The sequence below is a fragment of the Paracoccus sp. FO-3 genome, from assembly GCF_006386455.1.
Taxonomy (GTDB): Bacteria; Pseudomonadota; Alphaproteobacteria; order Rhodobacterales; family Rhodobacteraceae; genus Paracoccus; species Paracoccus versutus.
On record NZ_VCBQ01000030.1, the window covers coordinates 1 to 51379 of the forward strand.

General features: G+C 68.3%; 52 protein-coding genes, 5 tRNA genes, 1 pseudogene and 1 riboswitch. Of the genes and pseudogenes, 39 read left to right on the forward strand and 19 right to left on the reverse strand.

Annotation, left to right across the window (positions count from 1 at the left end):
- The 10 genes from FE811_RS10390 to FE811_RS10435 all read left to right on the forward strand — a co-directional run.
- On the forward strand, window positions 1-502 hold a 502-nt coding region (locus FE811_RS10390), incomplete at its 5' end, for a PRC-barrel domain-containing protein (RefSeq protein WP_181180852.1).
- Window positions 503-644: 142 nt separating this feature from the next.
- Window positions 645-721 (forward strand) — tRNA-Asp (locus FE811_RS10395).
- Window positions 722-749: 28 nt separating this feature from the next.
- Window positions 750-826: transfer RNA gene (locus tag FE811_RS10400), tRNA-Asp, on the forward strand.
- 28 nt (window positions 827-854) lie between these two features.
- Window positions 855-931, forward strand: a tRNA-Asp gene (locus FE811_RS10405).
- Between the two features lie 28 nt (window positions 932-959).
- Window positions 960-1036, forward strand: a tRNA-Asp gene (locus FE811_RS10410).
- 167 nt (window positions 1037-1203) lie between these two features.
- Window positions 1204-1668: an SspB family protein gene (locus FE811_RS10415; RefSeq protein ID WP_084196773.1), complete on the forward strand. Its 465-nt coding sequence runs from the start codon at window positions 1204-1206 to the stop codon at window positions 1666-1668.
- Window positions 1669-1760: 92 nt separating this feature from the next.
- Entirely contained in the window at window positions 1761-3158 is a 1398-nt protein-coding gene (gene fumC, locus FE811_RS10420) for a class II fumarate hydratase (protein ID WP_116221099.1), read from the forward strand.
- Between the two features lie 2 nt (window positions 3159-3160).
- Window positions 3161-3367 (forward strand): DUF4169 family protein, encoded by a 207-nt coding sequence (locus FE811_RS10425; RefSeq protein WP_072460783.1) that lies wholly within the window; start codon window positions 3161-3163, stop codon window positions 3365-3367.
- Window positions 3360-3608 (forward strand): ribbon-helix-helix domain-containing protein, encoded by a 249-nt coding sequence (locus FE811_RS10430; protein ID WP_116221098.1) that lies wholly within the window; start codon window positions 3360-3362, stop codon window positions 3606-3608. Before FE811_RS10425 ends, FE811_RS10430 begins: the two co-directional genes overlap by 8 nt.
- Window positions 3609-3673: 65 nt before the next feature.
- Complete coding sequence (locus tag FE811_RS10435; RefSeq protein WP_036749451.1) at window positions 3674-4414, forward strand: YebC/PmpR family DNA-binding transcriptional regulator; 741 nt, start codon at window positions 3674-3676, stop codon at window positions 4412-4414.
- Window positions 4415-4453: 39 nt separating this feature from the next.
- Here FE811_RS10435 and FE811_RS10440 read toward each other — a convergent pair whose 3' ends face one another.
- The gene (locus FE811_RS10440) at window positions 4454-5320 is read right to left on the reverse strand and encodes a LysR family transcriptional regulator ArgP (protein WP_072460782.1); all 867 of its coding nucleotides are present in this window, start codon (window positions 5318-5320) and stop codon (window positions 4454-4456) included.
- 83 nt (window positions 5321-5403) lie between these two features.
- Between FE811_RS10440 and FE811_RS10445 the strand changes: the two genes are divergently transcribed.
- On the forward strand, window positions 5404-6003 hold the full coding sequence (locus FE811_RS10445) for a LysE/ArgO family amino acid transporter (RefSeq protein WP_114536122.1): 600 nt from the start codon (window positions 5404-5406) through the stop codon (window positions 6001-6003).
- Between the two features lie 39 nt (window positions 6004-6042).
- Entirely contained in the window at window positions 6043-6960 is a 918-nt protein-coding gene (locus FE811_RS10450) for a DMT family transporter (protein WP_244294958.1), read from the forward strand.
- Here the strand turns inward: FE811_RS10450 and choV are convergent.
- From choV to choX, 3 genes are all read right to left on the reverse strand, one after another.
- On the reverse strand, window positions 6957-8021 hold the full coding sequence (gene choV, locus FE811_RS10455) for a choline ABC transporter ATP-binding protein (protein WP_036749460.1): 1065 nt from the start codon (window positions 8019-8021) through the stop codon (window positions 6957-6959). The two genes, FE811_RS10450 and choV, sit on opposite strands and share 4 nt — an antisense overlap.
- Window positions 8014-8865, reverse strand: coding sequence for a choline ABC transporter permease subunit (gene choW / locus FE811_RS10460; RefSeq protein WP_116221096.1), 852 nt, complete (start codon window positions 8863-8865; stop codon window positions 8014-8016). The genes choV and choW overlap by 8 nt, the downstream gene beginning before the upstream one ends.
- A 159-nt stretch (window positions 8866-9024) precedes the next feature.
- Entirely contained in the window at window positions 9025-9978 is a 954-nt protein-coding gene (gene choX / locus FE811_RS10465; protein ID WP_116221095.1) for a choline ABC transporter substrate-binding protein, read from the reverse strand.
- A gap of 130 nt (window positions 9979-10108) precedes the next feature.
- Here choX and betI point away from each other — a divergent pair, with 130 nt between their 5' ends.
- From betI to betA, 3 genes are all read left to right on the forward strand, one after another.
- Window positions 10109-10678, forward strand: coding sequence for a transcriptional regulator BetI (gene betI, locus FE811_RS10470; protein WP_116221094.1), 570 nt, complete (start codon window positions 10109-10111; stop codon window positions 10676-10678).
- Window positions 10675-12120, forward strand: coding sequence for a betaine-aldehyde dehydrogenase (betB, locus tag FE811_RS10475; RefSeq protein ID WP_116221093.1), 1446 nt, complete (start codon window positions 10675-10677; stop codon window positions 12118-12120). The genes betI and betB overlap by 4 nt, the downstream gene beginning before the upstream one ends.
- A gap of 84 nt (window positions 12121-12204) precedes the next feature.
- Window positions 12205-13854: a choline dehydrogenase gene (betA, locus tag FE811_RS10480; protein ID WP_370362673.1), complete on the forward strand. Its 1650-nt coding sequence runs from the start codon at window positions 12205-12207 to the stop codon at window positions 13852-13854.
- 1 nt (window position 13855) lies between these two features.
- Here the strand turns inward: betA and FE811_RS10485 are convergent, their stop codons facing one another.
- Window positions 13856-14380: a DUF177 domain-containing protein gene (locus FE811_RS10485; protein ID WP_116221092.1), complete on the reverse strand. Its 525-nt coding sequence runs from the start codon at window positions 14378-14380 to the stop codon at window positions 13856-13858.
- 138 nt (window positions 14381-14518) lie between these two features.
- On the opposite strand from FE811_RS10485, the gene FE811_RS10490 reads away from it, so the two are divergent.
- Entirely contained in the window at window positions 14519-14950 is a 432-nt protein-coding gene (locus tag FE811_RS10490) for an outer membrane protein assembly factor BamE (protein ID WP_240540457.1), read from the forward strand.
- A gap of 56 nt (window positions 14951-15006) precedes the next feature.
- On the opposite strand, the gene msrB is transcribed toward FE811_RS10490, so the two are convergent.
- Window positions 15007-15405, reverse strand: coding sequence for a peptide-methionine (R)-S-oxide reductase MsrB (gene msrB / locus FE811_RS10495; protein WP_036749485.1), 399 nt, complete (start codon window positions 15403-15405; stop codon window positions 15007-15009).
- Between the two features lie 99 nt (window positions 15406-15504).
- On the opposite strand from msrB, the gene FE811_RS10500 reads away from it, so the two are divergent.
- The 3 genes from FE811_RS10500 to rnd all read left to right on the forward strand — a co-directional run bounded on the left by FE811_RS10500 (window position 15505) and on the right by rnd (window position 18738).
- Window positions 15505-16266, forward strand: coding sequence for a GNAT family N-acetyltransferase (locus FE811_RS10500; protein ID WP_116221091.1), 762 nt, complete (start codon window positions 15505-15507; stop codon window positions 16264-16266).
- Between the two features lie 44 nt (window positions 16267-16310).
- Window positions 16311-17441 (forward strand): tRNA guanosine(34) transglycosylase Tgt, encoded by a 1131-nt coding sequence (tgt, locus tag FE811_RS10505; RefSeq protein ID WP_072460774.1) that lies wholly within the window; start codon window positions 16311-16313, stop codon window positions 17439-17441.
- A 124-nt stretch (window positions 17442-17565) separates the two neighbouring features.
- Complete coding sequence (gene rnd, locus FE811_RS10510; protein ID WP_036749739.1) at window positions 17566-18738, forward strand: ribonuclease D; 1173 nt, start codon at window positions 17566-17568, stop codon at window positions 18736-18738.
- Here rnd and FE811_RS10515 read toward each other — a convergent pair.
- From FE811_RS10515 to hisA, 4 genes are read right to left on the reverse strand one after another with little or no spacing between them, the layout of a single operon-like run.
- Entirely contained in the window at window positions 18735-19235 is a 501-nt protein-coding gene (locus FE811_RS10515) for an MgtC/SapB family protein (protein WP_036749493.1), read from the reverse strand. The two genes, rnd and FE811_RS10515, sit on opposite strands and share 4 nt — an antisense overlap.
- A 4-nt stretch (window positions 19236-19239) precedes the next feature.
- Window positions 19240-19566 (reverse strand): phosphoribosyl-ATP diphosphatase, encoded by a 327-nt coding sequence (locus FE811_RS10520; RefSeq protein ID WP_036749496.1) that lies wholly within the window; start codon window positions 19564-19566, stop codon window positions 19240-19242.
- Window positions 19563-20324, reverse strand: coding sequence for an imidazole glycerol phosphate synthase subunit HisF (gene hisF, locus FE811_RS10525; protein ID WP_116221089.1), 762 nt, complete (start codon window positions 20322-20324; stop codon window positions 19563-19565). The genes FE811_RS10520 and hisF overlap by 4 nt, the downstream gene beginning before the upstream one ends.
- A 27-nt stretch (window positions 20325-20351) precedes the next feature.
- A complete protein-coding gene (hisA, locus tag FE811_RS10530; protein ID WP_072460773.1) occupies window positions 20352-21068 on the reverse strand; it encodes a 1-(5-phosphoribosyl)-5-[(5-phosphoribosylamino)methylideneamino]imidazole-4-carboxamide isomerase in 717 nt (238 codons plus the stop codon).
- Window positions 21069-21227: 159 nt separating this feature from the next.
- Here hisA and FE811_RS10535 point away from each other — a divergent pair, with 159 nt between their 5' ends.
- Entirely contained in the window at window positions 21228-21614 is a 387-nt protein-coding gene (locus FE811_RS10535; protein ID WP_116221088.1) for a DUF2147 domain-containing protein, read from the forward strand.
- 111 nt (window positions 21615-21725) lie between these two features.
- Here FE811_RS10535 and hisH read toward each other — a convergent pair whose 3' ends face one another.
- Together hisH and hisB are read right to left on the reverse strand one after the other, a co-directional pair.
- Window positions 21726-22355 carry an imidazole glycerol phosphate synthase subunit HisH gene (gene hisH / locus FE811_RS10540; protein WP_036749507.1) on the reverse strand — a complete coding sequence of 210 codons (630 nt, stop codon included), beginning with the start codon at window positions 22353-22355 and terminating at the stop codon, window positions 21726-21728.
- Entirely contained in the window at window positions 22355-22942 is a 588-nt protein-coding gene (gene hisB, locus FE811_RS10545) for an imidazoleglycerol-phosphate dehydratase HisB (protein WP_116221087.1), read from the reverse strand. Before hisB ends, hisH begins: the two co-directional genes overlap by 1 nt.
- A 190-nt stretch (window positions 22943-23132) precedes the next feature.
- Here hisB and FE811_RS10550 point away from each other — a divergent pair, with 190 nt between their 5' ends.
- The 16 genes from FE811_RS10550 to FE811_RS10625 all read left to right on the forward strand — a co-directional run bounded on the left by FE811_RS10550 (window position 23133) and on the right by FE811_RS10625 (window position 39343).
- A complete protein-coding gene (locus FE811_RS10550) occupies window positions 23133-23693 on the forward strand; it encodes a hypothetical protein (protein WP_244294957.1) in 561 nt (186 codons plus the stop codon).
- A gap of 3 nt (window positions 23694-23696) precedes the next feature.
- Entirely contained in the window at window positions 23697-24059 is a 363-nt protein-coding gene (locus tag FE811_RS10555) for a cell division protein ZapA (RefSeq protein ID WP_024843277.1), read from the forward strand.
- Between the two features lie 134 nt (window positions 24060-24193).
- Window positions 24194-24718 carry a TIGR00645 family protein gene (locus FE811_RS10560; RefSeq protein ID WP_116221086.1) on the forward strand — a complete coding sequence of 175 codons (525 nt, stop codon included), beginning with the start codon at window positions 24194-24196 and terminating at the stop codon, window positions 24716-24718.
- Between the two features lie 186 nt (window positions 24719-24904).
- The gene (gene carB / locus FE811_RS10565) at window positions 24905-28237 is read left to right on the forward strand and encodes a carbamoyl-phosphate synthase large subunit (protein WP_116221085.1); all 3333 of its coding nucleotides are present in this window, start codon (window positions 24905-24907) and stop codon (window positions 28235-28237) included.
- 640 nt (window positions 28238-28877) lie between these two features.
- Complete coding sequence (locus FE811_RS10570) at window positions 28878-29876, forward strand: helix-turn-helix domain-containing protein (RefSeq protein WP_140847527.1); 999 nt, start codon at window positions 28878-28880, stop codon at window positions 29874-29876.
- Window positions 29866-30561, forward strand: coding sequence for a hypothetical protein (locus FE811_RS10575; protein ID WP_116221083.1), 696 nt, complete (start codon window positions 29866-29868; stop codon window positions 30559-30561). Before FE811_RS10570 ends, FE811_RS10575 begins: the two co-directional genes overlap by 11 nt.
- A gap of 87 nt (window positions 30562-30648) precedes the next feature.
- Window positions 30649-31161 carry a DNA packaging protein gene (locus FE811_RS10580; RefSeq protein ID WP_116221082.1) on the forward strand — a complete coding sequence of 171 codons (513 nt, stop codon included), beginning with the start codon at window positions 30649-30651 and terminating at the stop codon, window positions 31159-31161.
- Window positions 31151-32941: a phage terminase large subunit family protein gene (locus FE811_RS10585; RefSeq protein ID WP_116221701.1), complete on the forward strand. Its 1791-nt coding sequence runs from the start codon at window positions 31151-31153 to the stop codon at window positions 32939-32941. Before FE811_RS10580 ends, FE811_RS10585 begins: the two co-directional genes overlap by 11 nt.
- 157 nt (window positions 32942-33098) lie before the next feature.
- Window positions 33099-33698, forward strand: coding sequence for a hypothetical protein (locus tag FE811_RS10590; RefSeq protein WP_140847531.1), 600 nt, complete (start codon window positions 33099-33101; stop codon window positions 33696-33698).
- Between the two features lie 232 nt (window positions 33699-33930).
- A complete protein-coding gene (locus tag FE811_RS10595) occupies window positions 33931-34392 on the forward strand; it encodes a hypothetical protein (RefSeq protein ID WP_140847534.1) in 462 nt (153 codons plus the stop codon).
- 2 nt (window positions 34393-34394) lie between these two features.
- Window positions 34395-35735 carry a phage portal protein gene (locus FE811_RS10600; protein ID WP_116221079.1) on the forward strand — a complete coding sequence of 447 codons (1341 nt, stop codon included), beginning with the start codon at window positions 34395-34397 and terminating at the stop codon, window positions 35733-35735.
- Window positions 35732-37501, forward strand: a complete 1770-nt coding sequence (locus FE811_RS10605) for a prohead protease/major capsid protein fusion protein (RefSeq protein WP_116221078.1) — start codon at window positions 35732-35734, stop codon at window positions 37499-37501. Before FE811_RS10600 ends, FE811_RS10605 begins: the two co-directional genes overlap by 4 nt.
- On the forward strand, window positions 37501-37719 hold the full coding sequence (locus FE811_RS10610; RefSeq protein WP_116221077.1) for a phage head-tail joining protein: 219 nt from the start codon (window positions 37501-37503) through the stop codon (window positions 37717-37719). The genes FE811_RS10605 and FE811_RS10610 overlap by 1 nt, the downstream gene beginning before the upstream one ends.
- 3 nt (window positions 37720-37722) lie before the next feature.
- Entirely contained in the window at window positions 37723-38043 is a 321-nt protein-coding gene (locus tag FE811_RS10615; protein ID WP_116221076.1) for a DUF2190 family protein, read from the forward strand.
- A 5-nt stretch (window positions 38044-38048) separates the two neighbouring features.
- Complete coding sequence (locus FE811_RS10620; RefSeq protein WP_116221075.1) at window positions 38049-38240, forward strand: hypothetical protein; 192 nt, start codon at window positions 38049-38051, stop codon at window positions 38238-38240.
- Window positions 38237-39343, forward strand: a complete 1107-nt coding sequence (locus tag FE811_RS10625; protein WP_116221074.1) for a tyrosine-type recombinase/integrase — start codon at window positions 38237-38239, stop codon at window positions 39341-39343. Before FE811_RS10620 ends, FE811_RS10625 begins: the two co-directional genes overlap by 4 nt.
- A 5-nt stretch (window positions 39344-39348) precedes the next feature.
- Here FE811_RS10625 and FE811_RS10630 read toward each other — a convergent pair.
- The 4 genes from FE811_RS10630 to FE811_RS10645 all read right to left on the reverse strand — a co-directional run bounded on the left by FE811_RS10630 (window position 39349) and on the right by FE811_RS10645 (window position 42644).
- Window positions 39349-39423: transfer RNA gene (locus tag FE811_RS10630), tRNA-Glu, on the reverse strand.
- A gap of 122 nt (window positions 39424-39545) precedes the next feature.
- The gene (gene recJ / locus FE811_RS10635) at window positions 39546-41294 is read right to left on the reverse strand and encodes a single-stranded-DNA-specific exonuclease RecJ (protein WP_116221700.1); all 1749 of its coding nucleotides are present in this window, start codon (window positions 41292-41294) and stop codon (window positions 39546-39548) included.
- A 51-nt stretch (window positions 41295-41345) separates the two neighbouring features.
- Window positions 41346-42311 carry a class II fructose-bisphosphatase gene (gene glpX / locus FE811_RS10640; RefSeq protein WP_036749520.1) on the reverse strand — a complete coding sequence of 322 codons (966 nt, stop codon included), beginning with the start codon at window positions 42309-42311 and terminating at the stop codon, window positions 41346-41348.
- Between the two features lie 81 nt (window positions 42312-42392).
- Window positions 42393-42644 (reverse strand): BolA family transcriptional regulator, encoded by a 252-nt coding sequence (locus tag FE811_RS10645; protein ID WP_036749743.1) that lies wholly within the window; start codon window positions 42642-42644, stop codon window positions 42393-42395.
- A gap of 69 nt (window positions 42645-42713) precedes the next feature.
- On the opposite strand from FE811_RS10645, the gene FE811_RS10650 reads away from it, so the two are divergent.
- Window positions 42714-43340, forward strand: coding sequence for a J domain-containing protein (locus tag FE811_RS10650; protein ID WP_036749523.1), 627 nt, complete (start codon window positions 42714-42716; stop codon window positions 43338-43340).
- Between the two features lie 162 nt (window positions 43341-43502).
- Here the strand turns inward: FE811_RS10650 and metK are convergent, their stop codons facing one another.
- From metK to FE811_RS10665, 3 genes and pseudogenes are all read right to left on the reverse strand, one after another.
- Window positions 43503-44669, reverse strand: a complete 1167-nt coding sequence (gene metK, locus FE811_RS10655; RefSeq protein WP_036749526.1) for a methionine adenosyltransferase — start codon at window positions 44667-44669, stop codon at window positions 43503-43505.
- A 5-nt stretch (window positions 44670-44674) separates the two neighbouring features.
- Window positions 44675-44723, reverse strand: a riboswitch (SAM-SAH riboswitch).
- Between the two features lie 31 nt (window positions 44724-44754).
- Window positions 44755-46296, reverse strand: a complete 1542-nt coding sequence (gene lnt, locus FE811_RS10660) for an apolipoprotein N-acyltransferase (RefSeq protein ID WP_244294956.1) — start codon at window positions 46294-46296, stop codon at window positions 44755-44757.
- A 654-nt stretch (window positions 46297-46950) separates the two neighbouring features.
- Window positions 46951-48504, reverse strand: a pseudogene (locus tag FE811_RS10665) (DEAD/DEAH box helicase); the annotation flags it as partial.
- Window positions 48505-48761: 257 nt separating this feature from the next.
- Here FE811_RS10665 and argS point away from each other — a divergent pair.
- Window positions 48762-50507, forward strand: a complete 1746-nt coding sequence (argS, locus tag FE811_RS10670) for an arginine--tRNA ligase (RefSeq protein ID WP_116221699.1) — start codon at window positions 48762-48764, stop codon at window positions 50505-50507.
- A gap of 68 nt (window positions 50508-50575) precedes the next feature.
- A partial coding sequence (locus tag FE811_RS10675) for an SPOR domain-containing protein (protein ID WP_140847540.1) occupies window positions 50576-51379 on the forward strand: 804 nt, incomplete at its 3' end.

A 51379-nucleotide genomic window follows, 5' to 3' on the forward strand; every position in this document is an offset into this window, starting at 1 on the left:
CGACGCCGTGCCCGAAGCGGCCGAGGATGCCGCGACCGATGCCGCCGGCGCCGCCGAGGAAGCCGCCGATGCCGCGGGCGACGCGGCCGATGCCGCCGCGGATGCCTCGGCCGAGGCGCCGGTGACGCCGCCCGACGTCAACCCGCCGGCGATCTCGGAGGCCGAGCCGGGCGTGCTGTCGAGCTGGCTGACCAGCCGCCGCATCTGGACCACCAACCAGCCCTCGACCACCGAATGGACCGAGCCCGCGCTCGAGGAGCGACCGGCCGAATGGCAGGACATCGCCAAGGTGAACGACATCGTGCTGGATGATTCGGCCCAGGTCGTCGGCTATGTCGCCGATATCGGCGGCTTCCTGGGCATCGGCGCCAAGAAGGTGCTGCTGGGCGTGGATGCGATCCACCTGGTGACCATCGGCAACGACACCTTCTTCGCCACCAACTACACCAAGGCCGAACTGGAGGCCCTGCCGGATTTCGACGAGAAGACCGTGCGGAAATAAGGCTTGCGGCCGTTTTCGGACCAAAGCGGGGCGCCTTTCGGGGCGCCCTTGCATTTTTTGCACAAGATCGGCCTTGACGGCATCCGCCGCCATGCGTAAACCCCCTCGCACCCCGGACGGCGATCCGGGGGAAGTGGTCTGCGCGGTTGTAGCTCAGTTGGTTAGAGTACCGGCCTGTCACGCCGGGGGTCGCGGGTTCGAGCCCCGTCAACCGCGCCACCACCACCATATATCGCCGAAAAGATGCGCGGTTGTAGCTCAGTTGGTTAGAGTACCGGCCTGTCACGCCGGGGGTCGCGGGTTCGAGCCCCGTCAACCGCGCCACCACCACCATATATCGCCGAAAAGATGCGCGGTTGTAGCTCAGTTGGTTAGAGTACCGGCCTGTCACGCCGGGGGTCGCGGGTTCGAGCCCCGTCAACCGCGCCACCACCACCATATATCGCCGAAAAGATGCGCGGTTGTAGCTCAGTTGGTTAGAGTACCGGCCTGTCACGCCGGGGGTCGCGGGTTCGAGCCCCGTCAACCGCGCCATCTTTCCCCTTCATCCTCCATGGCTTTGCGGCCGCGCTTCCGGCGCGGTTTTTCGGGTATTTGGGGAACGAAGAAGCCGGCCGGCGGTCGCGCCCGGCAGCGGCGCAAGGGGCTTTTCAAGCCGCCTCAATTCCCTATGCTGGCCCCCAATCACGACGGAGGACGCCATGGCACGCGGAATAGATTACGGCGGAATGATGCACCGGGCCATGCAGCGGCTGATCGCGGATGTGCTGCAAACGGTGGCCACCGAGGGGCTGCCGGGCGAGCATCATTTCTTCATCACCTTCGACACCCGCGATTCGCAGGTGCAGATGGCCGACTGGCTGCGCGAGCGCTATCCCGACGAGATGACCATCGTCATCCAGCATTGGTTCGAGGATCTCTCGGTCACGCCCGAGGGCTTTCACATCACGCTGAATTTCGGCAATTCGCCCGAGCCGCTCTATATCCCCTTCGACGCGCTGCGCACCTTCGTGGACCCTTCGGTCGAGTTCGGCCTGCGTTTCGAGAACCACGAAGAGGAAGAGGACGAGCCCGAAGAGGAAGAACCGCCCGTGGCCGAGGCGCCGGGCGAGGAGGGCGCGAAGGGCGGCGCCGAGGTGGTCAGCCTGGACAAATGGCGCAAGTGAGGCGCTGTTAGCGCATGGCATACCACGGCATGCCGATTGCCAATCCGCGCCATCGGGCCTAGAACCCCCGCAACACCGTGAGGGAGCATGCCATGACCAAGACCACCCGCACCGAGACCGACAGCTTCGGCCCGCTGGAGGTGCCCGCCGACAAGTATTGGGGCGCCCAGACCCAGCGCTCGATCCAGAACTTCCCGATCGGCTGGGAACGCCAGCCGGTGCCGATCATCCGCGCGCTGGGTGCGATCAAGCAGGCCGCGGCCGAGGTGAACATGGCCAGCGGCAAGCTGGACCCGGCCATCGGCAAGGCCATGGTGCAGGCGGCCGCGGAAGTGGTGGCGGGCAAGTTCGACGACAACTTCCCGCTGGTGGTCTGGCAGACCGGCTCGGGCACGCAGTCGAACATGAACGCCAACGAGGTGATCTCGAACCGCGCCATCGAGATCCTGGGCGGCGAGATGGGCTCGAAGAAGCCGGTCCATCCGAACGACCACGTGAACATGGGCCAGTCGTCGAACGACACCTTCCCGACCGCCATGCATGTCGCCATCGCCATGCAGGCGCGCGACGTGCTGCTGCCGGGGCTGGAAAAGCTGCACAAGGCGCTGGTCGCGAAGTCCGAGGAATTCAAGGACATCATCAAGATCGGCCGCACCCATACCCAGGATGCGACGCCCCTGACCCTGGGCCAGGAATTCGGCGGCTATGCGCATCAGGTCCAGAAGGGCATCGAGCGGGTGAAGCTGGCCCTGGGCGACATCTACGAGCTGGCGCAGGGCGGCACCGCCGTCGGCACCGGGCTGAACACGAAAAAGGGCTGGGACACGGCCATCGCCGCCAAGATCGCCGAGATCACCGGCCTGCCCTTTGTCACCGCGCCGAACAAGTTCGAGGCGCTGGCCGCGCATGACGCGATGGTGTTCTTCTCGGGCGCGCTGAAGACCGTGGCCGCCTCTCTGTTCAAGATCGCCAACGACATGCGGCTGCTGGGCTCGGGCCCGCGCTCGGGCCTGGGCGAGCTGATCCTGCCCGAGAACGAGCCGGGCTCGTCGATCATGCCCGGCAAGGTCAACCCGACCCAGGCCGAGGCGCTGACCATGGTCTGCGCCCATGTCATGGGCAATGACGCCGCCATCGGCTTCGCCGGCTCGCAGGGCCATTTCGAGCTGAACGTCTACAACCCGATGATGAGCTACAACGTGCTGCAATCCATGCAGCTTCTGGGCGATGCGGCGGGTTCGTTCACCGACAACATGGTCGTGGGCACCGAGGCGAACATCCCCCGCATCGAGAAGCTGATGAAGGAATCGCTGATGCTGGTGACGGCCCTGGCGCCGACCATCGGCTATGACAATGCGACCAAGGTGGCCAAGACCGCGCACAAGAACGGCACCACGCTGCGCGAGGAGGCCATCGCGCTCGGCTTCGTCGACGGCGAGACCTTCGACCGCATCGTGCGGCCCGAGCAGATGATCGGCCCGGAAGACTGATCTTGGCCGGGTCCGGTTCAGGCAAGGTCGTGAACCTGCGGGCGGCGCGCAAATCCGCCGCCCGCGATTCCGCCCGCAGGCAGGGCGACGAGAATGCGGCGAAATTCGGCCGCAGCAAGGTCCAGAAGCTGGCCGAGCAGGACGCCGCCGCGCGCGCCGCCCGGCACCTGGACCAGCATCGCAAGGGGCCGGAGCAAGGCGATGAGTGACCTGCCGCCGCTGCCGCCGATGTCCGCGCCGGTGAAGCGCTCGATCACCATCGGCGGGCATCGCACCTCGGTCAGCCTGGAGGATGCCTTCTGGCGCGAGCTGCGCGGCATGGCCCGCGTCGGCGGCCGCACCACCGCAGCGCTGATCGCCCAGATCGACGCCGCCCGCCCGCCCGAGGTGGGGCTGGCCACCGCCCTGCGGCTTTACGTGCTGGCCGAGATCGTCAAGAATCGGGCGTAATGCTTGCGGCCTGCGCCCTGGCTGACTAAAAGCCGCAGCACATATCCAAATTTCCGGGAAATACCATGGCAGGCCATTCCAAATGGGCCAATATCCAGCATCGCAAGGGCAAGCAGGACAAGCTGCGCTCGAAGCTGTTTTCGAAACTGGCCAAAGAAATCACCGTCGCCGCCAAGATGGGCGACCCTGACCCCGACAAGAACCCGCGGCTGCGCCTTGCGGTGAAGGAAGCCAAGTCGAACTCGATGCCGAAGGACGTGATCGACCGCGCCATCAAGAAGTCGCAGGGCGGCGATGCCGAGAGCTATGACGAGATCCGCTACGAGGGCTATGGCCCCAACGGCATCGCCATCATCGTCGAGGCGATGACCGACAACCGCAACCGCACCGCGTCGAACGTGCGCAGCTATTTCACCAAATATGGCGGCGACCTGGGCCAGACCGGCTCGGTCAGCTTCATGTTCGACCGCAAGGGCGAGATCCTGTATCCGGCCGGCGCGGGCGATGCCGACACGGTGATGCTGGCCGCGATCGAGGCCGGGGCCGAGGATGTCGAAAGCGACGAGGACGGGCACTGGATCTATACCTCGGACACCGACCTGGCCGAGGTCTCGAATGCGCTGGAGGCTTCCCTGGGCGAATCCGAGCATGCCAAGCTGATCTGGAAGCCGCAGGCGCCGACCGAGATCGACCTGGAGACGGCGCAGAAGCTGATGAAGCTGATCGACGCGCTGGAAGAGGACGACGACGTGCAGAACGTCACCGGGAATTTCGACATTCCCGAGGATGTGGCGGCGCAGCTTTGAATTTCCGCCTCCGGCGGGGGTATTGGGGGAACAGAGAAATCAGGGTCGCAGTTCTGCTGCGGCCCTTTTCCTTATGGCGGCGGTCAGCGGGGCGAGGGCGGGCGCCATGGCGCGCTGCACATGCCAGTAGAGCGCCACGTCCAGGGCCAGGTCGGGGAGCAGCGGTTGCAGCCGGCCGTCGCGCAGCGCCGGGGCGGCCATGGCTTCGGGGACCATGCCCCAGCCGAGACCGAGTTCGATGGCGCGGGCAAAGGGTTCCGAGGCCGGGATCAGGTGGCCCGCCAGGTGCAGCGGCCGGCCTATGGCCCTGTGCGCCCAGCGCGATTGCAGCGCGTCCTTGGCGTTGAAGATGACGGCGGGGGCGGCGCGCAGCGCGGCCTCGGTCACGCCGTCGGGGAAGTGCCGGGCGCGGAAATCGGGGGTGGCCAGCGCCAGGTAGCGCATGGCGCCCAAGGGCAGCGCGTCGCAGCCCGGCACCGGGTCGGGGTCGGAGCTGATCGCCGCCGAGACCTGGCCCTGGCGCAGCCAGTCGCCGGCATGGTCCTGGTCGTCCAGCACCAGGTCGTAGAGCGCCGGCAGCGCCGCCATCACCGGCAGGAACCAGGTCGCCAGGCTGTCGGCATTGACCGCGAGCCGCAGCACCGCCGGTCCGGGCGGGCGCAGGCTGGCGGCGAGCGTGGTTTCCAGCAGCCGCACCTGGTCGAGATGCTGCATCAGCCGCAGTCCGGTTTCGGTGCCGCGGGCCGGCGGGCCGCGATGGACCAGCACCTGGCCCAGCCGCTCTTCCAGCCCCTTGATGCGCTGCGACACTGCCGAGGGGGTGACGCCGAGCGCTGCCGCCGCCGCCTCGAAGCTGCCGCGGCGGATGATCTCGGCCAGCACGGCCAGGGCGGCATAGTCGAGCATTAAGGCAACCTTAACCAGCGTAACGATTTTGAATTTGCCTGAAGTGACGGGCCAGGGCAAGACGGCGGGCGAAGGAGAGCCGCATGCATGCCTATTTCGCCGGTCTTGGCACCGCCCTGTCGCTGATCGTCGCCATCGGGGCGCAGAATGCCTTCGTGCTGAAGCAGGGGCTGATGCGCCGGCACGTGCTGGCCACCTGCGCCTTTTGCGCGGTCTCGGATGCGGTGCTGATCACCGCCGGGGTGCTGGGCGCGGGCGCCATCGCCGCGCAGGCGCCCTGGTTCCTGGCGGCGATGCGCTGGGGCGGGGCGGCCTTCCTGCTGGCCTATGGCGCGCGCGCCTTTCGCGCCGCCTGGCGCGGCGGCGAGGCGCTGCGGGCCGGGCAGGGCCCTGCCGCGGGGCTGGGCGCCACGCTTCTGGTGCTGGCGGGGCTGACCTGGCTCAACCCGCATGTCTGGCTGGATACGGTGGTGCTGATCGGCTCGGTCTCGGCGGGGTGGGAGAACAAGCCGGGCTTCGTCGCCGGCGCGGTCTCGGGCTCGGTGCTGTTCTTCTTTGCGCTGGGTTACGGCGCGCGCTGGCTGTCGCCGCTGTTCGCGCGGCCGGCGGCCTGGCGGGTGCTGGACGGGCTGGTCGGGCTGGTGATGTGGTCGATCGCCCTGGGCCTGCTGCTGGGCGGCTGAGCCTTGCGCCGGCCGTGCCGGCAGGGCATGGCTGTGGGGATGAGCAGGACAACCCATTCCCTTGCGCGCAACGACCTGCCGGGCATCCTGTGGATGCTGGTGGCGGGTCTGTGCTTCGTCGCGGTCAACGGCACGGTGCGCTGGCTGGGGCAGGCGCTGCCCGCGGCCGAGGGCGCCTTCATCCGCTTCGCCTTCGGGCTGCTGTTCCTGGTCCCGGCGCTGGCGCCGGCGCTGCGGCAGGGCTTCGCCCCGCGCATCTGGGCGCTTTTCGCGCTGCGCGGCGGGCTGCATGTGCTGGCGGTGATCCTGTGGTTCTATGCCATGGCCCGCATCACCGTGGCCGAGGTCACCGCCATCGGCTTTCTCAACCCGGTCGTGGTCACGCTGGGCGCGGCGCTGCTGATGGGCGAGCGGATCTCGTGGCGGCGCGGGCTGGCCATCGCCGTGGCGCTGGCGGGGGCGATGATCGTGCTGCGGCCCGGCATCCGCGCGCTGGAGCCCGGCCACCTGGCGCAGCTGGGCGCCGCGGTGATCTTTGGCGGCTCCTACCTGGTGGCGAAGCGGCTGTCGGAACTGGTGCCGGCCTCGGTCGTGGTGGCGATGATGTCGCTGACGGTCTGCATCGGCCTGGCGCCGGTTGCGGCGCTGGTCTGGGTGCCGCCGACGCTGGTGCAATGCGCGGTGCTGGCCTGCACCGCCTTTTTCGCCACCGCCGGGCATTACGCGATGACGCGGGCCTTTGCCGCCGCGCCCCTGACGGTGACGCAGCCCGTCACCCTGCTGCAGCTGATCTGGGCCAGCCTTCTGGGCGCGCTGGCCTTTGCCGAGCCGGTCGACCTGTGGGTGCTGGTCGGCGGCGCGATCATGATCGGCGCCATCAGCTATATCACCTGGCGCGAGGCGCGGCTGCGGCGCCCCACGATCACCCCGCCGGCCGAGGCGACGCGGGAAAGCTAGGCCGGGTGTTCCAGCGCGCCGCCGGCCTGGCCGCGCTGCACCACCAGGCGCGACATGATACCCTGCCGCGTCACCCGGCCGCCGCCCTGCAAGGGCAGCATCTCGGCGCCGGTCTCGGTCATGGCCTGGATGACCTGGCGCACCGGGGTCTGGCGGTCGATGGGGGTGCCGGTGGCCTCGCCCGGCTCGGCCATGTCCTCGGCCCTCAGCACCGCCAAGGGGTTCATGTGGGCGACGAAATCCTCGACATAGGCGTTCGCCGGATGGGCGATGATCTCGCGCGCGGTGCCGACCTGGACGATGCGGCCGCCCTCCATCAGCGCGATGCGGTTGCCGATGCGGAACGCCTCGTCGAGGTCGTGGCTGACGAAGACGATGGTGCGGCGGAACCGCTTCTGCAATTCCAGCAATTCGTCCTGCAGCCGGTTGCGGATCAGCGGGTCCAGCGCCGAGAAGGGCTCGTCCATCAACAGGATCGGCGCCTCGGTGGCGAAGGCGCGCGCCAGGCCCACGCGCTGCTGCATGCCGCCCGACAGGTCGCCCACCTTGCGCTCGGCCCAGTCGGCCAGGCCGACGGTGGCCAGCTGCGCATCGACGCGGCGGCGGCGTTCGGCGGCGGGGATGCCGGCCAGCTCCAGCCCCAGCCCGACGTTCTCGCGCACCGAGCGCCAGGGCAGCAGGCCGAATTGCTGGAAGACCATGGCGATGCATTCGCGGCGCAGCCGGCGCAGCTCGGCGCCCGAGGCCTTGGTCACCGAGGCCATGCGGTCGCCGTCCCAGACCCGCACCTCGCCGCGGCAGACCGGGTTGAGCCCGTTCACCGCCCGCAAGAGCGTGGACTTGCCCGAGCCGGAAAGGCCCATCAGCACCAGGATCTCGCCCTCGCGCACGGTCAGCGAGCAGTTGTGGACGCCCAGCACCTGCCCGGTCTCGGCCTTGATCGGGCCGCGGTCCAGGCCCTGGTCCATCAGCGGCAGCGCGGCCTGGGGCGCGTCGCCGAAGACGATGTTCACATTGTCGAACTCGACCGCGTTATGCGCGGCTTGCCTGGCCTCAGTCATGGCGCCCCCTTACCCGCAGCATCCGGTCCAGCATGATCGCGACCACCACGATGATGAAGCCGCTTTCGAAACCCAGCGCCGTGTTCACGCTGTTCAGCGCCCGGACCACCGGCACGCCCAGCCCCGAGGCGCCGACCAGCGCTGCGATGACGACCATGGACAGCGACAGCATGATGGTCTGGTTCAGCCCGGCCATGATTTGCGGCGTGGCGCTTGGCAGCTCGACCTTCCATAGCAGCTGGCGCGGGGTGGCGCCGAAGGCGGTGGCGGCCTCGACCAGCGCCCTGGGCGTCGAGGAGATGCCCAGATGCGTCAGCCGGATCGGCGCCGGCAGCACGAAGATCACCGTGGCGATCAGGCCGGGCACCATGCCGATGCCGAAGAAGACGATGGCCGGGATCAGGTAGACGAAGGTCGGCAGCGTCTGCATCAGGTCCAGCACCGGCCGCATCCAGGCGTAAAGCCGCGGCCGGTGCGCGGCGGCGATGCCCATGGGCACGCCGATCGCCATGCAGACGACGCAGGCGGCAAGCACCAGGGTCAGCGACTGCATCGTCTCTTTCCAATAGCCCTGGTTGAGGATGAACAGGAAGCCCAGGGCGACCAGCAGGCAGGTCTTCCAGCTGCGCTGCAAGGCCCAGGTCAGGGCCACGGCCAGCAGGGTGAAGACCAGCGGATGCGGGAATTCCAGCATCCTCAGGATGCCGCCGATCAGCCCCTCCATCAGCCGCGAGACGGCATTGAAGACCACGGCGGCATGGGCGTTGAGCCAGTCGAAGATCGCCTTGGCGGTCCGGCCCACCGGGATCTTGGTCTCGGTCAGGAATGCGGTCAGTTGGTCCATGCGTCCCTTTCTTTCTGCCGTGCGGGATCGTCGGGGCTCCAGGGGGTTGCGCCGCAGGGTCGCGGCGGCACGGCCCGGACGCGCCATCCCGGCCAGGGTAGAGAAAACCGTCCCATGAGCAAGGCGGAGCAGGCGGCGGCGCCCCCGCCTGCCCGGCCCTTATTCGGAAAGCACCTTGTCCAGCGCCGCCTGCGCATCGCCGCCGTCGGCGGCGGTGACGCCCGCGATCCAGGGCTGCGCCGCTTCCGGGTTGGCGCGGAGCCATTTCAGCGCCGCCTCGGCCGGCTGCATGCCGTCGTTCAGGATCAGGCCCATGACCTCGTTCTCCATGGGCAGGGTGAATTCCAGGTTCTGCAGGAACTTGCCGACGTTCGGGCAGGTCTCGGCATAGCCGGCGCGGGTATTGGTATCGACGCGCGCGCCGCCGAAATCGGGGCCGAAGACCTCGTCCCCGCCGGCCAGGTAGGTCATCTGGAACTGGCTGTTCATCGGATGCGGCTCCCAGCCCAGGAAGACGACCGGCTTGCCGGCGGCCTCGGCGCGCGCGACCTGCGCCAGCATCCCCTGTTCGCTGCTTTCGACGACCTCGAAGGTGCCCAGGTCGAACTTGTTCCCGGCCACCATCTCCAGCAGCAGGCGGTTGCCGTCGTTGCCCGGCTCGATGCCGTAGATCTTGCCCTCCAGCGCGTCCTTGTGCGCGGCGATCCCGGCGAAATCGGCGATGCCCAGCTCGGCCCCGGCCTTGTTCGTCGCCAGCGTGTATTTCGCCCCGGTCAGGTTGGTGCGCAGGATGTCCACGGTGCCCGCCTCGCGATAGGGGGCGATGTCGGCCTCCATCGTCGGCATCCAGTTGCCCAGGAACACGTCCACGTCGTCGGTGGACAGCGCCGTATAGGTCACGGGCACCGACAGGATCTTGGTTTCGGTCTGATACCCCAGCGCCCCCAGCACGGTCGAGGCCAGCGCGGTGGTGGCGCTGATGTCGGACCAGCCCACGTCCGAGAAGACGACCTTGCGGCACTCCATCGGCTCTTGCGCCGCAGCGATGCCGGCCGTGGCGAGCGAGGCGACCAGCCCGGCGGCAAGAGCTGCGGAAGTGCGGCGAAATGTCATCTTTATCTCCTAGGTTCGTTGACGGGTGATGTGATTAAGGCTTTCATTGATTGACGAGTCAATCAATGATCTGCCAGATACGGGTCTCTTGCACGAATTTTCCAACGGAATTGCACCATGGTGTCCTGTCATGCCCAAGCTTGGCGCTGAACCTATCCGAAAAGCGGCGCTGATCAACGCCGCGATTGCCACGGTGGGCCGGGCGGGCTCGCTGGACGTCACCGTGGCGCAGATCGCGCGCGCGGCGGGCATGTCCTCGGCGCTTGCGCATCACTATTTCGGCTCGAAGGAGCGGATCTTCCTGGCGGCGATGCGGCATATCCTGGCGCAATACGGCGACTCGACCCGCGCTGCGCTGCGCGGCGCCGAAACGCCGCAGGAGCGGCTGCGCGCCATCATCGCCGCCAGTTTCGACGGCGCCAATTTCGAACACGATACTATCGCCGCCTGGCTGAACTTCTATGCGCTGGCGCTGGTCGAGCCCGAGGCGGCGCGGCTGTTGCGGGTCTATCACCGCCGGCTCGCCTCGAATCTGCTGACGGCCTTGCGCCCGTTGGCCGGGGCGGGGGCCGAGCCCATCGCCCGCACGCTGGGGGCGCTGATCGACGGGCTTTACCTGCGCGCGGCGCTGTCCAACGAGGCCGATGCCGCCGCTGCCGAACGAACCACGCTGGACTATCTGGAAAAGGTGCTGCCATGAGCCATGACGCGCAACCGCCGGCAAGCCTTTACATCGACGGCGCCCATGTCGAGGGCGAGGGCGCGGCGCTGCCGGTGCATTACCCCTATGACGGCGCGGTGATCGCGCGGCTGCGCGAGGCGTCCCCGGCGCAGGTAGCGCAGGCGACCGCCGCCGCTGCCGCCGCGCAGCCGGCCTGGGCGGCGCTGCGCCCGGTCGAGCGCGGCCGGGTGCTGGTCCGGGCGGCGCAGATCATCCGCGAACGGGGCGAGGAACTGGCGCGGCTGGAGACGCTGGACACCGGCAAGCCGATCCAGGAGACGCGGGTGGCCGACTGGCCCTCGGGCGCCGATGCGCTGGAATATTTCGGCGGGCTGGCGCCGACCGTCACCGGGCAGATGATCCCGCTGGGCGGCGATTTCGTCTATACGATTCGCGAACCGCTGGGGGTCTGCGCCGGCATCGGCGCCTGGAACTATCCCAGCCAGATCGCCTGCTGGAAGGCGGCGCCTGCCTTGGCCATGGGCAATGCCATGGTCTTCAAGCCCAGCGAGGAAACCCCGCTGGGCGCCCTGAAGCTGGCCGAGATCCTGGCCGAGGCCGGTTTGCCGGCCGGCATCTTCAACGTGGTGCAGGGCCGCGGCGCGGTCGGTGCGGCGCTGGTGACGGATCCGCGCGTGGCCAAGGTGTCGCTGACCGGCTCGGTCGCGACCGGGCAAAGGGTCTATGCCGCGGCGGCCGAGGGCATGCGGCATGTGACGATGGAACTGGGCGGCAAGTCGCCGCTGGTCGTCTTCGACGACGCCTCGCTGGAGGATGCGGTCGGCGCGGCGATGCTGGCGAATTTCTATTCCTCGGGCCAAATCTGCTCGAACGGGACGCGGGTCTTCGTGCAGCAGGGCATCCTGCCCGCCTTCCTGGACCGGCTGGCCGAGCGGGTGGCGAACATCAAGATCGGCGATCCGCTGGACGAGGCGACCCAGCACGGCCCCATCGTCAGCCCAGGCCAGGCGGCGAAGATCCGCGCTGCCATCCAACGCGGATGCGACGAGGGCGCGCGGCTGGTCTGCGGCGGGCCGGGCGAGGGCGCCTTCGTGCCGCCGACCGTCTTTGCCGATGCCTCGGATGACATGTGGATCGTGCGCGAGGAGATCTTCGGCCCGGTCATGTCGGTGCTGGGTTTCGCGACCGAGGAGGAGGCCGTCGCCCGCGCCAATGCCTCGCCCTATGGACTGGCGGCCGGGGTGTTCACCCGCGACCTGGCGCGTGGCCACCGGGTCGCGGCGGCCTTGCAGGCCGGGACCACCTGGATCAATGCCTATAACCTGACCCCGGTCGAGGCGCCCTTTGGCGGCGTCAAGCTGTCGGGGATCGGGCGCGAGAACTCGGCCGCGGCCATCGAGCATTATTCGCAGCTGAAATCGGTCTATGTCGGCATGGGAGGCGTCGATGCGCCCTATTGATCGGCGCCGCGCCGGCGGCACGGTCGGCATGGGTATTTGGACAACGAAGAAGCCCGCCAGGGCGATGCAGGGGAGGCAGGCGTGATCCCGGATTATGTGATCGTCGGCGCCGGCTCTGCCGGCTGCGCGCTGGCTTACCGGCTGGTGATGGCCGGCAAGCGCGTGGACATCGTCGAATATGGCGGCAGCGATGTCGGGCCCTTCATCCAGATGCCGGCGGCGCTGAGCTATCCGATGAACATGCGCCGTTATGACTGGGGGTTTTCATCCGAGCCCGAGCCGCATCTGGGCGGGCGGCGGCTGGTCACGCCGCGCGGCAAGGTGGTCGGGGGGTCGAGTTCGATCAACGGCATGGTCTTCGTGCGCGGCCATGCCAGGGATTTCGACTTCTGGGCCGAGAGCGGGGCGGCGGGCTGGGCCTATGCCGACGTGCTGCCCTATTTCAAGCGCATGGAGACCTCGCATGGCGCGGTCAGCGACTATCGCGGCAGCGAGGGGCCGCTGCATGTGACGCGCGGTTCGCGCAAGAACCCGCTGTTCGACGCCTTCATCCGCGCCGGGCGCGAGGCCGGCTATCCGACGACCGAGGATTACAACGGCGCCCGCCAGGAAGGCTTCGGCGCCATGGAGGCGACGATCTGGGAGGGGCGGCGCTGGTCGGCCGCCAATGCCTATCTGCGCCCGGCGCAGGAGACCGGGCTGCTGCGGCTGCGGCGCGGGCTGGCGCGGCGGGTGGTCTTCGAGGACGGCCGCGCCGTGGGCGTCGAGGTCGGCAACACCCGCGGCATCACCGTGTTCCGCGCGCGGCAGGAGGTGATTCTTTCGGCCAGTTCGATCAATACGCCGAAGCTTCTGATGCTGTCGGGCATCGGCCCTGCCGAGCATCTGCGCGCGCATGGCATCGAGATCCTGGCGGACCGGCCGGGCGTGGGCGCGAATCTCCAGGACCACCTGGAGGTCTACATGCAATATACCGCGACCCAGCCGGTCACGCTCTACAAGCACTGGAACCTGTGGGGGAAGGGCTCGATCGGGGCGCAATGGCTGGCGACGGGGACGGGCCTCGGGGCCTCGAACCAGTTCGAGAGCTGCGGCTTCATCCGTTCGGCCGCCGGGGTGGAATACCCGGATATCCAGTATCACTTCCTGCCCTTGGCCGTGCGCTACGACGGCCGGGCGGCGGCCGAGGGGCACGGCTTCCAGGTCCATGTCGGGCCGATGCGGTCGAAGTCGCGCGGCACGGTGCGGCTGAAATCCGCCGATCCCAAGCAGGCGCCCGAGATCCGCTTCAACTACATGTCGCATCCCGACGACTGGGCCGAGTTCCGCGCCTGCGTGCGGCTGACGCGCGAGATCTTTGCCCAGCCCGCCTTCGCCGCCTACAAGGGCCACGAGATCCAGCCCGGCGAGGGCGTGGTGAGCGACGACCAGATCGACGCCTTCATCCGCGACCATGCCGAGTCGGCATTCCACCCCTGCGGCACGGCGCGGATGGGCGCGGCCGACGACCCCTTGGCGGTGGTCGACCCGGAGCTGCGGGTGATCGGGGTCGAGGGGCTGCGCGTCGCCGACAGCTCGGTCTTTCCGCGCATCACCAACGGCAACCTGAATGCGCCCTCGATCATGACCGGGGAGAAGGCCGCCGATCACATCCTGGGCGCGGGCATGCTGGCGCCGCTGAACCTGGGGCCGGAAATGGCGCCGGATTGGCAGATCGCCCAGCGTTCCGCCTAGTTCAGGAATCCTTGGGGTTTTTCAGCAGGTCGGCAAGCCCGGCGAAGGGCTTGCGCGCCTCTTCCTCGGGCGGGGGTTCGGGGGCGTCGAGCGCCGCGCCCTCGGCCCGCGGGTAAAGCGGCAGCGCCAGCGCCAGCGCCTCGGTCATGATCGTCTCGATGTCGATGAACTGGCCCAGGGGCTCCAGATCCTCGTCCGGCATCTCGACCTCGTCGCCTTCGGGCGTGCCGGCATGGGGCGAAAAGACGCGGTGCAGGGATTCGCGCAATTCGGTCTCGACCGGGGCCAGCGTCACCACGCAGGGCTGCACGACGCGGGCCGAAAGCGCCCCCGTCACCTCCCAGGCGTCGCTGGCCACGGCGCGGATGCGGCCGGAAAAATCCAGCCGGGGCAGGGCGATCAGCCCCAGCTCTGCCGCCAGCGCCCGGCGGGCGGGCGCTGTGGGGGCCAGCGCGAAATCGGTCGGCTGGCGCGGGTTCAGATGGGCCACCCGGAACCGGGTCTGCGGGGCTTTGGAATCGGTCATCGGTGGCCTTTCGCGGGCAAAACCGCCCTTGGTCTGGATATTCTTGAGCGTGGGGCATGAGTTTGCTAAGCCGGTCGCGCGGCGTCAACAGGCGCGTAAGAGGGCAGAGAAAAGATGAAGATTTCCCGGCGGCAGCTCATGGCTTTTGCACTGGCCGCACCTCTGGGCCTTTCCGCCTGCCAGGCCACCTATCGCAACCACGGCTATATCCCGCCCGAGGAGCAGCTGGCCCAGGTCGTCGTCGGCCAGACCCCGCAGGCCGAGCTGGAAGGGTTGATCGGCCGGCCTTCGGCGCAGGGGCTGCTGACCGGCTCGGCCTGGTATTACGTGGGCTCGCGCTGGCAGTTCTACGGCCCGCGCGAACCGCGCGAGATCGACCGCCAGGTGGTTGCCATCAGCTTCGCCGAAAGCGGCGTGGTCAGCAATGTCGAGCGCTTCGGGCTGGAGCGCGGGCAGGTCGTGGTGCTGTCGCGCCGCGTCACCGATACCGGCGTGACCAGCCTTGGCCTGATCCGCCAGCTTCTGGGCAATGTCGGCCGCGTCCAGGCCGGGGATTTCCTAGGCGATTGATCGGGGTGGGGCGGGGCGCCTTGCCGGGCGTCCCCTTTCAGCGGCTTGGCCGCCCTTCAGCCCGGCTCCGGCACGAAGCGCAGCGCCACGCCGTTGATGCAATAGCGCAGGCCCGTCGGCGGCGGGCCGTCGGGGAAGACATGGCCCAGATGCGCGTCGCAGCGGTGGCAGCGCACCTCGGTGCGGATCATGCCGTGGCTGGTGTCGCGATGCTCGTCGATGTCGCCCGCCGGGCTGGGGCGGGAAAAGCTGGGCCAGCCGCAATGGCTTTCGAACTTGGCGTCGCCCTCGAACAGCCGGGCCCCGCAACAGGCGCATTCGTAATGCCCCGGCCCCTTGGGAAAGCCCGGATGCGAGAACGGCCGCTCGGTCCCCGCCTGCCGCGTCACGCGATAGGTTTCGGCGTCCAGCGCTGCCCGCCATTCCGCGTCGCTCTTGATGATCCGTTCCGACATCTTGGCCCTTCAATCCTGCCATGCTGCTGTTACAAGATAGGCGCAGTATGGATGTTAACAAGTCGGAGCGGGCCGGTTTACGGGCCGGGCGGGAACGCCATGATTTCACTCAGCAAGGGCCGTTACCAGGTCGGCTTTGCCGAAGGCCCCGCAGAGATCCGCGAGGCGCAGCGGCTGCGCTGGCTTTGCTTTCTGGGCCGGCGCGGTGCGGGCGCGGGGGATGGCGAGCCGCCGCTGGATGCCGACGATTACGACGACCGATGCAGCCATGTGCTGATTCGCGACAAGGCCGGCGGCAGGCTGGTCGCGTGCTTTCGCATGCTGACGCTGACCTGCGGCGCCCAGATCGGCGACAGCTATTCCGCGCGCCATTACAACCTGTCGCGGCTGCGCGATTTCCGCGGCCCCATGGTCGAGATCGGCCGCTTCTGCATCCACCCGGAATGGCACGACCCGGACATCCTGCGCCTGGCCTGGGGCGCGCTGGCGCGGCATGTCGACGACGCGCGCATCGAGATGCTGTTCGGCTGCTCCAGCTTTGCCGGCACCGACATCCACGGCTACGAGGACGCGTTCGCCATGCTGCGCGAGCGGCATCTGGCGCCGAAGCGCTGGCTGCCGCGGGTCAAGGCGCCGCAGGTGTTTCGCTTTGCCCGCGCGCTGCGGCTGCGCAAGGCGGACCCGCGCCGGGCGATGGCGGCGATGCCGCCGCTTCTGCGCTCATACCTCGCCATGGGGGGCTGGGTCAGCGACCATGCGGTGGTGGATCGGCAGATGGATACGCTGCATGTCTTCACCGGGCTGGAGATCCGGGCCATTCCCCCGGAACGGGCGAAACTGTTGCGCGCGGCCGGGGCGTAAGGGCGGCTTTGCATCCGCCGGCGAAACCCCCTATCTGCGCAGGCATGAGCGACAGATTCCAATTCACCGTCCACGCCACCGACGGCCGCGCCCGCAGCGGCGTGATCCAGACCCCGCGGGGCGAGATCCGCACCCCCGCCTTCATGCCCGTGGGCACCGCCGCCACGGTCAAGGCGATGCTGCCCGAATCGGTCCGCGCCACCGGCGCCGACATCCTGCTGGGCAACACCTATCACCTGATGCTGCGCCCCGGCGCCGAACGCATCGCCCGGCTGGGCGGGCTGCACAAGTTCATGAACTGGCCGCGCCCGATCCTGACCGATTCGGGCGGCTTCCAAGTCATGTCGCTGGCGGGCCTGCGCAAGCTGACGGAAGAGGGCGTGACCTTCTCCAGCCATGTCGACGGCTCCAAGCACCACCTTTCGCCCGAGACCAGCATGGAGATCCAGCGCCTGCTGGGCTCGGACATCGTCATGGCCTTCGACGAATGCCCGGCGCTGCCCGCGACCGAGGAGGAGGTGGCGAAATCCATGCGCATGTCGATGCGTTGGGCCGAGCGTAGCCGCGACGCCTTCGGCGACCGGCCGGGACATGCGCTGTTCGGCATCATGCAGGGCGGCGTCACCCGCGAATTGCGCGAGGAATCGGCCGAGGCGCTGAAGGCGATCGGCTTCGACGGCTATGCCATCGGCGGTCTCGCCGTGGGCGAGGGGCAGGAGGCGATGTTCGGCGTGCTGGACTATGCGCCGGGCTTCTTGCCGCAGGACAAGCCGCGCTACCTGATGGGCGTGGGCAAGCCCGACGACATCGTCGGCGCGGTGGTTCGCGGGGTGGACATGATGGATTGCGTGCTGCCCTCGCGCTCGGGGCGCACGGGGCAGGCCTGGACCCGGCGCGGGCAGGTCAACATCAAGAACGCCCGCCATGCCGACGACCCGCGCCCGCTGGACGCCGATTGCAGCTGCCCGGCCTGCACCGGCTACAGTCGCGCCTATCTGCATCACGTCTTCCGCGCCGGCGAGATGATCTCGGGGATGCTGCTGACCTGGCACAACCTGCATTACTTCCAGGAGCTGATGGCCGGGCTGCGCGACGCCATCGCGGGCGGAACCCTGGCCGAGTTCGTTGCCCGATTCGAGGCAATGCGGGCACAGGGCGACATCGAACCGCGTTGAAACGCCGGGTCGTGCCTTGAATTTCGGCGAACCTTCGATAATCCCGAAGGGAATCGCCGGCGGAAGGACCGCCCCCTGAAGGAACCCTATGCCCGCAAAAGCAACGAACGATCAAAAGCCCGAGATCCGCACCCTGACCACCACGGCCGAACTGGCCGAGTTCTGCGCCCTGGCCAAGACCCAGCCCTATGTCACGCTCGACACCGAATTCCTGCGCGAGCGGACCTATTATTCCCGGCTTTGCCTGATCCAGGCCGCGCTGCCCCCGGCCTCGGCCGCGAAGGCGGCGGGGGGCTCGGCGGTGCTGATCGACCCGCTGGTCGAGGGGCTGTCGCTCGAGCCGCTCTACGACCTTTTCCGCCACAAGGCGACGGTCAAGGTATTCCATGCCGCGCGGCAGGATCTGGAGATCTTCTTCCACGACGCGGGCGTGATGCCCGATCCGCTGTTCGACACCCAGATCGCCGCCATGGTCTGCGGCTTTGGCGAGCAGGTCGGCTACGAAACGCTGGTCAAGAAGATCGCGCGCCAGCCGCTGGACAAGTCGTCGCGCTTTACCGACTGGTCGCACCGGCCGCTCTCGGATGCGCAGGCGGCCTATGCGCTGGCCGACGTTACGCATCTGCGGGCGATCTACGAGTTCCTCTCGACCCAGCTCGACAAGACCGGGCGCGCGCCCTGGCTGGCCGAAGAGGTCGCGGTGCTTCTGAACCCCGAAACCTACATCACCCGCCCGGAAGAGGCGTGGGAGCGGGTGCGCACCCGCTCCGGCTCGCCCCGCTTCCTGGCCGTGGTGCGCGAGTTGGCGCGTTTCCGCGAGACCTATGCGCAGGAACGCGACATTCCGCGCGCCCGCGTGTTCAAGGACGACGCGCTGATCGAGCTGGCCTCGACCAAGCCGCTGTCCGAGGCCGACCTGGCCAAGTCGCGGCTGCTTCTGCGCGACGCACGCCGTGGCGAGATCGCCAATGGCATCCTTTCGGCCGTCAAGGCCGGGGTCGAGGCCAAGGATCTGCCCAAGCCCGCCCCCGACGAGCCGGGCCGGCCGGGCAATGCCGCGCTGGCGGAGCTGCTGCGGGTGCTGCTGAAGGCCAAGGCCGATGCGGCCGGGGTGGCGCCGCGGCTGATCGCCTCGGCCTCGGATCTGGACGCCATCGCCTCGGGCATGCGCGACCTGCCGGCGCTGTCGGGCTGGCGTGCCGAGGTCTTCGGCCGCGACGCGCTGCGGCTGGCGGCCGGCGAGATCGCGCTTTCGGCGCAGGGCGGCGCGGTCAAGGTTGTGCCGGTCGCGCCCTAGTCCTCTTCCCCCTCCGCCACGTCGCGGGCGGCGGGGCTGACCAGGACGCGGATCAGATACAGCACCACCATGGCCATGGCGGTGGCCATCAGCGCCAGGCGCAGGTCGCCGGTGCCGCAGCACAGGCCGATGGCGCCGCAAAGCCACATCGAGGCGCCGGTGGTGATGCCGCGCACATTGCCCTTGTTGATGACGATGGACCCCGCGGCCAGGAAGGCCACGCCCGCCGTCACCGCCTCGATCAGCCGCAGGGGGTCGGTGCGCTGCTGCTGCTCGTTCACCGGGCTGAAATCGACCAGTTCCATCGCCACCAGCGTAAAGCAGGCCGCGGCCAGCGCGATCAGCATATGGGTGCGCAGCCCGGCGGCGCGGGATTTCACCTCGCGCTCCCAGCCGATCACCCCGCCCAGCAGAACCGCCATGGTCAGCCGCAAGGCGACCACGCCGGCGGGCAGGCTCATGGGGCGCGAGAACTCGCCCGCCAGCATGTCCAGCATATTGTCACTTTCGAGACGCTTTTTCCTCGATCCCCGAACGCCCCTCGCGGCGGTCGAGTTCATTTTCCACGTCGGAAAGCGTCACGTCGCGCGCCGCCAGCATGACCAGCAGGTGGTAAAGCGTATCGGCCGCCTCGGAAATCAGCCGCTCGCGGTCGCCCTTGACCGCCTCGATGATCGCCTCGACGGCCTCTTCGCCGAATTTCTCGGCGCATTTCTCGGGGCCCTTGGCCAGCAGCTTGGCGGTCCAGCTGCTCTCCGGGTCGGCGCCCTTGCGCGCGGCGATTGTCCCGGCCAGGCGGTGCAGGCCGGTGGGCAGGGGATCGCTCATGTCAGCCGCACCGGGATGCCGGCGGCGGCCAGATGCTCCTTGGCCTCGCGGATGGTGAAGGTGCCGAAATGGAAGATCGAGGCGGCCAAGACCGCCGAGGCATGGCCCTCCAGCACGCCCTCGGCCAGATGCTCCAGCATGCCGACCCCGCCCGAGGCGATCACCGGGATGCCGACCGCATCGGCCACGGCGCGGGTCAGCGGGATGTTGAAGCCCGACTTGGTGCCGTCGCGGTCCATGCTGGTCAGCAGGATCTCGCCCGCGCCCCTGGCGGCGACGGTGCGGGCGAATTCCACGGCGTCGATGCCGGTGGGCTTGCGGCCGCCATGGGTGAAGATCTCCCACTTGCCCGGCGCCACGGTCTTGGCGTCGATGGCGCAGACGATGCACTGGCTGCCGAAGCGGTCGGCGGCCTCGGCGATCACGTCGGGGTTCGCGACGGCGGCCGAGTTGAAGCTGACCTTGTCCGCGCCCGCCAGCAGCAGGTCGCGCACGTCCTTGTGGCTGCGCACGCCGCCGCCCACGGTCAGCGGCACGAAGCAGGCCTCGGCGGTGCGCGTCACCAGGTCGTACATGGTGCCGCGATTCTCATGCGTGGCATGGATGTCGAGAAAACAGATCTCGTCCGCGCCGGCGGCGTCATAGGCGCGCGCCGCCTCGACCGGGTCGCCGGCATCGACGAGATCGACGAAGTTCACGCCCTTGACCACGCGGCCATCGGCGACATCCAGGCAGGGGATCACACGGGTCTTCAGCATGATGCCTTGTTACCTCGCCCCGCGCGCTCAGGCCAGCGCCTTCAGCGCCGCATGAAGGTCGATGGCGCCGTCGTAGAGCGCCCGGCCCGAGATCGCCCCGGCGATGACCCCGGTCGCGCGCAGCGCCAGCAGATCCTGCATCGAGGAAACCCCGCCCGAGGCGATGACCGGAATGTTGACCGCCCGCGCCAGGGCCTCGGTCGCGGCGATGTTGGGGCCGGCCATGGCGCCGTCGCGGTCGATGTCGGTATAGATGATCGCGGCAACGCCCGCGTCCTGGAAGCGATGCGCCAGGTCGACGGCCATCACGTCGGTCTCCTCGGCCCAGCCGCGGGTTGCGACCCGGCCGTTGCGGGCGTCGATGCCGACGGCGATCTTGCCGGGGAAAGCCATCGCCGCCTCGCGCACCAGGTCGGGCTGCTCGACCGCCACCGTGCCCAGGATCACCCGCGCCAGCCCGCGTTCCAGCCAGGCCTCGATGGTGGCCATGTCGCGGATGCCGCCGCCCAGCTGGGCGGGCACGTCGATGGCGGCCAGGATCGCCTCGACCGCGGCGGCGTTGACCGGCTTGCCGGCGAAGGCGCCGTTCAGGTCGACCAGATGCAGCCATTCCGCCCCGGCATCCTGGAAGGCGCGGGCCTGCGCGGCGGGGTCCGAGCCGAAGACGGTCGCCGCCTCCATGTCGCCGCGCAGCAGGCGCACGCAATTGCCGTCCTTGAGGTCGATCGCGGGATAAAGGATCATCGCATCTCTCCTGATAGCGTGGCGCCCCTTTGCCACAGCCGGCGGCGGACCGAAAGGCCCCGGATCCGCCGGCCGCGACCTCACGTCAGGCTTGATCGGCGGCCCGGGGCGCGCCCATCCTGCGGCCCGGACCATAACCCTGGGGAGGGGGGAATCACCATGAGGACATTGGCTCTTGCCACGCTGCTCGCGCTTGCGGGCGCCACCGCGCAGGCCCAGGGCATCGGCGGCATCTTCCAGACCCAGGCCAATGACGACGGCAATGTCGGCATGGTCGAGTTCTACGACTGCGACGGCAAGTATTGCGGCCGGCTGGTCAGAAGCTTCGACAAGGCGGGCAAGCAGATCAAGTCGCCCCATGACGGCAAGAACATCGTCGCCGGCATGGCCGACGAGGGCGGCGGCAAGTTCTCGGGCGGCACGATCTGGGATCCCGGCGCCGACAAGACCTACAATTCGAAGATGCAGCTCGACGGCAAGACGCTGAACGTCTCGGGCTGCGTCGCGGTCTTCTGCAAGACGCAGCAATGGGTGCGGGTCAAATAGCCGCCCGGCTTCCGCTGCGGCTTTCTCCGTTTTCCAAATACTCCGGGGGACGCCTTCCAGGCCCCGTCGAGGGGCCTGGAAGGCGGGGGGCAGAGCCCCCGCCACCGCCCGTCACGGGCGCCAGCGCAGGAAGTTGCCGATGATGCGCAGCCCCACGGCCTGCGACTTCTCGGGGTGGAACTGGGTGCCGACGATGTTGTCCCGCCCGACCACCGCCGTCACCGGCCCGCCGTAATCGGCGGTCGCCAGCAGATGCGCGGGATCGGCGACCCGGAACTGCCAGCCATGCACGAAATAGGCATGGTCGCCCGTGGCGATCCCGTCGAGCAGCGGGTGCGGGCGCAGCACCCTGAGGTCGTTCCAGCCCATATGCGGCACCTTCAGGCCGGGCGCCCGGATCGCCTCGATCTCGCCGCCGATCCAGCCCAGTCCCGCGGTGTCGCGATATTCGTGCCCGATCTCGGCCAGCATCTGCATGCCGACGCAGATGCCCATGAAGGGCACGGCGCGGGCGATCACCGCCTCGTGCAGCGCCTCGACCATGCCCGGCACGGCGTCGAGCGCCGCCCGGCAGGCCGGAAAGGCGCCGTCGCCCGGCAGCACGATGCGATCGGCGCGCGCGACCTCGGCCGGGTCGGATGTCACCACCACCTCGGCCCCCGCCTCGCGCCCCATCAGCGCAAAGGCCTTTTCGGCCGAATGCAGGTTGCCGCTGTCGTAATCGACCAGCGCCACCCGCATCACAGCGCGCCCTTGGTCGAGGGCAGCACGCCCGCCATGCGCGGGTCGGGCTCGACCGCCTCGCGCAGGGCGCGGGCGACGGCCTTGAAGGCCGCCTCGGCGATGTGATGGGCGTTGAGCCCGTGCAGCCGGTCGACATGCAGCGTGATCCCGCCATGGGTCGCAAGCGCCTGGAAGAATTCCCGCACCAGCTCGGTGTCGAAGCCGCCGATCTTCTGCGCCGGGAAATCCACGTTCCAGACCAGATAGGGCCGCGCCGACAGATCCAGCGCCGCGCGCACCAGCGCATCGTCCATCGCCAGGTGGAAGGCGCCATAGCGGCGGATGCCCCGCTTGTCGCCCAGCGCCTGCGTCAGCGCCTGGCCGATGGCGATGCCGGTATCCTCGACCGTGTGGTGGTCGTCGATATGCAGGTCGCCCCTGGCCCGCACGGTCAGGTCGATCAGCGAATGCCGGGCCAGCTGGTCCAGCATGTGGTCGAAGAACCCGACGCCGGTCCGGTTGTCGTAGCGGCCGCTGCCGTCGAGGTCCAGTTCGACCTCGATCTGCGTCTCGGCCGTCTCGCGGGTGATCTTTGCGCGGCGCATCGCGTCTCTCTCCATCATGCAGGCTTGCCGCCTTATAGGGTCCGATCCGGCGGCTGAAAAGCCGATGCGGCGCCGCAGGCCCGGCGGGAAAACCCCGCCGCGTCCCGCCCGTCCTTGTCATATGGCCGGTGCAATGCGAAAAGTGGTGGGCGAGCCCCGAAGGACAAGCGACCCGAAAGGATCCTGGCCGATGAGAGATGATCTGAACGTCAGTGAAAAACGGCTGATCGCGGCCCTGGACCGCATCGACCAGTTCCTGGACCGTACCGCCGCGGCGCGGCATGCCCCGCAGCCCGTCCCGGCGGATGCGGAGGCCGCCTCGCAGCTGCACGAGCTTCAGGCCGAAAACCGCCGCCTTTCGCAAGAGCTTGCCGCCCTGCACGAGCGCCAGTCCGTCACGCTTTCGGACTGCGAGCAGAGGCTGGCCGAGGCGCATCGGCGCCTGGTCGAGGCCGGGGAGGAGGCCGCGCGGCTTTCGGCCGCCAACGAGGCGCTGGCCGAGGCCAACCGCGCCCTGATCGCGGCGCAGCAGGGGGACGGCGCGCAGGACGAGGCCCGCCGCGCGCTGGAGGCCGAGGTCGAATCGCTGCGCGCCGCCCGCGCGGCCGAGGTCGCGCAGATGGGCGAGATCGTCGATGCGCTGGACCGCATGATCGAGGCCCCCGCCCCCGCGGAGGGCGTTTCGGAGACGGCGCCGGCGCCGGACACGGCCGAGCATGCCGATGCGGCGCTGGACGAGGGAAGGGGCTGAACCATGGCGGAAGTGGATTTCTCGATCGGGCACAAGTCCTATACCCTGGCCTGCCAGGAGGGCGAGGAGCGGCTGCTCAAGCGCGCCGCCGGCCTGCTGGATGCCGAGGCGCGGGTGATTCTGGAACAGGCCGGCCGGATGCCCGAGCCGCGGCTTTTGCTGCTGTCGGGGCTGATGCTGGCCGACCGCACCTCGGCGCTGGAGGATCGCCTGGCCTCGCTGGAGCGCGAACTGGCGCGGCTGAAGGCCAACCCGCAGCGCGTCGAGGTGCCGGTGGTGCCCGAGAGCCTGGGCGAGGCCATGGCGGAACTGGCCGCGCGGGCCGAGGCCCTGGCGCAGAAGGCCGAGGACCAGCTGGCGGATTGAGCGCCGGCGCCGCCGATCCCGGAGTATTTGCAAAACCGTGAAGGGGCGGGCTGCGGGGTGCGCGCCCGTGCCCCCTTTTGGCCGGTGCGGTCCTGGCTGTATAGCGCGGGCCGACCATCCATTCAGGAGCATTCATGGAACGCCTTCTCGAACGCAGCCTTTTCGCCAGCCGCTGGATGATGGCGCCGATCTATGTCGGTCTGGCGCTGTCTCTGCTTATCCTGCTTTGGGTCTTTGCGCTGGAGCTTTGGCATCTGATCGGCATCCTGCCGGTGATGACGGTCAACGATGCGGTGCTGGGGGTGCTGGCGCTGATCGACCTGAGCCTGGCGGCGAACCTCCTGCTGATCGTGATCTTCTCGGGCTACGAGAATTTCGTCAGCCGCATGGACCTGAGCGAACACGAGGACCGGCCGGAGTGGCAGGGCGAGGTGGATTTCTCGGCGCTGAAGCTGAAGCTGGTGGCCTCGATCGTGGCCATCTCGGGCATCCACCTGCTGAAGGTGTTCATGGATGTCGGCAAATACGCCCCCGAGCAGATCCGCTGGATGGTGGTGATCCATCTGGTCTTCGTGATCTCGGGCGTGCTGCTGGCCGCGATGGACTGGATCGCGAGCCACGGCAAGTCGCTGAAGAAGGGCAAGGCGTCCCAGTTCTGAGCCCTCGGCCCGGCGGCGCGGCCGCATGGGTATTTGGGCAACGAAGAAGCGCGGGGCGGCGCCTGGCCGGCGGCGCCGCTTTCCGTGGCGGATTTTTGGCCGGGCGGGCGGCGCGGACCCTTGCGACTTCGCCCGCCATGGCTATAACCCCGGACGATTTATCAGCCGCAAGCCCTGGGGACCGTCATGCCGAAAAGAACCGATATCAAATCCATCCTGATCATCGGTGCCGGTCCCATCGTCATCGGGCAGGCCTGCGAATTCGACTATTCCGGCGCCCAGGCCTGCAAGGCGCTGCGCGAAGAGGGCTACCGGGTCATCCTGGTGAACTCGAACCCCGCCACGATCATGACCGATCCCGAGATGGCGGATGCGACCTATATCGAGCCGATCACCCCCGAGGTGGTGGAAAAGATCATCGCCAAGGAGCGGCCCGATGCGCTGCTGCCGACCATGGGCGGACAGACCGGGCTGAACACCGCCCTGGCGCTGGCCGACATGGGCGTGCTGAACCGCTACGGCGTCGAGCTGATCGGCGCGCAGCGCGCCGCCATCGAGATGGCCGAGGACCGCAAGCTGTTCCGCGAGGCCATGGACCGCATCGGGCTGGAGAACCCGCGCGCCACCATCGTCGCCGCGCCCAAGCATCCGAACGGCAAATACGACATCGCGGCCGGGGTCTCGATGGCCATGGAGGCGCTGGAGGAGATCGGCCTGCCCGCCATCATCCGCCCCGCCTTCACCCTGGGCGGCACCGGCGGCGGCGTCGCCTATAACCGCGACGATTACGAGCGCATCGTGCGCTCGGGGCTGGAAGCCTCTCCGGTCGCGCAGGTGCTGGTGGACGAGAGCCTGCTGGGCTGGAAGGAATACGAGATGGAGGTCGTGCGCGACCGCGCCGACAATGCCATCATCGTCTGTTCCATCGAGAACGTCGATCCGATGGGCGTGCATACCGGCGATTCGATCACCGTCGCCCCGGCGCTGACCCTGACCGACCGCGAATACCAGCGCATGCGCAACGGCTCGATCGCCGTGCTGCGCGAGATCGGGGTCGAGACCGGCGGCTCGAACGTGCAATGGGCGATCAATCCGCGCGACGGCCGCATGGTGGTGATCGAGATGAACCCGCGGGTTTCGCGCTCCTCGGCGCTGGCGTCCAAGGCCACGGGCTTCCCCATCGCCAAGATCGCCGCCAAGCTGGCCGTCGGCTATACGCTGGACGAACTGGACAACGACATCACCCGCGTCACCCCGGCCAGCTTCGAGCCCTCGATCGACTATGTCGTGACCAAGATCCCGCGCTTCGCCTTCGAGAAGTTTCCCGGTTCCAAGCCCGAGCTGACCACGGCGATGAAATCCGTGGGCGAGGTCATGGCCGTCGGCCGCACCTTCCACGAATCGCTGCAAAAGGCGCTGACCTCGATGGAGAACGGGCTGACCGGGCTTGACGACATCGAGATCCCCGGCGCGCCCGACAAGGCGGCCATCGTCAAGGCGATCAGCCAGCAGACCCCCGACCGGCTGCGCCTGATCGCCCAGGCCATGCGCCACGGGCTTTCCGACGACGAGATCCAGCACGCGACCAGCTTCGACCCCTGGTTCCTGGCCCGGCTGCGCGAGATCGTCGATGCCGAGGCAGAGCTGTGCGCCCAGGGCCTGCCCGAGGATGCCGAGGGCCTGCGGCGGCTGAAGATGATGGGCTTTACCGATGCGCGGCTGGCGAAGCTTGCCGGCAAGGCCGAGGCCGAGGTTCGCCAGGCCCGCCGCGCCCATGACCTGCACCCGGTCTTCAAGCGCATCGACACCTGCGCGGCCGAGTTCGAGGCCCAGACCCCTTATATGTATTCGACCTACGAGGCCCCGGCGATGGGCGAGGTCGAGAACGAGGCCCGGCCCAGCGACCGCAAGAAGGTGGTGATCCTGGGCGGCGGCCCGAACCGCATCGGCCAGGGCATCGAGTTCGACTATTGCTGCTGCCATGCCTGTTTCGCGCTGACCAAGGCCGGCTACGAGACGATCATGGTCAACTGCAACCCCGAGACGGTCTCGACCGATTACGACACCTCGGACCGGCTCTATTTCGAGCCGCTGACCCTGGAGCATGTGCTGGAGATCCTGGCGGTCGAGCAGGAGAACGGCACGCTGCACGGCGTCATCGTCCAGTTCGGCGGCCAGACGCCGCTGAAGCTGGCCAATGCGCTGGAGGAGGAGGGCATCCCGATCCTCGGCACCACGCCCGACGCCATCGACCTGGCCGAGGACCGCGAGCGCTTCCAGAAGCTGCTCAACGACCTGGGGCTGAAGCAGCCGATCAACGGCATCGCGCATTCCGACGCCGAGGCCATCGAGATCGCGCAGCGCATCGGCTTCCCGCTGGTCATCCGTCCGTCCTATGTGCTGGGCGGCCGCGCGATGGAGATCGTGCGCGACATGGACCAGCTCAACCGCTATATCCGCGAGGCGGTGCAGGTTTCCGGCGACAGCCCGGTGCTTCTGGACAGCTATCTCTCGGGTGCCATCGAGGTCGATGTCGATGCGCTGTCCGACGGCAAGACCGTCCATGTCGCCGGCATCATGGAGCATATCGAGGAAGCGGGCGTCCATTCCGGCGACTCGGCCTGCTCGCTGCCGCCGCATACGCTGGACGCCGCCACCATCGCCGAGCTGAAGGTCCAGACCGAGGCGATGGCCCGCGCGCTGAACGTCGTCGGGCTGATGAACGTGCAATTCGCGCTGAAGGACGGCGCGATCTATGTGCTGGAAGTGAACCCGCGCGCCTCGCGCACCGTGCCCTTCGTCGCCAAGGCCACCGACAGCGCGATTGCGTCCATCGCCGCGCGGTTGATGGCGGGCGAGCCGATGTCGAACTTCCCCGCCCGCGCGGCCTATCCCGAGGGCGTCGGCCCCGACGATCCGCTGCCCTTTGCCGATCCGCTGACGCTGGCCGATCCCAACACGCCCTGGTTCTCGGTCAAGGAGGCGGTGCTGCCCTTCGCCCGCTTCCCCGGCGTCGATACGCTGCTTGGCCCGGAAATGCGCTCGACCGGCGAGGTCATGGGCTGGGACCGCAGCTTCCCGCGCGCCTTCCTCAAGGCGCAGATGGGGGCGGGGACGCAGCTGCCCGAAGGCGGGCTGGTCTTCGTCTCGGTCCGCGACGCCGACAAGACCGCCGATCTGGCCGAGGCTGCGCGCGAGCTGACCGCCATGGGCTTCAAGCTGGTCGCGACCCGCGGCACGGCCGAGTTCCTGCGCGGCGCGGGGGTCGAGACCGAATTGGTGAACAAGGTCTATGAGGGCCGCCCGAACATCGTGGACCGGCTGAAGAACGGCGAGATCGCCATGGTGCTGAACACCACCGAGGGCGCCCAGGCCATCGCCGATTCGCGCGAGATCCGTGCGGTCGCGCTGAACGACAAGATCCCCTATTACACCACTGCCGCCGGCAGCATCGCCGCCGTCGCGGCGATCAAGTCGCGCGGCGAAGGTGAAGTCGGGGTGAGGTCGCTTCAGGCCTAGGACCGATCTGGCCGGTTGGAGGAGGTCGGGGTGATTCCGCGCCCCGGTCCCGGCCGTCAGCCGGCACGGCATGGAAGGCTGGCGACCCGCCGGGCAAATGCGACGGCTGAACGGGGGGACCGATCCGGTTCCGCAACGCCACGATCCGCAAGGGCGAACGGGCCGGCGCTTTCATCGGCGCCGCCGAGGGCGATCCGCTGAAACCGGGCAGCCGCCCCGCCTGCAATCATGCGGTGGCGACAGGTGATCGCCTGGCCGCTTCCCGGCGCGGCTTCATCTGTCGGGGTGGCGACATTCGTCCGGCAGGATGATTAAACCCGGCGACGGCTTTACGATTTGCGCAAGGCGGGGGCGACCCGCTTGGTCCATGCTGGGGCGACGGAATACGAAATCATCGCGTTCCTCGTGCAAAAGACGCCATCTGTCCCAAGGCGGCAGGGCGCGCGCGGCTGGCCGATGGCGGCATGAGTAAATTGCCCTCATCCCACGAATTGCAGGACAATCGCAGCTTTCAAGCTATCGAAAATAAGGGATGAAGTGGCAGCCCGTAGGGGGCCATTCTTCCCCCGTAAATTCAATGCCGTTGGCTTGTCCAACCCGCCCGGAAGGGGGCCTTGAGATCATTCAAGATATTCCTGCGTTGTCTAACCTAAAAGTCACGCCGGAAATAGAAACCCCCGGTGCGCTGGCCGGCGCTACCGAGGGCAAAGAGAAAGCGGCTAAGCTTCGTAGGGAAGGCTATCCGACCCGCCCGCGCGCCGCAAGCCCCGTGCCGCTGCCCGGCGCGTGGGAGCGCGCTCGGTTTGGCTGGCTTAAGGCCATCCGCACGAGCGGCCTTTCCCCCAATGCCAAGGTGTTGGCCTGCTGCATTGTCCATGACGCCGCTGACCGTCTGTCCGGTGCCTGTTTCTGGAAGCGTAGCCAGTTCGCCGAGGGATGCGGCTTTTCCGAGGACACGGTGAAGCGGGCTTTTCGAGCCTTGGAGGACGCCGGCTTTCTGGCCAGAGCCAAAGCCCGCGGGCGCGGATCGCGCCGGCGCATCCTGTTCACAGTGCCCGGCGATCTGGGCGCGCCGGTGAACCAGTTCCCGCGCCAGCAGGCCCCGATCGGGCATCAGGACGAGCCGAACCATCCCCGCGAAGCGGCCGAGATTGCCCCCTTTTCGGGGGGCGGACAGACGCCCGAACGCATCCGATCCGACCCCGGAAAGGGGTGCGCCGCTGCACCCTTTTCGGTGCATGCGAGGGAGTCGGAAAGGGGTGCAGATCGCCGCGAAAAAGGGTGCAGCGGCGCACCCCCCATATATATTATTCCAAGGAATATTCCAAACGCGCGCGAGGCGGAGCCGCAAAAGCATCCTGCATCCGTCGCAAACGGTGCTCCTCGAAAGCCGAGGCTGAACCTTGCCAGCGTGGCGCACCACGGCAGCGACCGGGAGGCGGCGTGGAATGGCTGGCTGGGGAAGAACGGTTTCCCGACGCTGGCCGCGTTGCGGGTGAAATCCAGCGATGCGCAGGGCACCGGCTGGGAAACCCCCTATCGCTACCCCCCGACCGCGCACAACGTGTTCGAAGCCCGAACCGCCCGCCTTTGGGCGGAATGGGCAGCTGCCACGATGGAGGATCGTCATGCCGCGTAACCGCGAGGAGTTCGCCGATGTGATGGGTTGGTTCGAAACTCGGCAAGCGCAGATGGAAGCTGATTTTCCTGTGCCCCCGGCCAACATCGACTGGCATGGCGAGTTCATCCGCATCAGCGGCCTGTCTGGCGCTGTGCGCGTCGTGGGCGGCACCATCGCCCTGTTCGGCTGCGAGGATGGCAGCGATGAATGCCGGCTGACCCCCGCCGAGATCGCGGGCGGATCGGGCATGAGCGTCCGAGCCACCCGGCGGGCGCTGCGCGTTCTGCTGGATAGCGGCTGGGTTGAGCAGCGGCCGAGCCGTGAGGACGGCCAGCCAGTTTACGTCCTGGCGCTGCCCAGCTTTGCCGCCACGCCTGCCGGAGCGATGCTGGGGCAGATGGACCGCCGGGCTGCGCTGACCATCGGCACGGCCTTGACCGAACTGACGCGCGCCAGTGCCGACAATCTTCCCGCTGACGCCGTGCTGACCGGCGGGCTTGTGGCTGTCGCTTCGGCCATTGCGGCGGATCACGGCCCGGATGAGGCGGCGCGGTGCCTGCGCGATCTGGCGGCGCTGATCCAGCACGGCCCGGAAGCCTGGCCCGAGTTGCCCCCGTCCGATGCGAGCGACGGGTTCGAGGCCGAGGGGGAAGCAGCATTCCGCGCGGGCTTCGACCCGGCGGCGGGTCCTTCCGGGGGCTGACCGTATACGGGTGGCAGAGGCGCGAAGCATCAGGCGTTGCAAATTTTTACGATGGCTTGAAATAACAATCTGAAAAGGAAAGGGAAAATGAGGATCGTAACCGAGCTTGACCTTGCAGGCGATGGGCCGGTGCATCGCATCGACGGGCCGGGCTTGTGCGATCTTCTAGGGATTTCTCCGGCCATGCTGACCGAGTTGAAACGCCGGGGCATCGCCAAGCATCTCGGCCGCGATGCCTGGGACCTGGCGGTGACGGTTCAGGGATATTGCGCTCACCTGCGCGGCACCGCCAGCGGCCGCGGTGACGAAGCTGCGGTGCTGAACCTGACCGGCGAGCGGGCGCGGCTGGCGCGGGAACAGGCCGACGCGCAGGCGCTCAAGAACGCCGCGCTTCGCCGCGAACTGGTTCCTGCGTCCGATGTTGCCCGCGAATGGGGCGAGGCGCTGCGGGCGATTCGGGCGCGGGTGCTGGCGATCCCGTCGCGGGTCCGTTCGGCCCTTCCGCATCTGACCCCGGCCGATGTGGCGGCGCTGGATCGGGAAACCCGCGCCGCCCTGGATGATCTGGCCGATAATGCAGGGGCCGACGATGCCGCTTGACCGGATCACGGAAATCCGCCGCGAGGCTATGCAGGCTCTGCGCCCGCCGCCCAAGCTGCAGCTTTCGGAATGGATCGAGGCCAATGTGAGGTTGCCCGAAGGCGTATCTGCCCAGCCCGGCCCGGTGCGGCTCTGGCCGTTCCAGCGCGAGATTGCCGACGCCATCGGGGATCCGTTCATTGAGCGGGTGACGCTGGTCAAGCCGGTGCGCGTCGGCTTCACCACGCTCTTGACCTCGGCCGTCGCCAGCTTCGTGGCAAACGACCCCGCGCCAATCCTCTGCCTGCTGCCGGCCGAGGCCGACTGCCGCGATTACATGGTTTCGGACGTGGAACCGATCTTCGCGGCCTCGCCCGCCGTCGCGGCGGTGCTGTCGGACGAGCGCGACGAATCGGGCCGCAACACGCTGCTGTCGCGCCGCTTTCCCGGCGGCTCGCTCAAGGTGGTGGCCGCCAAGGCCCCGCGCAACCTGCGCCGGCACAACGTCCGCCTGCTGTTCATCGACGAGGCGGACGGCATGGAGGCCACCGCCGAAGGCTCGCCCATCGTGCTGGCCGAGCGCCGCACCCTGTCCTTCCCGGATCGCAAGATCGTGCTGGGCAGCACCCCGGTTCACGAGGATACCAGCCACGTCCTGCGCGCCTGGGCGCAGTCTGATCAGCGCATCTTCGAGGTGCCATGCCCGGCCTGCGGCACGTTCGCGGAAATCACCTGGGACGCGATCACCTGGGACGAGGGCGCGCCGGAAACCGCCCGCTGGCGCTGCCCGCATTGTGCCGAGGAGATCGAGGAGCGCCACAAGCCCGCCATGGTCGAGGAAGGCTGCTGGCGGGCGCTGCGTCCCGAAGTGCAGGGCCATGCTGGTTTCCGGCTCAATGCCCTGGTCTCGCTGCATGCCAACGCCGCCTGGTCAAAGCTGGCCACCGAGTTTCTAGCCGCCAAGGACGATCCGACCACCTTGCAGACCTTCGTCAACACCATCCTCGGCCAGGGCTGGCGCGCCGATGGCGAGGAACTGGATGAGTCGGCACTGATGGCGCGGGCCGAGCCGTTCGGGCTGGACCTGATCCCGGCCGAGGTGCTGGTTCTGACGGTCGGCTGCGACGTGCAGCACGATCGGATCGAACTGACTTACTGCGGTTTCACCGACGCGGGGCAGATGCTGGTTCTGGGCCATCGGGTGATCTGGGGCGCATGGGACGCCGAGGAAACATGGGCCGAACTGGACGGGCTGCTGACCGAGCGTTTCCCGCATGAACTCGGGGGCAAGATGGCGATCGATGCCGCCGCGATCGACGGGAGCGACGGCACGACCATGCATCGTGTAACCGATTTCTGCCGCGCCCGCACCCGGCGCAAGGTGGTCGCGATCAAGGGCGCGCCCGGAAACCGGCCGGTGATCGAAAAGGCCGGGTCAAAGACAAAGACCGGCGCGCGGCTGTGGATAGTCGGCGTGGATACGGTCAAAACCCAGCTTTTCGGCCGCATCGGCAATCCTGCCGCTGTCCGGTTCTCTGCCGGCCTGCCGGCGGTCTGGTATGAGCAGGCGACCAGCGAGCGGGCCGTGATCCGCTACAGTCGGGGCCAGCCGACCCGGCAATTCGTCCGCATCCCCGGCAAGCGCGCCGAGGCGCTGGATTGTCTGGTCTATGGCGTGGCCGCGCGCCAACTTGTCCAGATCAACCCCGACGATCGGCGCGCGGCGTTGTCGCAGGTCGAGGCCGCGCCGCCCGGCCGGCGCGGCCCCATCACGCAAAGCAGATGGATGCAGCGCACATAGGAATCGGGTTGGGCGGACCCGTCAGGGATAGGCATTCATCCCATCTGCCCCGGATCAGTCGGACAGTGCCGGCCTCATGGAGGCGAAACCCCGACAGCCTGCGGCCTGGCTCCTTGGTGCGGCAGGCAACCAGTCTTCGAGGAAACAAGGAGGAAACATGCCATTGCCACCACGCTTTGCATGGACCGTCGATGAAGCTGCCGCGCGCCTGGACCGGGCACCGGCCGATGTAATCGGCTACGCCATTCAGGGCAAACTTGAACTGGTGGCATCCTTGCCGCCCTGGGAAACCGCCGGCAGGGAAGGGTATGGGCTTACGGCCATCCCGCCCGAGGCTGTTCTGACCATGTTCCGCCGCGATGGCACCGGGCCACGTCAGGCCATGGTTTTTCACGTCAGAGCCCCTGATTCCGGCGATGATTGGAAGCGTATTTCCAGCCCGGCAGGCGGGTTCTGTATCGAGCGGGCAGACATTCTTGTTCTCGCCGCGCATCTTGATCGGTTCGAGGAAGAACATGACCTGACGCGCCGCCCCTCTACACGAGGCGGATCGACCGCGACATGGGATTGGGAAGCCTTCTGGCTGGCGGTGGTGCGGCGAATCCACAACTACGGCCTTCCCGCCACCCAGAGAGAACTCACGCTCGAGATGCAGGATTGGTTCGCGCGGCGATCTTCGGACGGCCGCGCACCGGACGAGAGCACCATCGGGAAGAAGATCCGGGAGGTCTGGAAGGTGCTGCGCGACGATGAATGATCCCTGCGGGTCATGTTTCGATGATTATCACGAGAATGTGATAATGGGTGCCAAAGTGTATTAACTGGGTGTCAAAGTGTATTGACGGGTGTCAAAGGGGATGCAGCCGGTATCAATCGGGCTACATTGATGTGATTTGGTGCATCTTGCACCAAATTGAAATCATTAGTAAAAATATCACGCGACATGATACCTTCCGGGAAAATCTACAGGAAGGTTCCTACCCATGAAGTTGGAAGATTTCGCCATCACGATCACCGATTTTGCCCAGCTTGTGGGGCGGGGAACGGGGTCAATCACCAAGGACGAGAACCAGTTCGGCGCGCACCGTAGGGCATCCACCTTGAACGGTGAGATCAGGGAATATCGCTTGCAGGACGGGCTTCGCGAGTTGGTCGTATCCGGGATGATCAAGGCCGGCATCGAACCCGGCAAGGCTTGGCCGGCGGTGATGAAGCGAGACGTTCTGGCCGAGTTCATGGCCGGCCGGCTGGTCGAGTTCGGGCTTTTCGCCCTGACCCCGCTTGAAAAGTTCGACGCCTTGACCCCCGCTATCCGCATCCCCATCGGGGATGCCGCGCAAAACCTTGTCAACGCCTTCGCTGCCCATCTGGTGCGCGCCCATGGCGGCCCGGCAGCTCATGCGGCGTTGGCCGATTTCGACGCGCGCTGCCAGGCGGTGCGGGTCGCCTGACTGTGGCCTGGCCTTTCAACCATCTCGGCCGGTTCTTCCGCGCCACCCAGCCCGACCAGAAACGCTCCGGCATCGAGGCGGGCGCGGGCGGACGGCGCTGGCAGGGCGCGCCGATGCTGGCGGCGCCGCAGCAATCCGCCCTGGCGGCGCGCGGCCCGGCTAAGGCACGGGCGGCGGCGCAGGCCATGAATACCGCCTATGGCGCCCGTATTGTCGAGGCATGGACCGCCGCCCTTGTCGGCAAGGGCTGGCAGACCCGCAGCGGCCACCCCGACCCCGAGGTGCGGCGGCAGTTGAACGAGGCGTTCGAGACCCTGACCGGCCCGCTTTTGCCGCTGATTGCCCGCAGTCTTGTGCGCGACGGCGAGGCGTTCGTGCACACGGTGCCGACCGAGGACGGCAACCTGCGGCTGCGTGTCCTGCCCGCCGACCAGAACGACCCCAGCCTGCACCGCGATCTGGGCAACGGCGCGCGCATCATCGCCGGCATCGAGTTCGACGCGCAGGACGAGGTTCGCGCCTATCACGTCCTGCGCGAAGCGCCCCGCTCGCCCTTCGCGGTCTATAGTGACGCGATCCGGGTGCCGGCGTCGGACATGCTGCATGTGTTCGACCAGCTTTTCCCCGGCCAGGTGCGGGGCTTGTCCTGGCTGGTGCCCGTGCTGCTGAAACTGCGCGACCGGGACGAGGCCAGCGATGCCATGCTGATGAGCCTCAAGGTTCAATCGCTGATGACCGGGTTCGTATCCGATGCCGAAGGCGGCGCGGCCGGGTTCGAGGCGGACGCCGGGTCGGTCGATGTCAGCCTTGAGCCAGGCGCGATGCGTGTCTTGCCCCCCGGCGCCGAGGTGAAGTTTTCGACCCCCGGTCAAGGGCTGGCGCAGGCGGTGGATTTTCTGCGCGCGCAGGATCGCGAGATTGCGGCCGGCGTCGGCTTGACGTTCGAGGCACTGACCGGCGATCTGGGCGAGGCCAACTATTCCAGCGCCCGCGTCGGCCTGCTGGATTTCCGCCGCCGCGCCGAGATGCTGCAGCGCCTGCTGATCGAGGGCAGGTTACTTGCGCCCCTGTGGCGGCGCTGGATCGAGGTGCGGGCGCTGGCCGGGGTGATCCCTGCCGACCAGATGGAGGATTACCTGCCGGTGCGGTTCGTGCCGCCTGGCTGGCAATGGGTGGACCCGCGCAACGAGGTCGAGGCCGAAACGGCGGCGATCAATGCCGGCCTGAAATCCCGCGCGGAAGTCGTGGCGGCGCGCGGCCGCGACATTGACGAACTGGACGAGGAAATCGCCCGCGATGCCGCGCGCGCGCCCGTTGCCCAAGCCAAGGAAGCCCAGCCATGAGCATTCATCTGCGCGCGGCCAGCCCGCGCCCGTCCACCTTCGACCCCGAGGCCCGCACCATCGAGGCCATCATTTCGACCGGCGCCGATGTTGAACGGGCCGGCCATGTCGAGCGGCTGGACCTGTCCGGCGCAGACCTGTCCCGCCTGACCGGCGCGCCGGTTCTGGATGCGCACCGCAGCGGATCGACCCGCGACCAACTGGGGGTGGTGGAAGCCGCCGAACTGCGCCCGGAAGGACTGTGGGTGCGCATGAAGTTCCGCAGCAACGATCCCGCGCAGGCGGTGCTTGCCGATATTGCCGAAGGCACCCTGCGCGGACTGTCGATCGGCTATTCCGTCCGTCGCTGGTCCGAGGGCCGCGAAAGCGGCCGGCGCGTCCGCACGGCCCTGCAATGGTTGCCTGTAGAGGTGTCCATTGTGCCCGTCCCCGCCGATCCCGGCGCCCATTTCCGAAACGGAGAAAACCCCATGCCCGAGACGGCACAAACCACCACGACCACCACCGAGGCGGGCGCGACCCTGAACCGAGCGGCGATCAATGCGGAGATCCGCACCATCGCGGAAACCGCCGGCCTGACCCGTGCCTGGGCGGATACCCAGATTGACGCCGAGGCCAGCGCCGAGGATGCCCGCGCCGCCGCCTTTACCGAAATGCGCCAGCGCGCCGAGGCCACCACCACCCGCACCACGCGCGCCGAGGTCGGTTTCTCGCATGACGACCCGACCGTGATCGCCACCCGCGCCGGCGAGGCGCTGTATGCCCGCAACCATCCCGAGCATCAGCTTTCCGAGGCTGCGCGGCCATTCGCGAACATGACCACGCTGGACTTGGCCCGCGACTGTCTGCGGCGTAGTCGCATCGGCACCATGGGCGCGGCGGCGGATACGATCATCACCCGCGCCCTGCACAGCACCGCCGATTTCCCGCTGCTGCTGGGCGATGCCGTGGGGCGCGAGATGCGCCGCCCCTATGATGCCGCCCCTTCGGGCGTTCACCAGCTGGCGCGGCAAAGCACGGTGCGCGATTTCCGCCCGAAGCGGTCTATCCAGCTTGGCGACGGTCCGGCGCTGGAAAAGGTGGCCGAAGGCGGCGAGTTCAAGCGCGGCACCATGGACGAATCGGCGGAACTGTATGCGGCCGAGACCTTCGGCAAGATTTTCGCCATTTCGCGCCAGGCGCTGGTCAACGACGATGTGGGCGCCTTCGCCACGATCCCGGCTCGGCTCGGCAACGCCGCCCGCGCTTTCGAGGCCGCGCAGCTGGTGGCGAAGATCGAGGCCAATCCCCTCATGTCGGATGGCGTGGCGGTCTTCGATGCGACCGACCATGGCAATCGGAAAGACCCCACCGCCCCGGCTGCGATCCAGGAAGACATTTCCGCCGCGCGCCTGGCGATGCGCCATCAGACTGGCCTTTCGGGCGATGTGATCGGCATATCCCCGCGCTTCGTGCTGGTGCCGGCCGAACTGGAAACGACGATGGAGAAGGCCCTGACGGCGATTCAGGCCCCCACCACCGACGACGCGAACCCCTTCAGCAAGCTGACCCTGGTTGTCGAGCCGCGCCTGACCTCGGCCACGCGCTGGTATGTCGTGGCCGATCCCGCCCTGGTCGATGGTCTGGAATATGCCTATCTGGCCGGTGCCCCCGGCCCGCAGGTGGAAACCAAGGTCGGATTTGAAGTCGATGGCGTCCAGATGAAGGTGCGCCTTGATTTCGGCTGCGGCTGGCTGGACTACCGCAGCTGGTTCCGGGTCGGCTGATGGCTGTCCCGACCGAGGAGCTGACCACCCTGCGCGATGCCCTGATCCGGGCGCGCGCAAGCGGGGTGCGCGTGACCCTCTATGAAGGGAAGCGCATCGAATATGCGACCGATGCCGAAATGGCTGCGGCCATTGCCGATCTGGATCGGCGGATCGCACAGGCGACCGGCCCGAGGCGGGGCGGCGCCGTCACCTTCACCACCAGCAAGGGGTTTTGACCCATGAAAAACTTCATCGAAAGCGGCGACACGCTGACCATTCCGGCCCCTGCGGCCGTTTCCTCGGGCGGCGTGGTGGTCACGGGGCAGCTGATCGGCGTGGCCGTCAGCGATGCCGCCAGCGCCGCGGACGTGGCCGTGCAGACGCGTGGCGTGTTCAACCTGCCCAAAGAGGCCGCGCTGGCGATCACTCTGGGCGCCGCCGTCTATTGGGACGCCACGGCGGGCGTCGTGACCACCACCGCCACCGATAACACGCCGATCGGCTATGCCACCGCCGCCGCGCTGGCCTCGGCCGCCACGGTGCGCGTCAGGATCGGGTAATCACAATGGGCAACCGACCGGCCACCGTTACCGCCGCAGAAATCACGCGCAGCGTGAAAGGTGCGATGGCCGCCGGTTTCGCAGTTGGTCGAATAGAAGTTGACCATATGGCCGGTAAGGTCATCATCTTTCCAATGGGGGTATCTTCGCATGGCGAGGTTGGCCCCGATCCTGACGAACTGCTTAAACAGCGATGAAAAAGCCGCGCAATCCTTTCCCCGGCGTGACCCGTGTGGTTGATCGACACGGCAAAGTGCGCTGGCGCTTTCGGAGGAAGGGGCGGGCGGACGTATATCTTCCCGGTCCCTATGGGTCTGCGGAGTTTCGCGCGGCCTATGAGGCCGCATTGGCAGGAGCTGCCATTCCGGTGACGCGAACCAATGCCAGTTATGGCACTATCGCTTGGCTGATCGAGAGTTACTTGCGCAGCCCGAAGCACCTGAACCTGTCGGAAATTCGTCGCAAGACAATCCGCCGGGAATTGGACTGGCTGCGGGGTGAGATCGGGCAGTATCAGGCGGGGCGGATTGAGACCCGGCATGTTGAGGCGATTATGGCTCGCAAGACCGGCCCGACTGCGGCTAACACCGTGAAGAAAAACCTGTCGATGCTGTTTAACTTCGCAATCAAATATTCGCTGGCCGATCTAAAGCACAACCCGGCCAAGTATGCCGACCGGCGCAAGGAAAATCCGGATGGATACCATACTTGGACTGAGGCGGAGATTGCACAGTTTTTGGCGTTCCACGGTCCCGGCACAAAGGCGCGCCGGGCAGCGTGGCTGATAATGAACACCGGAGCAGCGCGACAAGATGTTGTTGGTTTGGGCAAACAGAATATTGAGGGAGGCCGGATCAGATACCGGCGGCATAAGACAAGTATCGGCGGAGACTATCCGCTGATGCCCGAGCTTCTGGAAGAATTGCGGAGCGTGTCCGATCAGCTTCTTTTTCTCACGCACAGCAACGGACGGCCATACAAACCGGAGAGCTTCGGCAACTGGTTCAAGGATCAGTGCAAGGCCGCAGGCTTGCCCCATTGCTCTGCACATGGGTTGCGCAAAGGGCAGGCAACCCGGATTGCCGATAACGGGGGAGGCGAGCTTGAGGTCATGAGTTTTCTGGCTCATGCGACCCCCAAGGAGGGCGCGATATACACCAAGAAGGTGAGCCGCGCCCGCTTGACGGATCGTGGCTTAGCACGTCTTTCTAGGGTAAAAGAGGAACAGAAGTTGTCTAACCTTCGCGATGGGTTGGACAATAAAGCCAATCAACCAATTGAAAGGAAAAGGAAAAAATGAGTTTGTGGCAGCCCGTAGGGGAGTCGAACCCCTCTTTTCAGGTTGAAAACCTGACGTCCTAACCGATAGACGAACGGGCCACTTTTTCGTATCCGCCGGGTCTTGCCCTGCGGCGTGGGGCGGTATTTAGGTTCTCTGCCGCGGGGCTGCAAGCGGAAAAATCACCTTGCGCCAAAGTTTTTTCCCGGCCGGCGGCGGGGGCTCAGCCCACCGGCGCGGCGTCGTCCAGGCGCAGCCGCACCCGCTCGCGCCCGCCCCATTGCGTGAGCTCCAGCTTGCCCGCCAGGTGGAAGCGGCGCCCCTTTGCGCCCAGCAGCGCGGGGCCCAGCGGGCCGTTCATCGCGCCCCAGGCCACCGCCTCCAGGGCCGGGCTGCCGGGGCTGCGGAAGCGCAGGCGCAGGTGGCTGTCGCCCATCGCCCCGGCGCTGTCGATCAGCTGCTCGGCAAAGGCGAAGCGCGGCGCCGGCGCGGCCTGGCCGAAGGGGCCGGCGCGCTCCAGCATCTGCATCAGTTCGACCGTGGCGCCCGAGGGGTCCAGAAGCCCCGAGATGCGCAGTTCGCCCGCGCCGGGACGCTCGGCCATCTCGCGCGAAAGCAGCTGCGACAGGCGCTCCATGGCCGCGGGGATCATGGCCTCCTCGATGGTCAGGCCGGCCGCCATCGCATGCCCGCCGCCCTTCAAGAGCAGCCCCTCGGCCGAAAGGCGCTGGATGGCGCGGCCCAGGTCCACGCCGGGCACCGAGCGGGCCGAGCCCTTGCCGATGCCGCGCTCGACCCCGATCACCACCGCGGGCAGGCCGGTCGCCTCTTTCACCCGCGCGGCGACGATGCCGACGACGCCGGGATGCCAGCCGTCGCCCGCCGCCCAGGCGACCAGGCTGTCGCCGGCCTGGGCGCGCGCCTCGACCTGGGCCAGGGCCTCGTCGCGCACGGCGGCCTCGATGGCGCGGCGGTCGCGATTCAGCGCGTCCAGCTCGGCCGCCAGCCGCTCGGCCTGGCGGCCGTCGGTGCAGGACAGGCACAGCGCTCCCAGGTCGGCACGGCCGACGCGGCCGCCGGCATTGATCCGCGGTCCCAGCAGGAAGCCCAGGTGAAAGGCGTTCGGCGCCGAATCGAGCCGCGCCACGTCGGACAGCGCTACCAGGCCGGGGCGCTCGCGTCGGGCCATGACCAGCAGCCCCTGCCGCACGAAGGCGCGGTTCACCCCCACCAGCGGCGCCACGTCGGCTACCGTCGCCAGCGCCACCAGGTCCAGCAGCGGGATCAGGTCGGGCTGCGGATGACCGCCCCGGCGCAGCAGGCTGTTGCAGCGCACCAGGGTCAGGAACACCACGCCGGCGGCGCAGAGATGGCCAAGGCTGCCGTCCTCGTCGGCGCGATTCGGGTTCACCACGGCCGCGACCTGCGGCAGGGTCTCGCCGCCCTGGTGGTGGTCCAGCACGATCACGTCGCAGGTCGAGGCCGCCAAAGCCTCGTGGCTGAGCGTGCCGCAATCGACGCAGACGATCAGGTCGTGATCCTGCGACAGCGCCGCGATGGCGGGGGCGTTGGGCCCATAGCCCTCGTCGATTCGGTCGGGGATGTAGAGCGTGGCATCGTGCCCCTGCCGGCGCAGCCAGTCCAGCAGCAGCGCGGCCGAGGCGCCGCCGTCCACGTCGTAATCGGCGAAGATGGCGATGCGCTGGCCGGCGAGAAGGGCGGCGACCAGCCGCTCGGCGGCCTTGTCCATGTCGCGCAGGCTCAGGGGGTCGGGCAGCAGGTCGCGCAGCTTGGGATCGAGGTAAAGCGGCGCCTCATGCGGGGGCACGCCGCGCGCGGCCAGAACCCGGCTGACGGGCAGGGGCAGGCGGCTGTCCTGGGCCAGCGCCTCGGCGGCGCGTTCCAGCATGGCGTCGGGACCGCGCCAGAGGCGGCCGGTCAGCGAGGAGGTAACGGAAAGAAAGGCGGTCATGCGGGCTTCATCCCCCATGACCGCCTGCTGTTCAAGCCCGTCCGGCAGGGCTTACCTGATCGGGTTGCGATAGATCATGCGCCGGACCGAGCCGGTCTTGGAGCGCATCAGGATGGTTTCGGTCTGCAGGTAATGCGGCTCGCGCTTGACGCCGGCCACGATCGAGCCGTTCGTCACCCCGGTCGCGGCAAAGATCACGTCGGCCGTCACCATCTCGTCGCGCGAATAGATGCGGTCCAGGTCGGTGATGCCGGCCTTGGCGGCGCGGCCGCGCTCGTCGTCGTTGCGAAACAGCAGCTTGCCCCACATCTGCCCGCCCATGCATTTCAGCGCCGAGGCGGCCAGCACCCCCTCGGGCGCGCCGCCCGAACCCATGTACATGTCGATGCCGGTCAGCTCGGCCTCGGCGCAATGGATCACGCCGGCCACGTCGCCATCGGTGATCAGCCGGATCGCCGCGCCGGTCGAGCGGACCTCGGCCACCAGATCCTCGTGCCGCGGCCGCTCCAGGATGCAGACGGTGATGTCGCTGTCCTTGACGCCGCCGGCCTTGGCCAGGGCGCGCACCCGCTCGGACGGGGTCATGTCCAGGCTGACCACGTCCTTGGGATAGCCGGGGCCGATGGCCAGCTTTTCCATGTAGACATCGGGCGCGTGCAGCAGCGTGCCGCGCGGCGCCATGGCGATCACGGTCAGCGCGTTCGGCATGTCCTTGGCGGTCAGCGTCGTGCCCTCCAGCGGGTCCAGCGCGATGTCGACCGCGGGGCCCTGGCCGGTGCCGACCTCCTCGCCGATGAACAGCATCGGCGCCTCGTCCCGCTCGCCCTCGCCGATGACGACGACGCCCTTGATGTCGAGCATGTTCAGCTGGTCGCGCATCGCGTTGACGGCGGCCTGGTCGGCGGCCTTCTCGTCGCCGCGGCCGATCAGCCGCGCCGAGGCATGGGCGGCCGCCTCGCTCACGCGGGCAAGGCCGAGCGACAACATGCGATCGTTGAAATCCTTGGGCGAGGTCATGCGGAAATTCCTTGTGCTTTCTGGCTTTCCGGGCTTCTACGCCCGGTGCCCCGGCCCGGCAAGCCTGCGCGCGCTAACGGGTCAGTTTTCCGCCAGTTCCAGCGCCAGCGCATGGATGCGCGGCACGATGTCGCCCAAGCTGGCATGCACCAGCCGGTGGCGCGCCACATGACCCAGCCCGGCAAAGCGGGCGCTGGCCATGCGGATGCGGAAATGCGTCTCGCCGCCCTCGCGCCAGCCGCCATGGCCGCGATGGCTCTCGCTTTCGTCGATGATTTCCAGCCGCGACGGCTGAAGCTCGGCCAGTCTTTTCCGCATCTCGTCGGCAATCATGCGCTTGCCCCCTTTCATGTCCCGCGAAATAGCCTAAACTGCCTGTCCCGTTCAGGACAAGGCAGGCAGATGAGCAACAGCGACCCGTTCGGATTCGACATTTCCGCGGCCTCGGACAAGAAACGCCGGGCCAAAGGCCGGCGCGGCATGTCCGGCGCCTTCGAAACCTCGACGCGGCGATGCGACAAGGAGGGCTGCGACCAGCCTGGCCAGTACCGCGCGCCGAAATCGCCCCGCGCGCTGGACGAATACTATTGGTTCTGCAAGGAACATGTGCGCGAATACAACCTGAACTGGAACTATTTCCAGGGCCAGTCCGAGGCCGAGTTCCAGGAGTTCCTGGACAATGCCACGGTCTGGGAGCGCCCGACCAAGCCCTTCGGCCGCGCCGCGCAGGAACAGAAATGGGCGCGCCACGGCATCGACGACCCGCTGGAGATCCTGGGCGCGAACGGCACCAACCCCGAGATGCGCACCCGCACCGCGCGCAAGCTCCCGCCGACCGAGCGCCGGGCGCTGGAGATCCTCGAGGCCAAGGAGACCTGGACCCGCGCCGAGATCCGCAAGCAATACAAGTCCCTGGTCAAGGATCTGCATCCCGACATGAACGGCGGCGACCGCTCGGACGAGGACCGCCTCCAGGAGGTGGTCTGGGCCTGGGACCAGATCAAGGACAGCCGCAGCTTCAAGGATTGAAGGATGGGGGCTTTGCGCCCCCACGCCCGCCGGGCAAGCCCGACGGGCTTCCCCCGCAGGATATTTTTCCACGAAAGAAAGGGAAGTAGGCGCCCTGGCTTCTTTCGTGTCCAAATATCCTGGGGGAGCGCGGAACGCGCGGGGGCAAAGCCCCCTGCGGCCTTACAGCTCGCGCTTGATCGCCTCGACGAGGTCGGTCCGTTCCCAGGAGAAGCCGCCATCGGCATCGGGCGCGCGGCCGAAATGGCCATAGGCGGCGGTGCGGCGATAGATCGGACGGCAAAGCGCCAGATGCTCGCGGATGCCGCGCGGCGTCAGGTCCATGGCGCGCGAGACGGCGCGCTCGATCTCGGTCTCGGGGATCTCGCTGGTGCCGAAGGTGTCGGCATAGATCGATAGCGGCTTGGCCACGCCGATGGCATAGGACAGCTGGATCACGCAGCGTTTTGCCAGGCCCGCGGCGACCACGTTCTTGGCCAGGTAGCGCGCGGCATAGGCGGCCGAGCGGTCCACCTTGGTCGGATCCTTGCCCGAGAAGGCGCCGCCGCCATGGGGCGCTGCGCCGCCATAGGTGTCGACGATGATCTTGCGCCCGGTCAGGCCGGCGTCGCCGTCCGGCCCGCCGATGACGAAGGTGCCCGTCGGGTTCACCCACCATTCCGTATTCTCGGTCAGCCATTCCGCGGGCAGCACCTCGCGGATATAGGGCTCGACGATGGCGCGGATGTCGTCCGAGCCCTGGCTTTCGTCCTTGTGCTGGTGCGACAGCACCAGGCTGGTGATCTCGACCGGCTTGCCGTTTTCGTAGCGCAGGCTCAGCTGGGACTTCGCATCCGGGCCCAGCGTCGGCTCGGCGCCGGATTTGCGCGCTTCGGCCAGGCGGCGCAGGATCGCATGCGCATATTGGATCGGCGCGGGCATCAGTTCCGGCGTCTCGTCCACGGCATAGCCGAACATGATTCCCTGGTCGCCGGCGCCGTCGCGGTCCACGCCCTGGCTGATATGGGCGGATTGCTCGTGCAGGTAGTTGTGGACGTGGCAGGTGTTCCAGTGGAACTTTTCCTGCTCATAGCCGATGTCGCGGATCGTCTCGCGGGCGATCTCGCTGATGCGGCCCATGTATTCGCCCAGCTTCTTCTGGTCGGTCAGGCCGATCTCGCCCCCGATCACCACGGTGCCGGTCGTCGCGAAGGTTTCGCAGGCGACGCGGGCGGCCGGATCCTCGGCCAGCAGCGCGTCCAGCACGGCGTCCGAGATCTGGTCGCACAATTTGTCGGGGTGGCCCTCGGAGACGGATTCCGAGGTGAACACATAGTTCTGTCTGGCCATGAAGATGCTCCGTTGAAATGACGCCGCCACGCCAGGAAGCCGTTGTGACGGTCAGGCGAAGCGTTAGTGGACGCGCCCGCCGCCGTCAACTGCGCAACTTGCGCCGCGGCCCCAGGGCGGCCAGCAGGAAGGCCGCCAGCGCCATCGCCACGGCCGGCCAGTCGCCGAGCCGCGACCAGGGCGTGGGCGGCAGCGCCGCGGGCAGGGCGGCGTCGATGCGGCCGGCGCGGTTCAGGCCCAGCGTGGCGCGCAAGGCCCCGCGCGCGTCGATCACCGCCGAGACGCCGGTATTCGCCGCCCGCATCAGCGGCAGGCCCGATTCGATGGCGCGCAGCCGGGCCTGGGCCAGGTGCTGCCACGGGCCGGAAAGCTGGCCGAACCAGGCGTCGTTGGTGACTTGCAGAAGCCAGCCCGGCCGGTTTTCCCCCGCGATCAGGTGGTGCGAGAACACGGCCTCGTAGCAGATCAGCGGCTGCATCGGCGGCAGGCCGGGCAGGCGCATGACCTGCGGGCCGGGGCCGGCGGAATAGCCGAAACCGTGCTGGGCGGCAAAGGCGCGGATGCCGAACTGCGCCATCATGTCGCCCCAGGGCGTGTATTCGCCAAAGGGAACCAGGTGGAACTTGTCGTAGACGGGACCGATTCCTTCGGCCGAGAACTCGGTCAGGCTGTTGAAGTAGCGGCTGCCCTCGACCCGCTGGATGCCCAGCACGACCGGGGCGCCGACATAGGCGGCGATGTCCTGCGGCGCGGTGCCGGATTGTTCGAGCAGGAAGTTCACCGCCGTCTCGGGCCAGATCACCGCGTCCGGCGGCGGCAGGTCGGGATCGCGGATGGCCGACAGGTCGAGCAGGCGGCGAAAGAACACCTCGGACCACCAGGGATCCCATTTCAGCGCCTGGGTGGCGTCCGGCTGGATCAGGCGCAGGCGCAGGCCGGTATCGGGCGGCAGGGGCTGGGCCAGGCGCGCCAGCCCCGCGCTCCAGGCGGTGGCGACGACCAGAGCGGCCAGCACCGTGCCGGGCAGGGCCGGGAACCGGCCGGGGCGGCGAAAGCACAGGGGCAGGGCGGCGGCCAGCATGGTCAGGCCGGACAGCCCGATCGCGCCCAGGGTGGCCGCGACCTGCCCGGCGGGGGTGTCGATCCAGACATGGCCGGCCAGCGCCCAGGGCAGGCCGGTGAAGATCCAGCCCCGCATCCAGTCCGACAGCACCATCAGCGCGGCGAAGCCCAGCCCCTGGCGGGGAAAGCCCGGCGCGAGGCGCACGGCGAGCCAGGCGGGCACGGTCCAGAACAGCGCCCCGCCCGCCGCGGTCAGCACCAGCGCGAAGGGGGCCATCCAGCCATAGGTTTCGGGCTCGACCAGGAAGGGCTCGACGATCCAGGCCATCGCCAGCGCGAAATGGCCCAGCCCGGCGGCAAAGGCGTGCCAGGCGGCAGCGCGGGGCGTTTCCGCCCGCGCGACCTGCCGGCACAGCAGGGCCAGCGCCAGCAGCGTCAGCGGCCAGAGATCCCAGGGCGCCTGACCCAGCGCGGCCATGGCCCCCAGCCCCACGCCAAGGGCGAGCATCGCCCAGGACGGGCGCCCGCGTCGCGAGGATGGCGTGAAGGCCGAAAGGGCCGCCATGGAACCGGCTCAGGCCCCGGCGGTGGTGTCGTCCGGGCTCGGCGCGGCATCGGCGCCGGGTGCGTCGGGGGCGGCCGCTTCGGACTCGGCCGCCTTGGCCTTGGTCTTGCGCGGCGCGCGAGGCTTGGCGGGCTTTTTCGCCGCCTTGCGGGCGGGCTTGGCGGCGGGCTCGGCCTCGGCCGCGGCGTCCGGCTGTTCGGGCGCGGGCTGATCCGCCTCTGCCGGAGCCTCCGCGGCGGCGGGCTCGGCCTTGGCCTTGGGGGTGCGCGGCTTGCGCTTGCGGACGGGCTTTTCCTTGGCCTCGGGCTCGGCTACCGGCTCGGCGGCGGCTTCCACGGGCGCGGGTTCGGGGGCCGTTTCCGGTTCGGGGGTCGATTCCGCTGCCGGTTCCGCGGGCTGGATCGCCGGCTCGGCCAGGGCTTCGGCCGGGGCCGGAGTCGGGGCCTCGACGGGCGTGGGTGCGGGCTCGACGGTCGGCTCGGCGGTCGGCTCGGCGGTCGGCTCGGCGGCGGCGGTCTCGGCAGGCTGCGCGGCCGCCTTGGTCCGGGCGGATTCCCCCCGGCGGCGTTTGCCGGGCCTGCGTTCGGCGGACGGCTGTTCGGCAGGCTGGCGCTCGGCGGCGCCTTCGGCCGGCTCGGGTGCGACCTCGTCACGCAGGGGCTCGGCCGTGGCCTCTTCGACCGGGGAGTCCTCGATCGGGTCGCGGAAGCCGGGGCGGAAGCTGCGGGTCAGGAATTCGGGCATATGCTCGCCCATGCCCATGACCGGATGGCGGTCGGTGCGGCGATCCTCGCGCCGGTCGTGACGCTCGCCATGGCGTTCGCGACGTTCGTCACGGCGCTCGTCCCGGCGTTCCTCGCGGGGGGCGCGGTCGTGCCGGCGCTCGGCCTGTTCGACGGGCTTGGCCTCGGCGCGGGGCTCGTGGGCCTGGACGGGCGCCTGGGCGCGCTGTTCGCTGTCGTCGCGCCGGCCCCGGCGGTCGCGGTCGCGCCCGCGTTCCTTGCGGCCGGATTCGCGCGCCGGGCGCGGCGCGCCCTGGGCGGCGGTGGAAATGGCAAAGCCCTCGGGCACCGGCGCGCGGGGCAGGGTCTGCTTGACCAGCGATTCGATGGCGCCCAGGTATTTCTCGTCCGCGGGCGTCGCGATGGAAATCGCGGTGCCCAGCCGCCCGGCGCGGCCGGTGCGGCCGATGCGGTGGACATAGTCCTCGGCATGGCTGGGCAGGTCGAAGTTGAACACATGGCTGACCGCCGGGATGTCGAGCCCGCGCGCCGCCACGTCCGAGGCGATCAGGAAGCGCAGCGTCCCTTCGCGGAACCCGTCCAGCGTCGCCATGCGGTGGCGCTGGTCCAGGTCGCCGTGGATCGGCGCGGCGTCGAAGCCATGCGCCTTGAGCGACTTGGCGACGATGTCCACCTCGGTCTTGCGGTTGCAGAAGATGATGGCGTTCTTGAGCCCCTCGCCCTCGGCGCGGATCAGCGCGCGCAGCAATTCGCGCTTCTGCTTGGCGGTCTGGTCGCGGCGGGTGGGGGTGATCTCGATCAGCTTCTGGGTGATCGTCTCGCTGGTGGTGGCCTGGCGGGCGACCTCGATGCGCTCGGGCGCATGCAGGAAGGTGTCGGTGATGCGCTCGATCTCGGGCGCCATGGTGGCGCTGAAGAACAGCGTCTGCCGGGTGAAGGGCGTCAGCTGGAAGATGCGCTCGATGTCGGGGATGAAGCCCATGTCGAGCATGCGGTCGGCCTCGTCCACCACCATGATCTGCACGCCGGTCAGCAAGAGCTTGCCGCGCTCGAAATGATCCAGCAGCCGGCCGGGCGTCGCGATCAGCACGTCGACGCCGCGGTCAATCAGCTTGTCCTGTTCCCCGAAGCTGACGCCGCCGATCAGCAACGCCTTGGTCAGCCGGGTGTGCTTGGCGTAGATGTCGAAGTTCTCGGCCACCTGGGCGGCCAGTTCGCGCGTCGGGCACAGCACCAGCGACCGCGGCATCCGGGCGCGGGCGCGGCCGCGGCCCAGCAGGGTGATCATCGGCAGGGTGAAGCTGGCGGTCTTGCCGGTGCCGGTCTGGGCGATGCCCAGCACGTCGCGCCCTTCCAGCGCCGGGGGAATCGCCCCGGCCTGGATCGGCGTGGGCGTTTCATACCCCGCCTCGGAGATGGCTTTCAGAACCTTGGGGTCCAGCTTCAGATCGGAAAACTTGGTCATTCAGGGCTTTCGTATCAATGCGCGGAACCAGCCCGCGCCGTTCATGCGTCCATCGCCGCCATCCGGGAAACCGGATTTTCGCGGCGGGTCGGGACGCAATTTCCGCACGCCCCTCGCCTTGCCTGCCGGATGCAGACAGGGCGGGCCTAGCGGAAAACCCGCTCTTCGTCAATCTGATGCGCGATTGCCGTTCGGCGGGCCGGTTGACGGCCCCCTTGGGCAGGCGCTATCCCCGGACGATCTTACGGATGGAAGCCATGAACCTTTTCTCGGATATCCGCGCGCTGGTCCTTGATGCGCTGGCGCAGATGGAACAGGCGGGCGCGCTGCCCGCGGGCCTCGACACCGCCAATGTGACGGTCGAGCCGCCGCGGGACGCCGCGCATGGCGACATGGCCACCAATGCCGCCATGGTGCTGGCCAAGCCCGCCGGCCTGAAGCCGCGCGACATCGCCGAGGCGCTGGCCGCCCGCCTGGCCGCCGATCCGCGCATCGCCTCGGCCGAGGTGGCGGGGCCGGGCTTCCTGAACCTGCGCCTGGCGCCGGGCGAATGGCAGGGCGTCGTGCGCGCCGCGCTGGCCGAGGGGGCCGATTACGGCCGCTCGGACATGGGCAAGGGCCAGCGGATCAACGTGGAATTCGTCAGCGCCAACCCGACCGGACCGATGCATGTCGGCCACACCCGCGGCGCGGTCTTTGGCGACGCTCTGGCGGCGCTTCTGGATTTCTCGGGGCATGCGGTCACGCGCGAATACTATATCAACGACGGCGGCGCCCAGGTCGATGTGCTGGCGCGTTCCGCCTATGAACGCTATCGCGAGGCCAACGGGCTGGAGCCCGAGATCCGCGAGGGGCTTTATCCCGGCGACTACCTGATCCCGGTGGGCGAGGCGCTGAAGGCGAAATACGGCACCAGCCTGCTGGAGCGGCCGGAATCGGAATGGCTGGCCGAGGTGCGCGATTTCGCCACCCAGGCGATGATGGACATGATCCGCGAGGATCTGGCGCTGCTCAACGTCCACATGGACGTGTTTTCCAGCGAGAAGGCGCTTTACGGCACCGGCCGGATCGAGGCCGCGATCGAGCGGCTGCGCCAGGCCGGGCTGATCTATGAAGGCGTGCTGGAGCCGCCCAAGGGCAAGACCCCCGAGGATTGGGAGCCGCGGGAGCAGACGCTGTTCCGCTCGACCGCGCATGGCGATGACGTGGACCGGCCGGTCAAGAAATCCGACGGCTCCTGGACCTATTTCGCGCCCGACATCGCCTATCACTGGGACAAGATCGAGCGCGGCTTCGACGCGCTGATCGACGTGTTCGGCGCCGACCATGGCGGCTATGTCAAGCGCATGACCGCGGCGGTCAAGGCGCTGTCGAACGGCCGGGTGCCGCTGGACGTCAAGCTGATCCAGCTGGTCAAGCTGTTCAAGAACGGCGAGCCCTTCAAGATGTCCAAGCGCGCCGGCACCTTCGTCACCCTGCGCGACGTGGTCGAGCAGGCGGGCGCGGACGTCACCCGCTTCCACATGCTGACGCGCAAGAACGACGCGGCGCTGGACTTCGACTTCGACAAGGTGCTGGAGCAGTCCAAGGACAACCCGGTCTGGTATGTGCAATATGCCAGCGCGCGGGTGAACTCGGTCCTGACCAAGGCGGCGGCGATGGGCGTCGATACCTCGGACGCGGCGCTGGCGCAGGCGGATCTGGCGCAATTGTCGCATCCGGCCGAGCTGGAACTGGCCCGCAAAGTTGCAGAATGGCCACGCACGGTCGAAATCGCCGCCCGCGCGCATGAGCCGCACCGGATCGCGTTTTTCCTTTACGACATCGCATCCGAGCTGCATTCGCTGTGGAACCGCGGCAATGACGAGCCCGCCCTGCGCTTCCTGCAAGAGGGCGATCCGGTGGCCATGGCGGCGAAAATCGCGCTGGCACGGTCCGTTGGCGTTGTCATTTCGGCCGGTCTTGGTATCTTGGGGGTGACTCCGGCCAAAGAAATGCGCTGAATAACGGCGCCCTGCCGGGGACGAGCAGATAAACGAGCAGCGTCGGAACAACCGGCAGGCAGGCAGGAATGACGGTAGTAGATTTCCGCTCTTCGGGCGGGTTTGACGGGTCGCAGCCCCACAGGCTGTCGCAGGGCTATCCCCACGCCGACGGGCAGCAGGGCTATGCCGAGGATTGGCAGGACCAGGACTGGCAGGACGGTGGCTGGGACGAACAGCACCCCTACGCCCATGCCGAATCGCTGGCCGAATCGCCTTCGCTCCTGGGGCGGATCACGCGGCTGACGCATTACCTGGGGGCGCTGGTCTCGGTCGGGCTGATCGTGATCCTGGCGGTCTGGGGCTACAAGCTGGTGGTGCGCGACGTCTCGGGCGTGCCGGTGATCCGCGCCATCGAGGGCGAGGCCCGCACCGCACCCGACAATCCGGGCGGCGAGCTGACCCAGCGCACCGGCCTGGCGGTGAACACGGTCGCCGCCGGCGCCGAAACCGCGGCAGTGGACCGCGTGGCCATCGCGCCCGCCGCGACGCCGCTTGACAGCCAGGACGTGCCCATGGGCGAGCTGGGCGCGACGGCGCAAGAGCCCTCGCATCCGATCGAGGCGCCGCTGATCGACGAAACCGCCCGCGTCATCGCCCGCCCCGACGGCGAGACCCTGGCCCAGCCCGATGCGGCCGCGGAAAGCGTCGCCAGCGCAGTGATCTCGGACGCGCCCGCCGCCGATGCGCCGGTGAACGAGGCCGTGACCGACCTGGCCGGCAACGAGACGCGCGACATGGCCATCACCACCGCGCTGGCCGAGGCCGGGGCCCAGCCGGTGCCGGGCGCCATCGCGCAATCGCCGCGGCCCGCACCCCGTCCGCGCCGCGTG

What these genes read in the sequence shown, in the direction of transcription:
- FE811_RS10415 (WP_084196773.1), top strand. Translation starts at nt 1,204, where the DNA reads ATGGCACGCGGAATAGATTACGGCGGAATGATGCACCGGGCCATGCAG.
- fumC (WP_116221099.1), top strand. Translation starts at nt 1,761, where the DNA reads ATGACCAAGACCACCCGCACCGAGACCGACAGCTTCGGCCCGCTGGAG.
- FE811_RS10430 (WP_116221098.1), top strand. Translation starts at nt 3,360, where the DNA reads ATGAGTGACCTGCCGCCGCTGCCGCCGATGTCCGCGCCGGTGAAGCGC.
- FE811_RS10435 (WP_036749451.1), top strand. Translation starts at nt 3,674, where the DNA reads ATGGCAGGCCATTCCAAATGGGCCAATATCCAGCATCGCAAGGGCAAG.
- FE811_RS10440 (WP_072460782.1), bottom strand. Translation starts at nt 5,320, where the DNA reads ATGCTCGACTATGCCGCCCTGGCCGTGCTGGCCGAGATCATCCGCCGC.
- FE811_RS10445 (WP_114536122.1), top strand. Translation starts at nt 5,404, where the DNA reads ATGCATGCCTATTTCGCCGGTCTTGGCACCGCCCTGTCGCTGATCGTC.
- FE811_RS10450 (WP_244294958.1), top strand. Translation starts at nt 6,043, where the DNA reads ATGAGCAGGACAACCCATTCCCTTGCGCGCAACGACCTGCCGGGCATC.
- choV (WP_036749460.1), bottom strand. Translation starts at nt 8,021, where the DNA reads ATGACTGAGGCCAGGCAAGCCGCGCATAACGCGGTCGAGTTCGACAAT.
- choW (WP_116221096.1), bottom strand. Translation starts at nt 8,865, where the DNA reads ATGGACCAACTGACCGCATTCCTGACCGAGACCAAGATCCCGGTGGGC.
- choX (WP_116221095.1), bottom strand. Translation starts at nt 9,978, where the DNA reads ATGACATTTCGCCGCACTTCCGCAGCTCTTGCCGCCGGGCTGGTCGCC.
- betI (WP_116221094.1), top strand. Translation starts at nt 10,109, where the DNA reads ATGCCCAAGCTTGGCGCTGAACCTATCCGAAAAGCGGCGCTGATCAAC.
- betB (WP_116221093.1), top strand. Translation starts at nt 10,675, where the DNA reads ATGAGCCATGACGCGCAACCGCCGGCAAGCCTTTACATCGACGGCGCC.
- FE811_RS10485 (WP_116221092.1), bottom strand. Translation starts at nt 14,380, where the DNA reads ATGACCGATTCCAAAGCCCCGCAGACCCGGTTCCGGGTGGCCCATCTG.
- FE811_RS10490 (WP_240540457.1), top strand. Translation starts at nt 14,519, where the DNA reads ATGGCTTTTGCACTGGCCGCACCTCTGGGCCTTTCCGCCTGCCAGGCC.
- msrB (WP_036749485.1), bottom strand. Translation starts at nt 15,405, where the DNA reads ATGTCGGAACGGATCATCAAGAGCGACGCGGAATGGCGGGCAGCGCTG.
- FE811_RS10500 (WP_116221091.1), top strand. Translation starts at nt 15,505, where the DNA reads ATGATTTCACTCAGCAAGGGCCGTTACCAGGTCGGCTTTGCCGAAGGC.
- tgt (WP_072460774.1), top strand. Translation starts at nt 16,311, where the DNA reads ATGAGCGACAGATTCCAATTCACCGTCCACGCCACCGACGGCCGCGCC.
- FE811_RS10515 (WP_036749493.1), bottom strand. Translation starts at nt 19,235, where the DNA reads ATGCTGGACATGCTGGCGGGCGAGTTCTCGCGCCCCATGAGCCTGCCC.
- FE811_RS10520 (WP_036749496.1), bottom strand. Translation starts at nt 19,566, where the DNA reads ATGAGCGATCCCCTGCCCACCGGCCTGCACCGCCTGGCCGGGACAATC.
- hisF (WP_116221089.1), bottom strand. Translation starts at nt 20,324, where the DNA reads ATGCTGAAGACCCGTGTGATCCCCTGCCTGGATGTCGCCGATGGCCGC.
- hisA (WP_072460773.1), bottom strand. Translation starts at nt 21,068, where the DNA reads ATGATCCTTTATCCCGCGATCGACCTCAAGGACGGCAATTGCGTGCGC.
- FE811_RS10535 (WP_116221088.1), top strand. Translation starts at nt 21,228, where the DNA reads ATGAGGACATTGGCTCTTGCCACGCTGCTCGCGCTTGCGGGCGCCACC.
- hisH (WP_036749507.1), bottom strand. Translation starts at nt 22,355, where the DNA reads ATGCGGGTGGCGCTGGTCGATTACGACAGCGGCAACCTGCATTCGGCC.
- hisB (WP_116221087.1), bottom strand. Translation starts at nt 22,942, where the DNA reads ATGCGCCGCGCAAAGATCACCCGCGAGACGGCCGAGACGCAGATCGAG.
- FE811_RS10550 (WP_244294957.1), top strand. Translation starts at nt 23,133, where the DNA reads ATGAGAGATGATCTGAACGTCAGTGAAAAACGGCTGATCGCGGCCCTG.
- FE811_RS10555 (WP_024843277.1), top strand. Translation starts at nt 23,697, where the DNA reads ATGGCGGAAGTGGATTTCTCGATCGGGCACAAGTCCTATACCCTGGCC.
- FE811_RS10560 (WP_116221086.1), top strand. Translation starts at nt 24,194, where the DNA reads ATGGAACGCCTTCTCGAACGCAGCCTTTTCGCCAGCCGCTGGATGATG.
- carB (WP_116221085.1), top strand. Translation starts at nt 24,905, where the DNA reads ATGCCGAAAAGAACCGATATCAAATCCATCCTGATCATCGGTGCCGGT.
- FE811_RS10575 (WP_116221083.1), top strand. Translation starts at nt 29,866, where the DNA reads ATGCCGCGTAACCGCGAGGAGTTCGCCGATGTGATGGGTTGGTTCGAA.
- FE811_RS10580 (WP_116221082.1), top strand. Translation starts at nt 30,649, where the DNA reads ATGAGGATCGTAACCGAGCTTGACCTTGCAGGCGATGGGCCGGTGCAT.
- FE811_RS10585 (WP_116221701.1), top strand. Translation starts at nt 31,151, where the DNA reads ATGCCGCTTGACCGGATCACGGAAATCCGCCGCGAGGCTATGCAGGCT.
- FE811_RS10590 (WP_140847531.1), top strand. Translation starts at nt 33,099, where the DNA reads ATGCCATTGCCACCACGCTTTGCATGGACCGTCGATGAAGCTGCCGCG.
- FE811_RS10605 (WP_116221078.1), top strand. Translation starts at nt 35,732, where the DNA reads ATGAGCATTCATCTGCGCGCGGCCAGCCCGCGCCCGTCCACCTTCGAC.
- FE811_RS10610 (WP_116221077.1), top strand. Translation starts at nt 37,501, where the DNA reads ATGGCTGTCCCGACCGAGGAGCTGACCACCCTGCGCGATGCCCTGATC.
- FE811_RS10615 (WP_116221076.1), top strand. Translation starts at nt 37,723, where the DNA reads ATGAAAAACTTCATCGAAAGCGGCGACACGCTGACCATTCCGGCCCCT.
- FE811_RS10620 (WP_116221075.1), top strand. Translation starts at nt 38,049, where the DNA reads ATGGGCAACCGACCGGCCACCGTTACCGCCGCAGAAATCACGCGCAGC.
- FE811_RS10625 (WP_116221074.1), top strand. Translation starts at nt 38,237, where the DNA reads ATGAAAAAGCCGCGCAATCCTTTCCCCGGCGTGACCCGTGTGGTTGAT.
- recJ (WP_116221700.1), bottom strand. Translation starts at nt 41,294, where the DNA reads ATGACCGCCTTTCTTTCCGTTACCTCCTCGCTGACCGGCCGCCTCTGG.
- glpX (WP_036749520.1), bottom strand. Translation starts at nt 42,311, where the DNA reads ATGACCTCGCCCAAGGATTTCAACGATCGCATGTTGTCGCTCGGCCTT.
- FE811_RS10645 (WP_036749743.1), bottom strand. Translation starts at nt 42,644, where the DNA reads ATGATTGCCGACGAGATGCGGAAAAGACTGGCCGAGCTTCAGCCGTCG.
- FE811_RS10650 (WP_036749523.1), top strand. Translation starts at nt 42,714, where the DNA reads ATGAGCAACAGCGACCCGTTCGGATTCGACATTTCCGCGGCCTCGGAC.
- metK (WP_036749526.1), bottom strand. Translation starts at nt 44,669, where the DNA reads ATGGCCAGACAGAACTATGTGTTCACCTCGGAATCCGTCTCCGAGGGC.
- lnt (WP_244294956.1), bottom strand. Translation starts at nt 46,296, where the DNA reads ATGGCGGCCCTTTCGGCCTTCACGCCATCCTCGCGACGCGGGCGCCCG.
- argS (WP_116221699.1), top strand. Translation starts at nt 48,762, where the DNA reads ATGAACCTTTTCTCGGATATCCGCGCGCTGGTCCTTGATGCGCTGGCG.